50 protein-coding genes (1 of these 50 only partly in view) are annotated in these 57,671 nt (G+C 60.1%); 20 read left to right on the forward strand and 30 right to left on the reverse strand.

Translation table 11 applies throughout. The features are described 5' to 3' along the window. Positions 1-222 precede the first annotated feature (222 nt). Entirely contained in the window at positions 223-801 is a 579-nt protein-coding gene (locus MUY37_RS12230) for an RNA polymerase sigma factor (protein WP_499195618.1), read from the forward strand. A 298-nt stretch (positions 802-1,099) separates the two neighbouring features. After that, complete coding sequence (gene cls, locus MUY37_RS12235) at positions 1,100-2,518, forward strand: cardiolipin synthase (RefSeq protein ID WP_499195619.1); 1,419 nt, start codon at positions 1,100-1,102, stop codon at positions 2,516-2,518. Between the two features lie 367 nt (positions 2,519-2,885). Here cls and MUY37_RS12240 read toward each other — a convergent pair whose 3' ends face one another. The 5 genes from MUY37_RS12240 to MUY37_RS12260 all read right to left on the reverse strand — a co-directional run bounded on the left by MUY37_RS12240 (position 2,886) and on the right by MUY37_RS12260 (position 5,128). Continuing rightward, positions 2,886-3,092, reverse strand: a complete 207-nt coding sequence (locus MUY37_RS12240) for a YHS domain-containing protein (protein WP_499195620.1) — start codon at positions 3,090-3,092, stop codon at positions 2,886-2,888. Continuing rightward, positions 3,061-3,717, reverse strand: a complete 657-nt coding sequence (locus tag MUY37_RS12245; protein WP_499195621.1) for a hypothetical protein — start codon at positions 3,715-3,717, stop codon at positions 3,061-3,063. Before MUY37_RS12245 ends, MUY37_RS12240 begins: the two co-directional genes overlap by 32 nt. Positions 3,718-3,893: 176 nt before the next feature. Beyond that, positions 3,894-4,196, reverse strand: a complete 303-nt coding sequence (locus MUY37_RS12250; protein WP_499195622.1) for an FAD-dependent monooxygenase — start codon at positions 4,194-4,196, stop codon at positions 3,894-3,896. Between the two features lie 37 nt (positions 4,197-4,233). Beyond that, positions 4,234-4,965 carry a methyltransferase family protein gene (locus MUY37_RS12255; protein ID WP_499195623.1) on the reverse strand — a complete coding sequence of 244 codons (732 nt, stop codon included), beginning with the start codon at positions 4,963-4,965 and terminating at the stop codon, positions 4,234-4,236. Next, positions 4,889-5,128, reverse strand: a complete 240-nt coding sequence (locus MUY37_RS12260) for a DUF2933 domain-containing protein (protein ID WP_499195728.1) — start codon at positions 5,126-5,128, stop codon at positions 4,889-4,891. The genes MUY37_RS12255 and MUY37_RS12260 overlap by 77 nt, the downstream gene beginning before the upstream one ends. 267 nt (positions 5,129-5,395) lie before the next feature. Here MUY37_RS12260 and MUY37_RS12265 point away from each other — a divergent pair, with 267 nt between their 5' ends. Both MUY37_RS12265 and MUY37_RS12270 read left to right on the forward strand, forming a co-directional pair. Beyond that, positions 5,396-6,715 (forward strand): class I SAM-dependent methyltransferase, encoded by a 1,320-nt coding sequence (locus MUY37_RS12265; RefSeq protein ID WP_499195624.1) that lies wholly within the window; start codon positions 5,396-5,398, stop codon positions 6,713-6,715. 217 nt (positions 6,716-6,932) lie between these two features. After that, positions 6,933-7,856 carry a DMT family transporter gene (locus MUY37_RS12270; protein WP_499195729.1) on the forward strand — a complete coding sequence of 308 codons (924 nt, stop codon included), beginning with the start codon at positions 6,933-6,935 and terminating at the stop codon, positions 7,854-7,856. A gap of 35 nt (positions 7,857-7,891) precedes the next feature. On the opposite strand, the gene arcC is transcribed toward MUY37_RS12270, so the two are convergent. The 8 genes from arcC to MUY37_RS12310 all read right to left on the reverse strand — a co-directional run bounded on the left by arcC (position 7,892) and on the right by MUY37_RS12310 (position 18,107). After that, positions 7,892-8,836 (reverse strand): carbamate kinase, encoded by a 945-nt coding sequence (gene arcC / locus MUY37_RS12275; protein WP_499195625.1) that lies wholly within the window; start codon positions 8,834-8,836, stop codon positions 7,892-7,894. Continuing rightward, positions 8,814-9,815 (reverse strand): ornithine carbamoyltransferase, encoded by a 1,002-nt coding sequence (argF, locus tag MUY37_RS12280; protein ID WP_499195626.1) that lies wholly within the window; start codon positions 9,813-9,815, stop codon positions 8,814-8,816. Before argF ends, arcC begins: the two co-directional genes overlap by 23 nt. A 52-nt stretch (positions 9,816-9,867) precedes the next feature. Further along, on the reverse strand, positions 9,868-11,097 hold the full coding sequence (locus MUY37_RS12285; RefSeq protein WP_499195627.1) for an arginine deiminase: 1,230 nt from the start codon (positions 11,095-11,097) through the stop codon (positions 9,868-9,870). A 36-nt stretch (positions 11,098-11,133) separates the two neighbouring features. Next, on the reverse strand, positions 11,134-12,579 hold the full coding sequence (locus MUY37_RS12290) for a YfcC family protein (RefSeq protein ID WP_499195628.1): 1,446 nt from the start codon (positions 12,577-12,579) through the stop codon (positions 11,134-11,136). Between the two features lie 13 nt (positions 12,580-12,592). Further along, positions 12,593-13,873: an alginate export family protein gene (locus MUY37_RS12295; RefSeq protein ID WP_499195629.1), complete on the reverse strand. Its 1,281-nt coding sequence runs from the start codon at positions 13,871-13,873 to the stop codon at positions 12,593-12,595. A gap of 269 nt (positions 13,874-14,142) precedes the next feature. Continuing rightward, positions 14,143-15,312, reverse strand: coding sequence for a 5-demethoxyubiquinol-8 5-hydroxylase UbiM (gene ubiM, locus MUY37_RS12300; protein WP_499195630.1), 1,170 nt, complete (start codon positions 15,310-15,312; stop codon positions 14,143-14,145). Between the two features lie 28 nt (positions 15,313-15,340). Continuing rightward, the gene (locus MUY37_RS12305; protein ID WP_499195631.1) at positions 15,341-16,078 is read right to left on the reverse strand and encodes an anaerobic ribonucleoside-triphosphate reductase activating protein; all 738 of its coding nucleotides are present in this window, start codon (positions 16,076-16,078) and stop codon (positions 15,341-15,343) included. 7 nt (positions 16,079-16,085) lie between these two features. Then, positions 16,086-18,107, reverse strand: coding sequence for a ribonucleoside triphosphate reductase (locus MUY37_RS12310; RefSeq protein WP_499195632.1), 2,022 nt, complete (start codon positions 18,105-18,107; stop codon positions 16,086-16,088). 246 nt (positions 18,108-18,353) lie between these two features. Between MUY37_RS12310 and ipdC the strand changes: the two genes are divergently transcribed. Further along, on the forward strand, positions 18,354-20,012 hold the full coding sequence (gene ipdC / locus MUY37_RS12315) for an indolepyruvate/phenylpyruvate decarboxylase (protein WP_499195633.1): 1,659 nt from the start codon (positions 18,354-18,356) through the stop codon (positions 20,010-20,012). 59 nt (positions 20,013-20,071) lie between these two features. Here the strand turns inward: ipdC and pdxH are convergent, their stop codons facing one another. Genes pdxH through MUY37_RS12330 form a run of 3 tightly spaced genes read right to left on the reverse strand, consistent with a single transcriptional unit; the run spans position 20,072 to position 22,520 of the window. Next, a complete protein-coding gene (gene pdxH / locus MUY37_RS12320) occupies positions 20,072-20,665 on the reverse strand; it encodes a pyridoxamine 5'-phosphate oxidase (protein WP_499195634.1) in 594 nt (197 codons plus the stop codon). 20 nt (positions 20,666-20,685) lie between these two features. After that, complete coding sequence (locus MUY37_RS12325; protein ID WP_499195635.1) at positions 20,686-21,900, reverse strand: NnrS family protein; 1,215 nt, start codon at positions 21,898-21,900, stop codon at positions 20,686-20,688. Further along, positions 21,897-22,520, reverse strand: a complete 624-nt coding sequence (locus MUY37_RS12330) for a carbonic anhydrase (RefSeq protein WP_499195636.1) — start codon at positions 22,518-22,520, stop codon at positions 21,897-21,899. The genes MUY37_RS12325 and MUY37_RS12330 overlap by 4 nt, the downstream gene beginning before the upstream one ends. Positions 22,521-22,602: 82 nt before the next feature. Here MUY37_RS12330 and MUY37_RS12335 point away from each other — a divergent pair, with 82 nt between their 5' ends. Then, positions 22,603-23,814: a hypothetical protein gene (locus MUY37_RS12335; RefSeq protein WP_499195637.1), complete on the forward strand. Its 1,212-nt coding sequence runs from the start codon at positions 22,603-22,605 to the stop codon at positions 23,812-23,814. A gap of 23 nt (positions 23,815-23,837) precedes the next feature. Here MUY37_RS12335 and MUY37_RS12340 read toward each other — a convergent pair whose 3' ends face one another. Then, positions 23,838-24,710, reverse strand: coding sequence for a helix-turn-helix domain-containing protein (locus tag MUY37_RS12340; RefSeq protein ID WP_499195638.1), 873 nt, complete (start codon positions 24,708-24,710; stop codon positions 23,838-23,840). 20 nt (positions 24,711-24,730) lie between these two features. Here MUY37_RS12340 and MUY37_RS12345 point away from each other — a divergent pair, with 20 nt between their 5' ends. From MUY37_RS12345 to MUY37_RS12400, 12 genes are read left to right on the forward strand one after another with little or no spacing between them, the layout of a single operon-like run. Then, complete coding sequence (locus tag MUY37_RS12345; RefSeq protein ID WP_499195639.1) at positions 24,731-27,481, forward strand: nitrate/nitrite transporter; 2,751 nt, start codon at positions 24,731-24,733, stop codon at positions 27,479-27,481. A 1-nt stretch (position 27,482) separates the two neighbouring features. Beyond that, on the forward strand, positions 27,483-31,220 hold the full coding sequence (locus tag MUY37_RS12350) for a nitrate reductase subunit alpha (RefSeq protein ID WP_499195640.1): 3,738 nt from the start codon (positions 27,483-27,485) through the stop codon (positions 31,218-31,220). Further along, on the forward strand, positions 31,217-32,743 hold the full coding sequence (gene narH / locus MUY37_RS12355; RefSeq protein ID WP_499195641.1) for a nitrate reductase subunit beta: 1,527 nt from the start codon (positions 31,217-31,219) through the stop codon (positions 32,741-32,743). The genes MUY37_RS12350 and narH overlap by 4 nt, the downstream gene beginning before the upstream one ends. Further along, entirely contained in the window at positions 32,743-33,450 is a 708-nt protein-coding gene (gene narJ, locus MUY37_RS12360; protein ID WP_499195642.1) for a nitrate reductase molybdenum cofactor assembly chaperone, read from the forward strand. The genes narH and narJ overlap by 1 nt, the downstream gene beginning before the upstream one ends. Beyond that, entirely contained in the window at positions 33,447-34,148 is a 702-nt protein-coding gene (gene narI, locus MUY37_RS12365; protein WP_499195643.1) for a respiratory nitrate reductase subunit gamma, read from the forward strand. The genes narJ and narI overlap by 4 nt, the downstream gene beginning before the upstream one ends. Beyond that, positions 34,141-34,953 carry a peptidylprolyl isomerase gene (locus MUY37_RS12370; protein WP_499195644.1) on the forward strand — a complete coding sequence of 271 codons (813 nt, stop codon included), beginning with the start codon at positions 34,141-34,143 and terminating at the stop codon, positions 34,951-34,953. Before narI ends, MUY37_RS12370 begins: the two co-directional genes overlap by 8 nt. Continuing rightward, positions 34,950-35,981 carry a GTP 3',8-cyclase MoaA gene (moaA, locus tag MUY37_RS12375; protein WP_499195645.1) on the forward strand — a complete coding sequence of 344 codons (1,032 nt, stop codon included), beginning with the start codon at positions 34,950-34,952 and terminating at the stop codon, positions 35,979-35,981. Before MUY37_RS12370 ends, moaA begins: the two co-directional genes overlap by 4 nt. 1 nt (position 35,982) lies before the next feature. After that, on the forward strand, positions 35,983-36,258 hold the full coding sequence (locus MUY37_RS12380) for a MoaD/ThiS family protein (RefSeq protein ID WP_499195646.1): 276 nt from the start codon (positions 35,983-35,985) through the stop codon (positions 36,256-36,258). Continuing rightward, positions 36,255-36,716, forward strand: coding sequence for a molybdenum cofactor biosynthesis protein MoaE (locus tag MUY37_RS12385; protein WP_499195647.1), 462 nt, complete (start codon positions 36,255-36,257; stop codon positions 36,714-36,716). Before MUY37_RS12380 ends, MUY37_RS12385 begins: the two co-directional genes overlap by 4 nt. A gap of 12 nt (positions 36,717-36,728) precedes the next feature. After that, positions 36,729-37,265, forward strand: a complete 537-nt coding sequence (gene moaB, locus MUY37_RS12390; RefSeq protein WP_499195648.1) for a molybdenum cofactor biosynthesis protein B — start codon at positions 36,729-36,731, stop codon at positions 37,263-37,265. Then, positions 37,262-37,738, forward strand: a complete 477-nt coding sequence (gene moaC / locus MUY37_RS12395; protein ID WP_499195649.1) for a cyclic pyranopterin monophosphate synthase MoaC — start codon at positions 37,262-37,264, stop codon at positions 37,736-37,738. The genes moaB and moaC overlap by 4 nt, the downstream gene beginning before the upstream one ends. After that, positions 37,735-38,913, forward strand: a complete 1,179-nt coding sequence (locus MUY37_RS12400) for a molybdopterin molybdotransferase MoeA (protein WP_499195650.1) — start codon at positions 37,735-37,737, stop codon at positions 38,911-38,913. The genes moaC and MUY37_RS12400 overlap by 4 nt, the downstream gene beginning before the upstream one ends. Here MUY37_RS12400 and mobA read toward each other — a convergent pair. Beyond that, the gene (gene mobA / locus MUY37_RS12405) at positions 38,894-39,487 is read right to left on the reverse strand and encodes a molybdenum cofactor guanylyltransferase (protein WP_499195651.1); all 594 of its coding nucleotides are present in this window, start codon (positions 39,485-39,487) and stop codon (positions 38,894-38,896) included. The two genes, MUY37_RS12400 and mobA, sit on opposite strands and share 20 nt — an antisense overlap. A 381-nt stretch (positions 39,488-39,868) precedes the next feature. Here mobA and MUY37_RS12410 point away from each other — a divergent pair, with 381 nt between their 5' ends. Next, a complete protein-coding gene (locus tag MUY37_RS12410) occupies positions 39,869-41,866 on the forward strand; it encodes a putative bifunctional diguanylate cyclase/phosphodiesterase (protein ID WP_499195652.1) in 1,998 nt (665 codons plus the stop codon). 38 nt (positions 41,867-41,904) lie between these two features. On the opposite strand, the gene MUY37_RS12415 is transcribed toward MUY37_RS12410, so the two are convergent. Next, entirely contained in the window at positions 41,905-42,693 is a 789-nt protein-coding gene (locus tag MUY37_RS12415) for an N-acetylmuramidase domain-containing protein (protein WP_499195653.1), read from the reverse strand. Between the two features lie 291 nt (positions 42,694-42,984). Beyond that, positions 42,985-44,490 carry an acetyl-CoA acetyltransferase gene (locus MUY37_RS12420; RefSeq protein ID WP_499195654.1) on the reverse strand — a complete coding sequence of 502 codons (1,506 nt, stop codon included), beginning with the start codon at positions 44,488-44,490 and terminating at the stop codon, positions 42,985-42,987. 156 nt (positions 44,491-44,646) lie between these two features. On the opposite strand from MUY37_RS12420, the gene MUY37_RS12425 reads away from it, so the two are divergent. Continuing rightward, positions 44,647-45,534 (forward strand): IS1595 family transposase, encoded by an 888-nt coding sequence (locus MUY37_RS12425; protein WP_499195655.1) that lies wholly within the window; start codon positions 44,647-44,649, stop codon positions 45,532-45,534. Between the two features lie 77 nt (positions 45,535-45,611). Here the strand turns inward: MUY37_RS12425 and MUY37_RS12430 are convergent, their stop codons facing one another. The 10 genes from MUY37_RS12430 to MUY37_RS12475 form a co-directional block, all read right to left on the reverse strand. Then, the gene (locus tag MUY37_RS12430; protein ID WP_499195656.1) at positions 45,612-45,947 is read right to left on the reverse strand and encodes a DUF7947 five-stranded beta-barrel domain-containing protein; all 336 of its coding nucleotides are present in this window, start codon (positions 45,945-45,947) and stop codon (positions 45,612-45,614) included. Positions 45,948-46,224: 277 nt separating this feature from the next. Continuing rightward, positions 46,225-46,524, reverse strand: a complete 300-nt coding sequence (locus MUY37_RS12435; RefSeq protein WP_499195657.1) for a DUF7946 domain-containing protein — start codon at positions 46,522-46,524, stop codon at positions 46,225-46,227. 446 nt (positions 46,525-46,970) lie between these two features. Beyond that, positions 46,971-48,539 (reverse strand): sodium:solute symporter family transporter, encoded by a 1,569-nt coding sequence (locus tag MUY37_RS12440; protein WP_499195658.1) that lies wholly within the window; start codon positions 48,537-48,539, stop codon positions 46,971-46,973. 99 nt (positions 48,540-48,638) lie between these two features. Continuing rightward, on the reverse strand, positions 48,639-51,368 hold the full coding sequence (locus MUY37_RS12445) for a TonB-dependent receptor plug domain-containing protein (RefSeq protein ID WP_499195659.1): 2,730 nt from the start codon (positions 51,366-51,368) through the stop codon (positions 48,639-48,641). 94 nt (positions 51,369-51,462) lie between these two features. Next, on the reverse strand, positions 51,463-52,551 hold the full coding sequence (locus MUY37_RS12450; protein WP_499195660.1) for a hypothetical protein: 1,089 nt from the start codon (positions 52,549-52,551) through the stop codon (positions 51,463-51,465). Next, positions 52,548-53,690: an N-acetylglucosamine-6-phosphate deacetylase gene (gene nagA, locus MUY37_RS12455; protein WP_499195661.1), complete on the reverse strand. Its 1,143-nt coding sequence runs from the start codon at positions 53,688-53,690 to the stop codon at positions 52,548-52,550. Before nagA ends, MUY37_RS12450 begins: the two co-directional genes overlap by 4 nt. Continuing rightward, complete coding sequence (locus tag MUY37_RS12460) at positions 53,687-54,724, reverse strand: SIS domain-containing protein (RefSeq protein WP_499195662.1); 1,038 nt, start codon at positions 54,722-54,724, stop codon at positions 53,687-53,689. The genes nagA and MUY37_RS12460 overlap by 4 nt, the downstream gene beginning before the upstream one ends. Continuing rightward, entirely contained in the window at positions 54,721-55,623 is a 903-nt protein-coding gene (locus tag MUY37_RS12465; protein WP_499195663.1) for a glucosamine kinase nucleotide-binding domain-containing protein, read from the reverse strand. The genes MUY37_RS12460 and MUY37_RS12465 overlap by 4 nt, the downstream gene beginning before the upstream one ends. A 44-nt stretch (positions 55,624-55,667) precedes the next feature. Beyond that, complete coding sequence (locus MUY37_RS12470; protein ID WP_499195664.1) at positions 55,668-56,867, reverse strand: anhydro-N-acetylmuramic acid kinase; 1,200 nt, start codon at positions 56,865-56,867, stop codon at positions 55,668-55,670. Beyond that, positions 56,860-57,671: the 3' portion of an FAD-binding oxidoreductase gene (locus MUY37_RS12475; RefSeq protein ID WP_499195665.1), read on the reverse strand. Its footprint extends 571 nt past the window's final position; only the last 812 of its 1,383 coding nucleotides appear in the window; its start codon lies off the right edge, out of view — the gene reads right to left on this strand; it ends in the stop codon at positions 56,860-56,862. Before MUY37_RS12475 ends, MUY37_RS12470 begins: the two co-directional genes overlap by 8 nt.

The raw sequence follows: 57,671 nt of genomic DNA on the forward strand, positions 1-57,671 counted from the left end.
TACGACGATCGCCAATATTGATGCCTTTGCTCGTGGGTATGGAAAGAGTTTAATGATCTAAGTGTCGTGAACTTAAACCAAAATTCGGAATTACTGGTGAGAGGATTCCCTTGATCATCAATCAGTACGAATTCTTGGTTGGTCACTCGGCTGAATTTCTTGAGGGCTGGAGCTCGCCTCTGCGTATCTGAAACCGATACACCAATTCGTCGGGGGAGGGTCATGCTTGAGTGCAATAGCTGTACACAACGACACGGCAGCGGGAAAAAGAGAACGGAACCGGCAGCAGGAGCGCGGGCTGTCGTTGAAAGAATCTTGTTGGTCGATTACCCCATGTATCGCCGACTGGCGCTCAAACGAATAGGCGATCTGTCGCAAGCAGATGATGTTCTTCACGGCTTCTGCCTGAAAGCGCTCGAACGCGCACCGCAGCTGCGCGATACCCGGGCCGTACACGGTTGGCTGCGGCGGCTGTTCGAAACGGCACTTCTCGACCATTATCGACAGGCAAGCCGCTTGCGGGCGCGGACGGTCTCTTTGGACGAAGGGGTGGGTAGCCTGGCCGACCAGCCGGGAGAGACGCTTTGGCTGGATGAGGAATTTGTCCTCAAGGATACGCTTTCGCGCATGAGGCCGGGCTACGCGGCGCTCATTCGGCAGGTTGATTTAAGTGCACACGAACCTGCTGCGGTTGCCGAAGAGCTTTCAATCTCTCCCAACAATCTGGCGGTACGGCTGCATCGCGCGCGCGCTGCGTTTCGAAACGCTTTGGCCGATAGTCCGGTAGCGTTGCATGTGTGATGAAGACCGGAACGCCGCCAACCAATGCATGGCGAGAGGAGTGTAATGGCGACGGTGCCGGTACGCCTTATGTGCGCAAACGATTCCTCTGGATCAAACCATCACATGAATCGACCGGAGAGCATCGGCCCTGTCGAGCTCCTTTTTCCAGCACGGCAATCCAAGCTTGCGCAGCGTCCGTGAGGTGCGCAGCATCCCGCTCGGTGTGCTGCCTCTTCCTCCCAGTGCATGTAGCGACTTATGAAATATTCGATTCGTCGCTTAACGGGGCTTTCGCGCATGGCCACAGGCAATCCCCATGTCGACGATAGCGTTCTATCTCGTAATCGACTGGATCACACGCATCGCGATCCTGCTTGCCACTGTCCTGCGCGCACCCGCTGCGGTGACCCGCGCATGGCTGCCGCTGACGCTCGTTTTCCCGATCCCCGCTCTACTCCTCTCGCTGTGCTTCGTCCGCCCCGTCGCCTTGTCACGCCGCCGCAAGCGCTTGGCATATGCGCGGCAGTTACTGAAGTCAGCGCGTCAAGGTGTTTCGATGTCCAGACATTGTTCCTCGCCCGCGCTCGCCAAAGACTTCGCTCCAACGGCGCACCTGATCGAGCAGGCCAGAACATTCCCGGTTGTTGGCGGCAACTCCATTGACGTTGTCCCGGATTATGACGCGCTAGTGGATAGCCTTGTGTGGGATATCGAGGCGGCGACTGACCACGTCCATCTCACGACTTACATTTTTGCCGACGATGCGGTTGGGCGACGGATTATCACGGCACTTCGATCTGCGGCCCAGCGCGGGGTTCAATGTCGTATCTTGATTGACGCCCTCGGGTCCTTCTGGTGGGCGCGCCGTGTTGTCCGCAAGCTCAAGGCTTGTGGCATCGATGTCAGGCGCGCGCTTCCAATTTCCTTTTGGGGAGAGCAGTCCGTGCGCCCGGACCTTCGGAATCATCGCAAGATCGGCATAGTCGACGGTCGTGTCGGATATATCGGTTCGCAAAATATTATCAGAGCCGAGCAATCGGACGGTTCCCGCAACAAGGAATTTGTCGTCCGCGTCACAGGACCGATTGTGATACAGCTTCAGACACTTTTTGCCACGGATTGGTTTCTGGAGACCGGAGAAGCGCTCACACAAAACTCACTTTTTCGACATGACCATGCGCCGGGAGCGGCCCATGCGCAACTTGTGGCGGGTGGGCCGGAATATGATGGCTACGTGTTCCGCCTTCTTCTCGACGCCTTCATTCACGCTGCGCAGGAACGGATCGTTATTACAACTCCGTACTTCGTTCCCGACGAAGCCCTCGTTCTGGCTCTGGAAGCGGCCGTGCTGCGAGGTGTCGACGTGTCGCTTGTTCTGCCGGCGAGAGGTGATCATCGCTTAGTCGAGCTCGCCCAAAACTCGTTTTTCGATCACCTGCTTCATGCCGGCGCCAAGATATATCTTTACAGGGATGGGTTGCTGCATGCCAAGCATGTCCATGTCGATGGACAACTATGTCTGGTCGGTTCCATGAACGTCGACCTGCGATCGCTCGAACTCAATGCCGAAGCCGGCATTATTGTCTATGACAGGGCCTTCGCTCAGCGTGTTCAGGCCGAGAACGAGGTCAACATGGCCAGAAGTGAATTGCTTACCCGTGCGGAATGGGAAGGGCGACCTGCCCATATGCGCTTTGCAGAAAATCTGGCGCGGTTGTTCAGCCCGTTATTGTAGCGATACCTTGTCGCACGCGGCCACTCTCCGCAACGTCGCCATGAAGGTGAGACTGACGCTATCGCTGCGGAGCAGGTCCATGTCCTCGATCCGGGCCGAAGGAGCGGTCGATATGACGCGAAGACGTGCGCCACGCCGATCACTCTGCAGGTTCGATCACAGACGTTTGATGTTCGACGAACTGCGGCGTCGGACTCCGGTTGGTGTTGCTTCCTTGCTCGCGAAAGCCATTCCCATGCCGCCTCCAGACGAGATGGTGTCCGATCTGACTTGTGAGCTATGTTTGCCCAGGAAGGTGCTGACGAGGGATTTTGGAGCAAGCCCTGTAAGAGCGCCGCCGCCGTGGATAAGGCATTCTCTTGGCCCTTCACCCGCCCGGTCTACGGATCGAGGGCGGAGCTCCACTCCGCTCCTCGACAAACTGGTCCGGCTCGCGCTGGAAGCAATTCAGGCATGTCTTCGAGCAGAAGAAATACGACCATCCCTTGAACTCCATATGAGCCTCGACTGTTTCCAGCACGATCGTCTTTCCGCATACGGGATCAGTTATTTTCATGATTGTCGTCCAGACCATGTTCGCACCAGACGCAGGAGCAGTCTCGATGATTGCAGCTCGGATCTCGCAGGCTCGCCCGAAAGCGGTGACGGGCGATCGGATAGAGAGTGTGATGCAGCAGTGATGGCGAATAGAGGGTGTGAAGGAGCCGTTCCGTATCACCGCCAAGAAGTTTCCGTGTGACGAAACTTCGGCCCCTGCGGCCAACGGTATTGAAGAGAAATCGATTGACGACCGAAGCCTTCATTCTGTGCAGAAGATCGCGTCGCCAAAGCTCCTGATAGTCTCTGCCTTCCAAGAGGCTGCGTGCGGCGAGAACGCCGGAAAAAACCGAGTAACGCAGGCCAAACCCAGCCAAAGCATCCTGAAAGCCGGCATGTTCGCCTATGACAGGGTGCCCCCCTTGCAGCCCCGTCTGCGGAAATCGTAGATTACCGAAACCGCCAAACGCCTGCGGGTTCGTCATCTTCAGACCCGCTGCGCTTGCGAAGAACGCACATGTGCGTTCCACATAAAGCTTCTGTTGCTTGAAATTGGTGAACAGGCAGCTTGCAACGGTCCCGCGCCCACGGTGGATCAGTAGATAAGCGTACCCAGACGGGGCAAGGTTCTCGTCAAATGCGATAAAGGCGCCGTCGGCCATATCTGTGTCGAATACAAATCCAGATGCAATGACGTCGGCCCGGCGCGGTCCTGCAGCGAGGATTGCCGGTCCAGTAGCAGTCTCGACACGGCTCCCGAAACATATCTCGACGCCGAGCGACTGTGCTTGTTTCAGGAGGCTCTGCTCCAGGCTTTCAGGACCCCCTCCGCGTTCGACTAGATAAAAAAAGGGCGATCGGAAGAGAGTTCGTGTCGCGTGCCTTCGGCATCAAAGCCGTACCCCTTTCGGACAGGGTGAGCGAGAAACTCCGGCTCGATCCCGGCCCTTTGAAAATCGAGCAGGACGTCCGTTGCCGTGCTCCAATTTTCCAGTCCCTGATAATCAGCATGAAAGCGCGAACCGACCTGGGAATGCCATTCATGCACGATCACCTCGCGGCCTCCTCGTGCGAGCACAATAGCGGCGGAAAGCCCGGCGGGGCCGGCACCAACCACTGTTACGGGTGAAGTGTCAGTCATCGGTCTTGTCTGAGTATCAGGTGTGCACACGCGGCACTCATGAACCCTGCCCGGACGGCATGATGGTGTTCCATTTCGGAATGAACCGTGGAACCTTGTTCCTGTATTGGCGGTATTCTTCGCCGAATTCGGCCTCCCCTTCGCGTTCTTCGCGTAGCGCCAACCGCCAATACATGACGACCAGGATTGGGAACATCGCGACCGTCAAGAGCGTCGGCCACTGCACGAGAAATCCAAGCATGATGAGCACGAAGCCGACATATTGCGGATGCCGAATTCGGGCGTAGGGGCCGGTCGATGCGAGCGTGTTGGTTCGTTGGGCCTGATAAAGCGTGCGCCATGCGGCCGAGAGGAGAATGAACCCTCCGCCTATCAGGGCGAAACTCAGTAGATGGAAAGGTCCGAAATGTGGGTTGCCGCGCCATCCGAACAGCATCTCCAAGAGGTGTCCTGAATCGTGGGTAAGCCAGTCGACCGACGGGTAATTGCTCTGCAACCAGCCTGAGAGAAAATAGATTGTGAGCGGAAAGCCATACATTTCCGTGAAAAGCGCGATGACGAAGGCGCTGAAAGCTCCGAAAGAGCGCCAGTCTCGCCCGGTTTGTGGCTTGAAGAAGCTGAATGCGAACAGGATGAAGATCACCGAATTGAATATGACCAAAATCCACAGGCCGTAAGACGAGCCTTCCATGTCAACGCGCCTCCCCGTTGTTGCCGACAGGGCCTGTTTTCGTACTGTGTGGAACGTGATTTTCGGCAGAACCGTCACTGGACTCGTGCCCTCTCCCGTGCGGATCACCAGATGTATGGCCACCATGACCGCCGTGCATGAACAGGTGGATAATCATGCAGCCAGCGAGAAGCAGACCAAGAAAAAGATAATTGCCTGGAATGTGCGCGCGGTGTTCGAAAAGGAGCAAGAAACCGATCACTGCAAGAAACACGATCAACGAGAAGCCTGCTCTCGTTTTCATGAACGGCTTTTGCCCTTCGGGCGTTTCGTGCGCCATAATCTAGATCTTCCAATGTCTACCTTGCCCAGCATTAGGGGCTTGGCATGATAGACGGTCGATCACCGACTTTCTTACAGCAGCATTGCCTCCTCGCCCCGATCGCAATGTGCGCGGCTTGTACTGTAAGCCACGCACCATGCTGGCGTCCTTGCACTGGCCACTGCCAATATGAATTTGAGGACACGTATGGAACGGGGACGGACAGCCAGTAACACGACGAACTTCAGCTTTCTCGGGCTGATCATACCTACGCTCAAGGCCCTGGTGCGGCGCGGACGTGTGATCATCATCGACGCTCAGGGAAGGAAGCGAATCGTCGATTCCGGTACGTCCGGTCCATCGGTGACGATCAGACTCCATAGTGCGACCCTGCCACTCAAATTGATGATTCGCCCTTCGCTCGCCTTGGGGGAAGCCTACATGGATGGGACGCTCATCATCGAAGAAGGCGACGTTCGGAACCTGTTGGCAATCATCACTTCCGGTCTCGACGCACTCGATCGCATTCCCTTCGAGCGGCTTCGCGCTTCGTTTTCGAAGCTGACGACTGCCTTGACCGGGATCCGTCGGGCGCGCGCCGCAAAGAACGTTGCGCACCGTTATGATGTCTCCAACGAGTTCTACGAGCTCTTTCTCGATGCGGACTGGCAGTATTCCTGCGCCTATTTTTGCGATAGGAGCCATTCCCTTGAGCAGGCGCAAACCGCCAAGCGCGATCATATCGCGCGCAAGCTGATGCTGGAGCCGGGCTCGCGCGTGCTCGACATCGGGTGCGGGTGGGGCGGTCTGGCCCTTGATCTTGCCTCAGACTTCGATGCGCATGTCACCGGTATCAGCCTGTCCGAAGAACAACTCGCTCGCGCTCGAACACGAGCAGCCGAAACCGGGATGGACGAAAAGGTGAAGTTCGAGTTTTGCGATTACCGTGATGTCGATGGTGAGTTCGACAGGATTGTCTCTGTTGGCATGTTCGAACATGTCGGCCCGCCGAGTTACGCGCCGTTCTTTCGATCTATCAGCCAGCATCTAGCACCTGATGGGATCGCGGTCGTCCATTCGATCGGCCGTCGGACGCCACCCGGAGGAAGAGATCCGTGGATTAACAAATACATCTTCCCTGGAGGATATATCCCTTCTCTTTCGGAAACCCTTGCGGCGGTCGAAGGTACAGGGCTGTGGGTTGCCGATATCGAAATACTCCGCCTTCATTATGCTGAAACACTGCGGCACTGGTACGAGCGCTTTCAACGGCGGCGCGGGACTGTAGTAGAAATGTTCGATGAGCGCTTTTGCCGTATGTGGGAGTATTATTTGGCAGCCTGCGAGATGATGTTCAGAAACGGCGATCTCATGGTGTTCCAAATGCAGCTCAGCCGACAGCGCGATGCCGTGCCATTGACACGCGATTATCTGTATAATCGCAACGGCGATGCACTGTCGGACCCAGCGAGTGAACCGGCGTTACAACTCGGGAACCGGCGCTGCGCCAACGCTGGTGTGAGCTAGATAGCGGTGAAGGGCGATTCAAAAATCATCCACTGCGTAGCAATGCCCTGGGCGGCGGTTTGGGGCAGGCCAATTCTCGGTTATGCCGAGCCATCAAGCTTCCATATCGCCGTATCCTCGAACAGCTTGTACCCGGCGGCGCTGCGGTGCACACCGTTTCCCTTTGCGAAATATAACGACGACATTCGTGCCCCCTAGGTTCTCCGCTGCTCTGGTGATGGTGTTGTGGGCATCGTGCTATCCTTTGATAACGATTGGGCTCGAAAGCGCACCTCATCTTACCTTCGCCGTGCTGCGCGCAGTGATTGCGGGGTTGACGCTTGTTGGATGTGCCGCACTGCTACGCCAACCTTTGCCGCGTGACGGTGCGACGTGGGGATGGATTTCGCTCGCGGGCTTCGGAATGACCGGGCTTGGATATTACGGTATGTTCCACGCTGCCGAGTTCGTCGCTCCGGGTCTGGCGACGGTGATCGCCAACAGCCAGCCGCTCATCGCTGCGGTTCTGGCGTTTCTCTTTCTGAAGGAGCGCTTGTCCGCAAGTGGCTGGATCGGCCTCGGCATCGGTTTCCTGGGCATCGCGGTCATTGCGGCACCGCAGATTATGGACGGGGACCAATCGTCCTCGTTCGGGGGGCTGGCTTATGTCCTGCTGGCTGCATCGGGTGTTGCCGTGGGCAATATCGCTATCAAGAAACTCTCGAAAAAAACCGATGCGGCTGTAGCCATGGGTCTACAACTCTTGATCGGGGCTGTTCCGCTCGCGCTTATCGCCAGCTTGACCGAAAGCGCCGCAACCATTGATTGGTCACCTCTGTTCATCGCGAGTCTTATAGGTCTGAGCATTCCCGGAACCGCCGTCGCTTTTTGGCTGTGGCAATACACGCTCGGAAAGATCGAGCTCACAAACGCCAACGTCTTTAGCTTTCTTGTTCCCGTGTTTGGACTGACGATTGGCGTCGCGTTCTTCAGCGAGCGTGTCACTCTGTTGATGGTGCTGGGGACCGCCATCGCGACCGCAGGTGTGATGTTGACGACCGCTCGCCCGCCAAAACCTCCCCCGAGTTCGGGAAACGCTGGTGAGGGGGCGTTTCATCGGCCAAGCACAGTTAGCGGCGAACGAGATCAGGGAGGCCAATGATGGCGAGATTGCCGGCCGGTTGTGTATCCGCGATACTAAGAGGGTTCATCTGGTGTGATCGCTGTGCCAGCTTGTCCGGCGATTACGGCCCCTAGCTCTGCCAGCGCTCCAATTGCAGCATTTTTTTCGGTCCGAGTGACAAAATCCAACGCAGCTTGGACCTTGGGACCCATTGAGCCTGCCGGAAATTCACCCACATCGATTGTTCCTGGCATTGCGGACTGAATGCGTCGCTGTGTGGCTTGGCCCCAGTCGCGATAGACCGCGTCAACATCGGTTGCCATCACGAGCAAATCGGCATCGAGATTGCGCGCCAGCAACGCGCTCGCCGCGTCCTTGTCGATCACCGCTTCTACCCCGACAAGAAGACCATCCGGGCTCCGGGTCACCGGAATGCCGCCGCCTCCGGCGCATATGACAATCGCCGATTTTTCTAGAAGCCAGCGGATGGGAGCTATTTCCGCAATGCGCCTGGGTGCGGGGGAGGGGACCACCCGGCGAAAGTTCTCGCCATCGCGTTTCATCACCCAGCCTTTCTCGCGGGCCAAATATTCGGCCTCCATAACGGTGTAAACCGGACCGACGAACTTGGTCGGGTTGTCGGAGGCGGGATCGTCCGGTTCGACCTCCACCATGGTCAATATCGTCGCGACCGGTTTTTCCGGCGATAGCCGATTTCTTAGCTCCTGCTCGATCATATAACCGATCATCCCTTCGGTCTGCGCGCCGAGGACATCCAGCGGAAAGGCTTCTTCGGGTTTGTAGGCTGCTCCTTGAAGCGCCAGCAAACCTACCTGCGGCCCGTTGCCATGAGAAATGATCAGTTCGTGCTCGTCCGCGAGCGGCGCCAGGGCGGCGGCCGCCATACGGATATTTTCGCGCTGGTTGGCTGCCGTTAGGGCTTCTCCGCGCTGCAGCAGTGCATTGCCGCCAAGTGCTACGACAATTCGCATGGGTTCAGTCCCCGATTGTTGCGACAAGAACTGCTTTTATAGTATGAAGCCGGTTCTCTGCCTGTTCAAACTGAATTCCTGCAGGGGATTCGAAAACGTCTTCGGTTACCTCCATTTCTGTAATTCCAAATTTTTCGAATATGTCTTTACCGATCGTTGTATCTGTATTGTGAAAGGCTGGTAGGCAGTGCATGAACTTAGTAGATGCTTTACCAGTCGTTTTCATAAGATCAGCGTTGACTTGGTAAGGAGATAACAATTTAATCCGTTCTTTCCAGATCTCGTCCCGCTCGCCCATCGACACCCAGACATCGGTATTCACGAAATCGCATCCAGCGACAGCCTCTGCTGGATCCTCGGTCAGTGTCAGACGCGCTCCATACCTCTCCGCCAAAGCCTCAGCGGGGTCGAGATACTCGCGGGATGGCCAGAGCACTTTGGGCGCCGCGAGGCGAACATCCATACCCATGAGGCATCCAGCAATCATAAGGGAATGGCCCATATTGCTACGTGCATCGCCAATAAACGCGTAGGAGATATCGGATAGCGGCTTATCGGCGTGCTCGCGCATGGTCATGAGGTCAGCGAGCATTTGTGTCGGGTGGAATTCGTCGGTCAGTCCGTTGAACACCGGCACTCCCGCGAAGGCCGCTAGCTCTTCGACCTTCTCTTGTCCGAATCCGCGATATTCTATCGCATCATACATGCGGCCCAGTACGCGCGCCGTATCCTTCATCGTTTCCTTATGCCCGATCTGGGACCCGGTGGGGCCGAGATACGTGACACCTGCTCCCTGATCCATTGCGGCCACTTCGAAGGCACACATGGTACGGGTCGAAGACTTCTCAAAAACCAGACAAATGTTCTTGCGCTTCAGATGTTGCTGTTCGGTGCCGGAATATTTTGCCCGCTTAAGGTCGCGCGCCAGGTCAAGCAGATGACGCACGGAGCGCTGATCAAAATCGAGCAACTTCAGAAAGCTGCGGCCTTTGAGGTTGTAAGCCATAATTTCTCTTGTTCGAGAGGAGGGGGGCGTGGTGCGGGATCGAGAAATTCGGTCAGAAATCGACCGGATCGCGCCAGATAGGGCAAGTCATGCAATGGCCGCCGCCACGACCGCGACCGAGCTCGGAGCCCCTGATGGTGATGACCTCGATTCCCGCTTTGCGCAGAAGGGTATTCGTCGAGGTGTTTCGGTCGTAGGCGACCACCACGCCGGGCTCGATGGCCACGACATTGTTTCCGTCATCCCATTGCTCGCGCTCTTGTGAGTAAGCATCGCCTCCGGTCTGGACGATGTGGAGCTTTTTCAGTCCGATTGCCTCGGCAGCAAGGGTGAAAAGATGCTTCTCTTCTTTGCGAAAATCAATCTCCTGGCCGTTTCCGCCCGGTCGCAGGCTGTAACACTGGATCTGATCGCACACCTCGACATAGGCCGTTGCGACGTCGCGGTCGCAATGGGAGAAAACTGTGTCCAGATGCATGGAACTACGCGCTCTGGGCAGCTGGCAGGCGATCACGTGCGATGCGGCTTCGTTGCGAAACAGGGCTCTGGCGACCTGTCCGACAGCCTGCGGGGAAGTGCGCTCGCCCATGCCGATGAGGACCGTACCATTTCCCCAAGGCATTACATCCCCGCCTTCCAGCGTTGCGGGTCCGTGGTCTACATCTGGATCGCCCCACCAGACGCCGTAGTCGCCTCCGGCGAAAGCAGGATGGAATTTGTAGACAGCGCTCACGAGCAGTGTTTCCGGGCGTCGCGCGGGCCAGTACATCGGGTTCAACGTAAGGCCCTGGCCGATCCAGCAACTGTTGTCGCGAGGGAACTGTGTATTCGGCAGAGGCGGAATGACGAAGCCGTCAGGGCCGAGATAGCTCCCGAACATGTCGTGTGTTTCGAAGGGCAGCTCATGGACTGCGATGCCACCGATGAGAAACACCGCCAGTTGCGCAGCGGGGAGCTCGTCGAGCCATGCCCGCAATTCCCCGAGCATGCCGAGGCCGACCTCATTTTCGGAGATGCGTCGATCAAGTATCCAGGCCCGTCCATCGGGTAGCTCCACAACCTCTTTCAGTAGATCGTGAAATTCGTATACTTCGACACCACGGTTGCTCATCTTCATACGGAAGTCGGCATGATCTGTGCGCGCCTCCTGGACCCAGAGAACATCGTCGTAGAGCAGCGCCTCGGCATTGGCCGGCGTCAGGCGGGAGTGGGCTAGTCCGGGTTCGCAGGTAATGACCTTGCGTAGTTTGCCGATTTCGGAATGAACGCCAAAGCCTGTCATAGATGCGGTCCTTTCTTGGAACGGGGTGATGGTCTGTCAGCCGATCAGCACGGCGAAGCTGAGTGCGCCCATGATCAGCGCCGCGAGGACGAGAAGCAGGGGCCACATGAACTTGAGCCAGCGCTGGTAAGGGACACCGCCGATCGCGAGTGCGCCCATCACCACGGCGAATGAAGGGTTGATCAGGTTCACGAGCCCGTTTGCAGACTGGTATGCCGTAACGACCAACGAGCGGTCCACGCCGGAGAAATCGGCAAGCGGCGCCAGCACTGGCATGCTGAGTACGGCCAAACCGGAAGACGATGGAACGAGAAAGGAGAGGCCCAGCTCGATCCCGAACATGGTATTGATAAAGCCCACCGCACCGAGCCCGCTCAGTGCTTGCTCACCAGCATGAAGAATGGTGTCGGTCATTTTCCCGGCATCCATGACGACCACTATTCCGCGGGCAATGCCGATGATTAGCGCGACGCCCAAAAGGTCCTTCGCGCCTTCCATGAATGCCTCCACAAACCCCTTTTCGCCCATCCATGTCACCATCCCGACTAGGATGGCGGCGGCGATGAACAGAGCGGACATCTTGTCCATCCACCAACCCTGTGACGAGACGCCCCAGATCATTACACCAAAGGTCGCTGCGAAGATGATGAGAGTGAGAGTCTGGGGCCAGGTCAAAGGCGCTGTCGGATCGTGGTCTTCGCTCTTGAAGCGCGCCGCGATCGCATCGCTTTCGTCGGCAACGATAGATCTCGAAGGATCGCGTCGTACCTTCAGCGCGTAGCGTACAACATAGGTGGAACACACAGCCCATCCCGCGACGAGGATGAAAAGGCGTAGGCCTAAACCCGAGGTAAAGGGCACGCCTGCCGCGTTGGAAGCGATGACGGTGGCGAAGGGATTGATGGTTGAACCCAATACGCCCACGCCTGCACCGAGCAAGATCACCGAGACTGCGACCACGGAGTCAAACCGGGCAGCCAGCATGACCGGGATGAGAAGGCCGTAAAAAGCGAGCGACTCCTCCGCCATGCCATATGTTGTTCCCCCTGCAGCGAAGAATGCCATCAGAATGGGGATCATCCAGACCTCGCGTCCCCTGAGTGCGGTCATAGCTCGCTCGATCGCGCGATCGATTGCTCCAGTTCTCGTTACAACACCGAGGAATCCGCCGAGGATGATAACGAACAGAGCGACATCGATGGCCTGGGCTTCATAGCTCTCGGGATTGTAGAAGCCGGCGATTGGCGCGATGAAGACGTCGACAATGCCTTGCGGGTTTGGGGCAACGGGTTCGTATGTTCCAGGAACTGGAACACTGCGGCCAAGTTCCGCATTATCGGCCCTCTCGTATTCGCCCGCAGGCAAGATCCAACTGCCCGCCGCGACCAGGGCGATGAGTACAAACAATATCGTGTATGCGGTGGGAAAGGCAAACCGCCAGGCTTTGCGGGTCTCGGGAGTGCGTGCGCCATTTTCTCTCATGCTTGGGGTCCCTTCAGAACGATACCGAAGCATAGAGCATCACGTGCGACCAAGTGCTGCTACCGCCCGTGAACTGCTTCGCGCCATCGCTCGGAACCATGATCGCGCCGACGATCGAGAAGAACAATTTTTCGGTCGCCTGAAAATCTATGAAAAGATTGAATTCATTGCCGAGATCTTCGTCAGACACACCAAGCTGACCAGGCTCGTCGAGCGTGAAATTTATCCAGGATCCGCTAAGCGAAAGCCGTTCGCTTAGCGAAGCGGAGGCTTTGACCATGTGCGTTTTCTGGTTCGAATTCGCGAAGATCCAGTTGCCCGTAATCTCGCCTTGATACCATTGTCCGTAATCGGTGAAGCCGTAGGCGAGAGGGATAAATTCCTCGTTCTGCACCGTTCGCGGATCATCCCCTGACACAACCGCGTAGCGATAGGTGAGCGTGGGATCGAGAGGTACTTTGTCAAAGATATAGTCACCTTGAATGTACCAACCCACGCCATCATAAATATCAGCCCCGCTCTGACGGGCATATTCACCGGACAGTGTCAGCCCTTTGGCGAGGCCGACAGAGGCCCGGACGTCATAGGTCTTGAGTCTTTCCACGGTATTTGCCGCGATGGCATCATCGAAATGCCCGACCTGGATGTAGGTCAGCCCAATGGATGTTCGATCGGAGAGCGAATATTCCGCATTGGCGCCGCCGACATGTGCGCGCACGCCGCTACGGCCGGGATTGTTACCCAGCCAGAATACCTCGAAAGTAAAGTTACCATTTGAGATCTGGGCAAGCACGCTGCCGCGCGACGCAGTGCGAGCACCGAGATAGAAAGCTCCGCGGTCGCCACCATCGCGTCCGCCATCCTTGATCAAGAACCCGGTTCCGATCTGATAATCGAAATCGCCTGCTTTAAGATCAAGCACGGTTCCTTGACCAAGATCGCCACGCCAACCCAGATAGAGCTTTTCAATGGTCGCCGCCGAAGGATTGTCGAGGCCGACACCGAGGCCTTCGGCGCTTTCGCCAATGGTCTTGGTGCCTACAAGTGAGACGCCGGCAGTTAGTTCTCCGCCGAGAACTTGCGGGACGGTGAGATAGAGCTGCGGTTCGATTGCGAATTCGGTCCATCCATCGGTATCGACGCCGATATTGGCCTCCGCCTCGCCGAACCATGGGTTGTCCTGTATGAAAACCACGGCTGCCGCATCGAAGCCGACATCAATTGAGAACTCCTCTGTCTCATAAACGGTGGTTTGCGCCGCGACCTGACTAGGGGCCAGCGACATGGCGACCAATGCGACGGCCCCAAATCCCACACATCGCAAGCGGCGATAGGTGCAAATGGCCACACTTTGGTGTGGAGCAGGTGAGACTTGAGGCGGATGGTGATTTCGGAGGTTCTGCAACTAGTCTTTTCCCTGGAAGAAGCCGACCGAATGGCCACTCTGCACAGGCAATGACGTTGAGACGTTCGAGACATTACGCTTTTACATTATCAGGATTTTGAAAATGCATGCCCGACTGCGTATTCACGAAAAACGCAATCGGCGAACAGGCGCTATTGTCACGCCCCCTGCATGAGCATCCGCGAGACTGCCTTGCGCGCCGGGGCGAAGCGGGCGGCCTGGAAGCTTAGTCGGCGAGCGAGCCGCCCCGGAGGACGATCATCGGTATAGAGGCCGACGATCGCGTTGGTTGCTGCATAAAGCGGCCAGGTCACAGTGCGGTGCTCTCGTTGGTAGCGTCGCAGGAGATCGGAGTTTCCCGGGTCCACCCCACGCCGCAGTGCGGACGCGACAAGGCGCGACAGGCGTTCCGTCCCTGCCAGGCCGAGATTGAAGCCATGCGCGGTCACCGGGTGCATGCCCACGGCCGCATCCCCTGCCAGCGCCGCTCTCGGTGCGACGAAGCGCCGGGCATAGGCTGTGGTCAGCGGATAGAGATGCAGCGGAGTCAGCATTCGCATCTCCCCGAACCGCCTTGCGAAACGCCGGGTCAATTCGGCGCTCAAAGCGTCGCAGTTGAGCGCTGCGAGACGTTGCGTCGCGCCGTCGGGAAGCGTCACGACAGCCGATGCCTGACGCTCGCCCAGCGGCAACAGGGCCAGCGTCTGCCCGTTATCGAACCATTCGGTGGCGAAATGGCGGTGATCGCGCTCGATCGCGACGCGTCCGACAAGCATCGATTTGCCGAGCCGGTTCATCCGGGCCGGAATGCCGAGCTGTCCCCGAATGGCCGAGAAGCGCGAATCCGCGGCAATCAGAAGCGTTGCGGCGTGATCGGTCCCATTTTCGAGCCACACCCGGGCTTCGTGTTCGTTTGTGGAAACGCGTTTTACACCTTGTCCCGTGAGCAGTTCGATCGTGGGGAATTCCCTCGCGGCCTCGTACAGTGCGCGCCGAATATCGCAGTTGGAAACCAGCGATCCCAGACGGCCCGCGCCCGTATGTCCCGGATCGAAGGAGAGCGCGAGCGGGGACGTGCCATTGAATACGCGCGCTTCGGCCAGGGAGTGAATGGCATCAGGGGCGATCCGCTCCCATGCGTCAAGGCGTTTCAAGGCTGCAATGGATGCGTGTGTGAGGGCGATTTCGCGGCCGTCGAAAGCAGGATCGGCAATCTGCTCTTCTTCCTGCCGCTCGATCAGGGTCACCGCGAGTCCAGCCTTGGCGAATCCGATGGCGAGAGCGAGTCCGGCGGGGCCGGCACCGACGATTAAGGCAGTGTGGGGCATTGGAGCATGTCCTTGTGTTGAAGCAGGTCTACCGAATGGTGAGGTCCAGCGGGCTGAGCCGGACGAGCCGCGCGACATCGATGGCGCGCATATCGGCAGGCAGATCTCCCAGCGTCGGCCGGTCCGGCCCTGCGATTGCCCGCTGCACGGCATAAGTTCCGCGATAACCGCGGCGTGCGAGATCGTGGGCCATATCGAGGATGTCGTTCTCGTCGAGCAGGGAGGAGTGGATGGTGCTGCGCACCTCGAACGGGACGGTGTCCTGCTTGCACAGAATATCCAGCGATCGCTCGAAGCGTGCGTAGGCCTTGGTCCCGGTAACGGCGTGGAAGCGCGAGGCGGGGGCTTTGTAATCGAGTGCCACCCGATCCAGCAGTCCTTCCGCGAGAAGGCTGGCGAGAACGTCGGGTCTGAGACCGTTGGTATCGAGCTTGATCGCGAATCCGAAGGCCCTAACCTGTCGCATGAAGGGGGCGAGCCGGGGCCAGGCAGTCGCTTCTCCACCCGAAAAGACCACCGCTTCGAGCAGGCCCCTGCGTGCGCCGAGAAAGGCAAGCGCTTCCTGCTCGCCGATCGCGCCCTTGCCGGTGACAATTTGCGGATTATGACAATAGAGGCAGCGCATATTGCAGCCGGCCACCCACATTATGCAGGCGATACGGTCGGGATAGTCGAGCATGGTGAAGGGCGTGATCGCATGGAAAGGCGCACCGCGATGCCCGTTGCCGTGCCCTTTATCGTCATGCGAGTAGGCGTGATGCGCCATCGCCGGTTCAGTCCACCCCGGCGAGAAGGTTGCCGGTCATGGCTGCGTCCTCGGTGAAGTGGCGCCTTGCGCGATGTTCGCCCTGTTTGCCCTTGTTGAAGCTGTCGACCGGGCGGAAGTACCCCATTACGCGTGTCCAGACCTTGGTTCGTGCGCCGCATTGCGGACATTCGGGCTGCTCGCCATCGAGATATCCATGCGCGTCGCACACCGAGAACACGGGCGTCAGCGTGACATAGGGCAAGCGGTAATTGGTCAGCACCTTTCTGAGGAAGGTGCGCGCGGCATCGCTACCCGAGAGCTTCTCGCTCATATAGAGATGCAGCACCGTACCGCCGGTATATTTGCATTGCAGTTCGTTCTGCAGTTCCAGCGCCTCGAATGGATCGTCGGTCAGGTCGACCGGGATCTGCGAGGAATTGGTATAGTAGATGTTTTCCCCATTGCCCGCCTGAATGATGCCGGGAAAACGCTTGAGATCCTCCTTGGCGAAGCGATAGGTCGTGCCTTCCGCAGGCGTTGCCTCGAGATTGTAGAGATTGCCCGTGCGTTCCTGGTAGCCGAGCAGGCGTTCGCGCATGTGTTCTAGAATATCGAGCGCCATGGCGATACCGCGTTCATCGGCGAGGTCGGCCGAGTCGCCGGTGAAGTTGCGGACCATCTCGTTCATGCCGTTCACCCCGATGGTCGAGAAATGGTTGCGCAGGAACGGCAGGTAGCGGGCCGTATAGGTATAGAGCCCACGATCGTACATTTGCTGCACGAAGGCGCGTTTCTTCTCCAGTGTCGAACTGGCGAGGTCCATCAGGCGATCCAGTTCGTCCATCAGGCCGGGCAGATCACCTTGGTAGCGGTAGCCCAGCGCCGCCATGTTGATCGTCACCACGCCGAGCGACCCGGTCATTTCGGCCGATCCGAACAGACCGTTGCCACGCTTGAGCAATTCGCGCAGGTCAAGTTGCAGGCGACAGCACATGGAACGGACCGCGCCGGGGGAGTAGGCTTCCGGATTGCGCTTCCTTTCGCCGGTCTCCGGATCGACGATGAACTGGCTGCCGATGAAATTCTGGAAGTAGGACGAACCGACTTTGGCCGCATTGTCGAAAATGGCGGTGGCGACCTTGCTGTCCCAGTCGAAATCCTCGGTGATATTGACCGTCGGAATGGGGAAAGTGAAGGGCTGCCCGGTGGCATCGCCTTCGGTCATCACCTCATAATAGGCGATATTGATCATCTCCATTTCGGGTTCGAAATGGGAGAAGCGCAGATCGTCGAGCGCGCGGATGCCCAGGTCGCGCGTCTGCGCCCGGGCCAGCAGCGCATCGTCCTCGGCACCGTCGAACAGATGCCGGTCGTGATAGGTCGGATAAAGGTCGCGCAGGTCCTCCGGCACTACGATGTCAAGTGTGATATTGGTGAAGGGCGACTGCCCCCAGCGCGCGGGCACGTTGAGGTTGTAGACGAATTGGCGGATCGCTTTCTTGACCTCGGCGAAGCTGAGCTGGTCGTAAAAGACATAGGGGGCGAGATACGTGTCGAAGCTGGAAAAGGCCTGTGCCCCGGCCCATTCCGACTGGAGGATGCCGAGGAAGTTGCTCATCTGGCCCAGCGCCTCACGGAAATGGCGTGGCGGGCGCGAAGATACTCGTCCGGGCACTCCGTTGAAGCCATCGTTCAGTAGCGCGCGCAGGGACCAGCCCGCACAATAGCCGGTCAGGCAATCGAGGTCGTGGATGTGGATGTCGGCTTGCCGATGTGCGTTGCCTTCCGCCGGCGAATAGATTTCGTCGAGCCAGAAATTGGCTATGACCTTGCCCGCGACATTGCTCACCAGTCCGGCGTGGGAATAGCCGACATTGGCATTGGCCTTGATCCGCCAGTCGGCGCCCGTGATGTATTCGCCAACCGTTTCGGAGCAATCGATCGAACGCCCCACCCACATATCGTCGCCCGACGGGCTGGCCCCGGTGGCCGCGCGCAATCGGGAAAGGGGATCGCCTGCCGAAGCCTGTTTGACCGTCACACTCATCGCGCACTCCTGTAATCATCGGCAACCCCAGCCTGAGGGGTCCATATGTTGTGTATCGCGATGACGAAATACACCTTATGTAGTTATTGAGATTTGACAAATATCAAGGACCGAAAATCTTTTTTCTCTATGGCCCTCCATGGACGGGTCGCTGCCCACCAGCATTTTCCGGGCCTGAGAAGGTTTCGAAGCAGCGGCCACGATAGAAACCATGGAGACAGAGCATTGAGCGAGAGCGTGCCGGTCATGACGACTGATCGAGGAAAAGCGAGCACGAGGACGCTGGCGACCGCGCTGCTCGATGCGCTGAAGGATCGCGGCGCTCGGCAGGCATTCGGTCTACCCGGGGATTTTGTCCTGCCGTTCTTCCGCGCAGTCCAGGAAAGCGATATCCTGCCGCTTTATACGCTAAGCCACGAACCTTCGGTGGGTTACGCCGCCGATGCCGCAGGGCGGCTGGGAAGCACATTGGGCGTGGCGATCGTGACCTACGGAGCCGGGGCTCTCAACATGGTCAATGCGGTGGCGCAGGCCTATGCTGAAAAATCGCCGATGGTCGTTATTTCGGGCGGCCCGGGTGCGGAAGAGGCGCGAATGGGCCTGGGGCTGCACCACCAGGTCAAGTCGTTGAACTCTCAGTTCGAGATCTTTCGCGAGGTGACCTGTGCTCAGGCTATCCTGAACGATCTCGATACGGCGCCTGCCGAGATCGCCAGAGTACTCGACACGGCGCTCAGCCTGTCGCGCCCGGTCTATCTCGAAGTGCCCCGCGATCTGGTCGACAGGCCGTGCAAACGCGTGCCGCAGCTATCGCAGCCGCCGGTCGACGCAAAGGCAGCTCATGCCTGTGCCGCCGAGATCCTGAGCCGGTTGCAATCGGCAGCGCGTCCGGCAATCCTGATCGGTGTCGAAGCACGCCGTTACGGTCTCGAGGGCAAGCTTGCCTCGCTATGCAGAACGCTCGGAATTCCGGTCGCGACGACGTTCATGGGCCGTGGCCTGTTCGCCGGCGAAGTGTTGCCGCTCCTCGGGACCTATCTGGGCTCCGCCGGTAAGGCGAGCATAGCCGAGACGATCGAGAGTGCCGATTGCCTGTTGATGCTGGGCGTGATCCTGAGCGACACCAATTTCGGCGTTTCGCATCGCAATGTCGATGTGCGTGCATCGATCCGGGCCTTCGACAGCGCGGTGGCGTTTTCGCACCACAATTATCCCGATATCACTTTGGAAGCTCTGGTCGATGCCCTGGCTGAGATCGCGGGTCCGATCGGAGAGGCTTCGGCGGCGGCGGCCCCTTGCTATGCGACAGGATTGCCGTGTGACGACACCGCTCTTGAACCCTCCGACGTGGCGGTGGCGCTGAACGATTTGTTCGCAGCATCGGGAACCATGCCGATGGCTGCGGATGTCGGCGACAGCCTTTTCGTAGGCCTGGAGGTGCGCGATACCGATCTCGTCGCACCGGGCTATTATGCATCGATGGGCATGGGCGTGCCCGCCGCCCTGGCGATTTGCGCTTCGACCGGGCGGCGGCCGGTTGCTCTGGTGGGTGATGGAGCTTTCCAGATGACCGGCTGGGAATTGGGAAATTGCCGCCGCAATGGCTGGGCGCCGATCGTTATCGTGCTCAACAACCGGAGCTGGGAAATGCTGCGCTGTTTCCAGCCGGGCCAGCCCTATCACGATCTCGACGATTGGCATTTCGCGGATGCGGCCGCGCCATTGGGCGGGAAGGGCGTACGGGTAACGACTCGCTCGCAATTGAAGGCGGCACTCGAGGATGCGCGGGCGGATTCCGGGAGCTTCCAACTGATCGAAGTCATGCTTCCACGCGGAAAGACCTCGAACTCGCTGGAGAGATACTCCTCCGCCTTGCGCCAGATATCGGTGCTCAAGGACGAATGACGCGGACCGGGTGTGCGTTCCGGGATGATTCCGGTTGCAGTTTCTCGGGGGCGCCAGGCTCAGGGATAGATCAGGAAGCGTCGCCAGCGATCCGCGGCGATCCTTTCGAACCCAACGCGATCATGGAGGCGCCCCGATCTGTTGGTCCAGAATTCCATCCGGTCGGGCGTCAGCCTGAAACCCGACCAGAAGGGCGGTCGGCTGACCGTTCGACCGGCGAACCGCGCGGCAGTCTTTGCTATCCTCCCCGCAAGGATCTTGCGGCTCTCGAGTTCTTCGGACTGGCGCGAGGCCCAGGCCCCAATCCTGCTTTCGATCGGGCGCGTGGCAAAATAGGCGTCGGCTTCGTCACCGCTCACCTGTATCACTCGTCCCTCGATCCGGATCTGGCGCCCAAGCGGAGCCCAGTAGAAGCAGAGAGCGGCGTTAGGGTTGGCCTTCAATTCGCCCGCCTTGCGGCTGGAAAGATTGGTGTAGAATACGAAACCATCGCTGCTGCAATCCTTGATCAGGACCATGCGGCTGGAAGGCGCACCACTGCTCGAAACGGTGGCCAAGTTGACCGCCGACGCATCAGGAATGGCCGGGTGGCACTGCGCATCGCGATACCACGAAGCGAAGGTTTCGAACGGATCGGTGGAAGTTTTTATCATTCCGGTTGCCTCATTGGCCCCTATTCGCCCGTTCGGGGGCGTAGCATCAGCGGCGCGTAGGCCAGCACGAAAAGCCCGAAGGCAACGATCCACAGCCCTCCGGCGAGATGTAGCAGGAATTCGTAATATGCCGGGAAGAGCGAGGCGGCGACGCGGGTCAGGATGGCCAGGTGCAGGGCGAGATAGCTTGCCCGCGTAGCCGGGCCGGCATGAAGCGCACGGCCCGTGTGACCCAGAGTGGCGCGGGTCATCACGGCCAGAATCATACCTGCCAGCGCCCCCACGGTCAGCGCGTGCACGCCGGCGCTGGCCGGAACCGGGGCGCCAAGGCCGGTCGCGCCGAGCAGCAACAGGCCAAGAGGCACCCAGACATAGCCGAGGTGGAGCACCAAAACGATCGGCGAAGCGAGCGTTCGCCATCCGCGCCAGCGTGCGAGGCGCGCCGTCTGGAAGGCACCCGCGACTACCAGAGCAGCTCCAACCGGAGCGATTGGTCCGACAAGCATCCACGCCGCCATAGCGACCGCCGTCATCAAGACCACCGCGATGTCGAAACGAGTCGGTTGCGAGGGGAGATGGCCCGAAAGGCCTTCGCGCTGCATCCAGTTGCGGGTGAACGAAGGTATGATCCGCCCGCCGATCAGAGATACCAACGTGACCGCCAGAGCGATCCCCGCGCGATAGCCGATATCGTATCCGATCAGGCCGGTCGATCCGGCATAATCCATCAAGTCGGCAATGCCGAACAGCCCGATCGCGAAGGCCACGGGCAGGTTGCGGTTCTTGGATTGGAGTATCTCGCGCAGAATCACGCCCGCCAGGAAGAGGTAGAACCCGCCATCGATCGCCGCCATGAACGGCATCGAGAGGTCCGGGGCCGCGAATGGCAGCAGACGGGCGACCAGCCACCACGATGCCAGCGCGGCCAGCGGAACACCGGCAATCGGTAGGCGCCCGGTCCAGTTGGGAACCGCGGTCAGCGCGAAACCGGCAATGGCTGCCCCGATGAAACCGAACAGCATTTCGTGCCGGTGCCAAGCCAGCGGATCGAACACGCCGAGCCGGGGCATGCCGACTGCGAAGGCCCAGAGCCAAATGGCGATCGCAACTGCGCCCCACGCGCCCGCAGCCAGGAAGAAAGGCCGGAATCCGCCCTGCAGGATCGGCGGCGATTCCGCAATGCGTCGGCGCCGCAATTCCAGGCGCTGGCGATTGTCCATTGGTCCGTCCATCATGCTTGCTCATCCAGAAAATCGACCCGCCCGGTGTCGAGATGGTAATAGGCCCCGATCACGCGCAATTCGCCGCGGCGTTGCGGTTCGAGCAGGGCCGGGGAAGCCTCCTGCTGCAACTCGCGCACGACCTTGCGTACATTGCACAGTGCCGCCTCGTTGACGAGGTTCTCTGCCCAGGGATCTGCTTCGAGCACGGCGGGCAGCAGCGATTGCAGCACCTTGCTGACATTGCCTGAAAACTGGCGCTGTTCCCGCGCGACGGCGACCGCCGCACCGAGCGCGCCGCAGGCCTCGTGGCCCATGACCACGATCAGCGGCACCTGAAGGTGGGTGACGGCGAATTCCAGACTGCCGAGCGCGCTCGCACACAGCGTATTGCCTGCGTTGCGCACGATGAACAGCTCGCCCAGGCCCCGTTCGAACAGCAGTTCGGGCGGAACGCGCGAATCCGAACAGGACAGATAGGCCGCGAAGGGACGCTGGGCTGCGGCGAGATGCAATCGTCGCATCCGATCCATGGGCGGCTGGTAGGTCGCATCGTCGAGGAAGCGACGGTTGCCGTCTTTAAGCAGGGCGAGGGCTTCTTCAGGCGAGAGCTGGGAGGGATCTGTATCGGGCATGGCGGTGGGGATGCTCTTAAACTAGCATACTATCTTTGACAAAAATCAATTACAATCCGGTAGAACGATCTATTTGGGTGGCATGAGTCAAGTAAAGCTCCTCGCCGCTCCGCTTCTCGGAATGCTGCTGTCGCCCACGGTCCTGCATGCGCAATCGGCCGATGAACCCGCAATCACGCCCTATGCGGATATCCGTTACAGACTCGAGGTCGTCGATCAGGATGGCCTGCCCGAAGATGCAACCGCATCGACGTTGCGGGTCAAGGTCGGCGCCAGGACTGGATCGTGGCATGGTCTGAGCGCGCTGGTGGAAGGCGAAGCGATCATGCGCGTCGGCCCCAAGCATTACAACGACACGGTCAATGGGCTGACACGGTACCCGGTCGTGGCCGATCCGGCCGATGTCTTGCTCAACCAGGCCTTCATACGGTTTCAGCCGAGCGAGATGGTGGATGCGGTCGCCGGGCGGCAGGTCATCAATCTGGACAACCAGCGCTGGATCGGTTCGGTTGGCTGGCGCCAGAACGATCAGACCTTCGACGCCGCCAAGATCGCGGTCACGCCGGTCGCCGGAGTGACGGCACAGTATTTCCACGGTTGGCGGGTCAACCGGATCTTCGGGCCGGATTCGCCGCAGGGCATCTGGCACGATGCCTCGGTCGACGCGGCCAATGTCGGTGTGAAGCTCGGCAAGGCCGGCACCTTGACGGGCTATGGCTATTGGCTCGACATTCCCGAGGCGCCCGCCGCAAGCTCGCGGACACTCGGTGCGCGCATGGCCGGGCGGCCGGTCGTCGCCCCCAACGTCACGCTGCTCTATTCTGCGGAATTTGCGCGGCAGACCGACATTTCGCCGAACCCGGCGAATTTCGGCTTGGATTACGTAGCGATCGAGGCGGGTATCGCGGCCAAGGGCTTCACTGTGAAAGGGGGTTACGAGCGCCTCGAGGGCAATGGTGCGGTCGCGCTACAAACCCCGCTCGCGACGCTCCATGCCTTCAATGGCTGGGCAGACGTCTTCCTGAACACGCCCGCCAATGGCCTGCGCGATCTCTATGCCGACGCATCGTACAAAGTCGCCGTCGGCCCGCTAAAGGGGCTGCTGCTGCGGGGTACCTATCACGATTTCCGCTCGACTGTTGGCGATATGGGCTACGGGCAGGAATTCGATGCACTCATCGCCTACCCCGTGACCAGACAGATCGGTGTGTCGGCAAAATTCGCCCATTACAATTCGGACGGCTTTGCGACCGATCGAACCAAAGCGTGGTTCACGATCGAAGCGAAATTCTGAACCCTGCGGCCACTCTCTCCCGGCTAGCGGGGAACCTTGTCAGGCCGCGCGAACGCTTCCAGCTTCGCGCGGTCTGACATCCTTACCATCCTTCCCTTGAGGCTCACCCCCTGCTTGCCGAGCAGGCCGAAAGCGCGTGAGAGATTTTCCGGCGTCATACCCAGCAGGGATGCCAGAACACGCTTTTCGGCAGGGAGAACAGTCGTTTCGGGCAGCCCTTGAACATCGTGTTGCTGGAGGATGAAATGCGCCAGCCGTTCGGCGGACTGGCGCAATTTCATATCCGCAAGCGCCAGGACCAGATCGCGATAGCCGAAGGCCAACTCGCGCATGGTCGCTTCCATCAGGGCGGTGTCTTTGCGCACCACCTCGCGCATCAAGGCGGCGGGGACGAGCAGGACGCGTGACGATTCCAGTGTACGCGCGGACATCAGATAAGGCAGGTCGGTAACCACCGCCGCCAGGATGAAACTGCGAACCGGCTGGACGATCCGCATGGTCGTGTCGCGATCGCCGACGGAGGTATAGAGTTCGGCGAGACCATCCACCAGCACGTGAAGGAAATCGGCGCGCTGCCCCACTTCGAAGAGCACGAGCTGCGGTGGGAATACCTGCAGGAAGGATCCTGAAAAGATGCGGTCACGCTCCTCCTCGTTCATTGCGCGAAAGAGCGGAAGGTTGGCGACTTCGGGTTTTTCGGCGGGGCGCAGCGTCGGACTCCTGGTTTGTCGAATAACGGACCTGAAATTGATAATTATCAGGCCTGTACTTGATGTGGCGCCTTCACCTACCTCATATGGATCAGTGCAGCCACCCTTTTCCTCGGGCGATCCCGCTTTCTTGATTTCGATCAAGGGAAGGGCGGGCTGGCTCCTTTCTGGAAGATGCACGATCACTCATCCAAGGGAGGCCAGCGATGCAGCTTGGCTCAGCCGCTAGCAAGACCGACCAGAATAGAGCCTTGGGGCTCAGTACGGTTGCATTCACCATCTGTTTCGCAGTCTGGACGATCTTTGCGATCATCGGGATCGAGATCAAGGGCGAACTCGGTCTCAGCGATACGCAGTTCGGCCTGCTCGTCGGTACTCCGATCCTGACCGGATCGCTCACGCGTCTATTCCTCGGTGTGTGGACGGATCAGTATGGGGGACGGATCGTTTTCCCGCTGACGATGATCGCTTCGGCGATCGCGACATATCTGCTTTCTTTCGCCGACAGCTATTTCCTTACCCTGCTGGCGGCGCTCGGCCTCGGGGTCGCGGGCGGTACCTTCGCCGTGGGTGTGGCTTATGTGTCGAAGTGGTATCCTCCGGAAAAGCAGGGCTCCGCGCTCGGCTTCTTCGGCATGGGCAATGTCGGCGCCGCAGTAACCAAATTTACCGCGCCGTGGGTGATGGTGGCATTCGGCTGGCAGGCCGTCGCGCAAATCTGGGCAACGGTCGCCGCGCTGATGGCGGTGGTTTTCTTCCTGTTCTCTAAGGACGACCCGGAGCTTGCCGTGCGCAAGCTGAGCGGCGCGAAGCCCAAAACCCTGCGCGAGCAGCTCGAGCCGCTCAAGAAGGAACAGGTGTGGCGGTTCTCGCTATACTACTTCTTCGTATTCGGCGCCTTCGTCGCACTGGCCCTCTGGCTGCCGAAATATCTGATCGGCGTCTATGGCGTAGATGTGAAACTGGCGGGCACATTGGCCGCCGTCTTCTCGCTTTCGGCCAGTGTCTTCCGCGCTTACGGCGGCATCCTGTCGGATCGCTACGGCGCCCGCAAGGTAATGTACGCCACTTTCGGCGTATCGCTGGTCTGCCTGTTCATGCTGTCCTATCCCTCGACCGACTATATCATTCACGGTTCGCGGGGCGACATCGCCTTTTCCACCGAGATGGGGCTGGTGCCTTTCGTGGTGACGATCTTCGTGCTCGGCTTCTTCATGTCGCTGGGCAAGGCTGCGGTCTACAAGCACATTCCCGTCTACTATCCCGATCATGTTGGCTCGGTCGGCGGCATGGTGGGCCTGGTCGGCGGTCTGGGAGGCTTCATTCTGCCGATCATCTTCGGTGCGGTAAGCGATCTTACCGGCATCTGGACGAGCTGTTTCATGGTGCTCTTCGCACTGGTCGCCGTGGCGCTGGTGTGGATGCACATCGCGGTGCGCCAGATGGAGCAGAAAGCCGCCCGCGTGGAAGGGCGCACACTCCCCGAATTCCCCGAAATGGCGGAGCTGCATGAGGATGCCAGGCACGAGCCCCACGCGTACGAGCCGGATGGCAAGGTGCTGAAGGAATGGCGCCCGGAGGATGCCGAGTTCTGGGAGAAGACCGGCGAGAAGATCGCGCGGCGCAACCTCTATATCTCGATACCCGCCTTGCTGCTCGCCTTCTGCGTGTGGATGGTGTGGTCGATGGTCGTGGCGAACCTGCCTTCGATCGGCTTCGATTACACGACCAACCAGCTATTCTGGCTGGCGGCCTTGCCGGGCCTCTCCGGTGCCACGCTGCGGATTTTCTACAGCTTCATGGTACCCATCTTCGGGGGACGCCTGTGGACCACGCTGTCGACAGCATCGCTGCTGATCCCGGCCTTCGGTATCGGTTATGCCGTCCAGAATCCCGAAACGCCCTACCTGATCTTTCTGGTGCTGGCGCTGCTATGTGGGTTCGGAGGGGGCAATTTCGCGTCCTCGATGGCGAATATCAGCTTCTTCTTCCCCAAAGCGCAGAAGGGCAATGCGCTCGCACTCAATGCGGGCCTGGGCAATCTCGGCGTCTCGGTGATGCAGTTTCTGGTGCCGATCGTCATCGCCGTAAGCGTGTTCGGTGCGCTGGGCGGAACGCCGCAGCAGACTGCGGATGGCGGCCAATTGTGGCTGCAGAACGCAGGCTTCGTCTGGGTGCCCTTCATCATCGCCTCCACGGTTCTTGCCTGGTTCGGTATGAACGACATCGCCGATGCCAAGGCCAGCTTCGCCGAGCAGGCGGTGATCTTTCAGCGCAAGCATAACTGGCTGATGAGCTGGCTCTATACCGGGACTTTCGGCAGCTTCATCGGCTTCTCGGCCGGCCTGCCGCTGCTCGCGAAATACCAGTTCCCGGATGTCGACGTTTTGAAATACGTCTTCCTCGGCCCCTTGGTCGGCGCCTTGAGCCGTGCGGCGACGGGTTGGATCTCCGATCGCTGGGGCGGCGGCCGGGTCACCTTCTGGGTGTTCGTGGGCATGATGCTGGCCGTGGTCGGGATCGTGTATTTCCTCGAAGCGGGAAGCTGGTGGGGCTTCCTCGGCATGTTCATCGCCATGTTCTTCCTGACGGGCGTGGGCAATGCCTCGACCTTCCAGATGATCCCCATCATCATGCGCCAGGAAGTTCCGCGCCTGATGCCCGAGCTGAAGGGTGCCGAACTGACCCGCCAGGCAGAGAAGGAATCGGCGGCCATCGTCGGCTTCACCTCGGCAGTCGCGGCCTATGGCGCCTTCTTCATCCCGAAGAGCTTCGGCACCTCGATCGAGGCCACCGGATCGCCGCTGATGGCGCTGTGGGGCTTCTTCGCCTTCTACGCCAGCTGCGCGGCGCTGACATGGTGGGCCTACACCCGCCGCAGCGGCCTGCTCCACGATATCGAGCGTGGAATCGCCCCCGCACCAGCCGCCACCCCTTACGTTCTCAAGGAAGCCTGAGATGAGCTATATTCTCGATCGCCTGACGTTTTTCCGCCACGCGAAGCAAGATTTCGCCGATGGGCACGGTGTGACCACCAATCAGTCGCGCGCCTGGGAAGACGGCTATCGCAAGCGCTGGCAGCACGACAAGGTCGTCCGCTCAACCCACGGGGTAAACTGCACCGGCTCGTGTTCCTGGAAGATTTACGTCAAGAACGGGATCATCACCTGGGAAACCCAGCAGACCGATTACCCGCGCACCCGCCCGGGCCTGCCCAATCACGAACCGCGCGGCTGCCCGCGCGGTGCCAGCTACAGTTGGTATCTCTATTCGGCCCAGCGGTTGAAATATCCCATGGTCCGCTCGCGCCTGCTGAAGCTGTGGCGAGAGGCGAGGGCGGTGCGCACGCCGGTCGGTGCCTGGGCCTCGATTGTGGAGGATCCGGCCAAGCGCAAAAGCTATACCGCTATCCGCGGTCATGGCGGCTTCGTTCGTTCGACCTGGGACGAGGTGAACGAAATCATCGCTTCGGCCAATGCCTATACCGCCAAGACCTATGGGCCTGACCGGGTGATCGGCTTCAGCCCGATCCCGGCTATGTCCATGGTCAGCTACGCAGCGGGTTCGCGTTACCTCTCGCTGCTCGGCGGCACCTGCATGTCGTTCTACGACTGGTATTGCGACTTGCCGCCATCCAGCCCGCAGACCTGGGGCGAGCAGACCGACGTTCCCGAAAGCGCCGACTGGTACAATTCGGGCTTCCTGATGATGTGGGGCTCCAACGTCCCGCAGACGCGCACGCCCGATGCCCATTTCATGACCGAGGCGCGTTATCGCGGGACCAAGGTCGCAGTGGTCAGCCCCGATTATGCCGAGGCGACCAAGTTCGGCGACATCTGGCTCAACCCCAAACAGGGCACCGACGCGGCGCTGGCGCTGGCGATGGGCCACGTGATCCTGCGTGAGTTCCACCTCGATCGCCAGGCCACCTATTTCGAAGATTACTGCCGCAAATATTCGGACATGCCGATGCTGGTCCGCCTTGTGCCGCAGGGCGATGGCTATGTGCCGGAGCGCCTGCTGCGCGCCAGCGACTTCGACAACTCGCTGGGCGAAGAAAACAATCCCGAATGGAAGACCGTCGCGATCGACGATGCGACGGGCAAGCCGGTGGTGCCGCTAGGTTCGGCCGGCTTCCGCTGGGGCGAAAAGGGCAAGTGGAATCTCGAGGAAAAAACCGGCGATGGCGCCGATGTCCAATTGCGTCTGTCGGCCATCATGGACGATCAGCACGACCTGGTCGTCCCGGTGGACTTTCCCTATTTCGGAAATCGCGAGCACGACCATTTCGAAGGCACCGATCATGCCAGCGTCCTGCCCCGCAATGTCCCCGTTCGCGAGATCGAGCTCGCCGACGGTAAGACGCTGGTGGCAAGCGTCTTCGACCTGTTCTGCGCCAATTACGGTCTCGATCGCGGCCTCGGCGGGGAACACGTAGCCAGCGATTATTCCGCAAACCAGCCATACACGCCCGCCTGGGCCGAGAAGATTACCGGTGTTCCGGCAGAGCAAATCGTCACCGTTGCGCGTGAATTCGCGTCCAATGCCGAAAAGACCAACGGCAAATCGATGGTCATCCTGGGGGCCGGTCTCAACCACTGGTACCACATGGACATGAATTATCGCGGCATCATCAATCTGTTGGTGATGTGTGGATGCGTCGGCCAGTCGGGTGGCGGCTGGTCGCACTATGTCGGGCAGGAGAAGTTGCGCCCGCAGACCGGCTGGCTGCCGCTCGCTTTCGGTCTCGACTGGGGCCGGCCGCCACGCCAGATGAACTCGACCAGCTTTTTCTACGCGCATACCGATCAGTGGCGTTACGAGACGCTGGATGTCGAAGACATTCTCTCGCCCACTGCGCCTGAGGGCGAATGGGATGCGAGCCTGATCGATTACAACGCGCGCGCCGAACGCATGGGCTGGTTGCCCAGTGCGCCGCAACTCAAAACCAATCCGCTGGAGGTGGCCAAGGCCGCCCGCGCGGCGGGGATGGAGCCGAAGGACTATGTCGCCAGCAAGCTGAAATCGGGCGATCTGGAGATGTCCTGTTTCGACCCCGACGATCCGGCCAACTGGCCGCGCAATATGTTTGTCTGGCGTTCCAACCTGCTCGGCTCCTCGGGCAAGGGCCACGAATATTTCCTCAAGCACCTGCTCGGCACGGCGCATGGCGTGCAGGGCAAGGATCTGGGCGAAACCGGTCGCAGCAAGCCGAAGGAAGTGCGCTGGCACGACGAGGCGCCGCAGGGCAAGCTGGACCTGCTGGTCACGCTCGATTTCCGCATGTCGACCACCTGCGTCTATTCGGACATCGTCCTGCCGACTGCTAGCTGGTACGAAAAGGACGACCTCAACACGTCCGATATGCACCCATTCATTCACCCGCTGACCGCGGCGGTGGACCCGGTGTGGGAATCGCGCAGCGACTGGGACATCTACCGCGGCATCGCAAAGAAATTCTCGGAGGTCGCTCCGGAAGTGCTGGGTGTGGAAGAGGATGTGGTCCTCGTGCCGATCCAGCATGACAGCCCGAACGAGATCGCCCAGCCCTTCGGAGTTGCGGACTGGGGCCAGGGACAGGTCGAGCCTGTCCCTGGCACAACCATGGCCAATATCGCGGTGGTGGAACGGGATTATCCCAATCTATACAAACGCTTCACTTCGCTCGGCCCGCTGATGGAAAAGCTCGGGAATGGCGGCAAGGGGATCGGCTGGAACACCGATCACGAGGTCGAGCTGCTGCGCAAGCTCAACGGCACGGTTACTGAAGACGGGCCGACGAAGGGCCTCGCCCGGATCGATAGTGCGATCGATGCCTGCGAGGTGATCCTGAGCTTGGCACCAGAAACCAATGGTGAAGTGGCGGTCAAGGCCTGGGAGGCTCTGTCGAGCAATACCGGCCGCGATCACCGGCATCTTGCCCTGCCCAAGGAAGAGGAGAAGATCCGTTTTCGCGACGTGGTCGCCCAGCCGCGAAAGATCATCTCCTCACCCACATGGTCGGGGCTGGAGAGCGAGCATGTCTGCTACAATGCCGGCTATACCAACGTCCACGAACTGATCCCGTGGCGCACGCTGACCGGGCGCCAGCAGCTCTATCAGGACCATTTGTGGATGCGCGCCTTTGGCGAAGGGTTCTGCGTCTATCGCCCGCCTATCGATACCCGGGCGATCAATCCCGTGATCCATGAGGCGAAGGATGAAAAGCACGTCGTCCTGAACTTCATCACGCCGCACCAGAAATGGGGCATTCACTCGACCTATACCGACAACCTCTTGATGCTGACGCTGTCGCGCGGCGGGCCGATCGTGTGGCTTTCCGAAGTGGACGCCGCCAAGGCGGGCCTCGTCGATAATGACTGGGTGGAAGTCTTCAATTCCAACGGCGCACTGGTCGCGCGCACGGTCGTCTCGCAGCGCATGAAGGAAGGCACGCTTTTCATGTATCACGCGCAGGAAAAAATCGTGAACGTGCCGGGCTCGCCGCTGACCGGACAGCGCGGGGGCATCCATAACAGCGTCACCCGTGCGATCCTCAAACCCACCCATATGATCGGCGGCTACGTCCAGCTCGCCTATGGCTTCAACTATTACGGTACGGTCGGATCGAACCGCGACGAATATGTCGTGGTGCGCAAGCTGTCGAAGGTCGACTGGCTCGAAGAAGCCCTTCCCGAAGGGGAGAATGCAGCATGAAAATCCGCGCACAGATCGGCAAGGTTCTGAACCTCGACAAATGCATCGGCTGCCACACTTGCTCGGTGACGTGCAAGAACGTGTGGACCAGCCGCGAGGGGATGGAATACGCTTGGTTCAACAATGTCGAAACCAAGCCGGGCATCGGTTATCCCAAGGATTGGGAAAACCAGGACCGCTGGAACGGCGGCTGGGTCCGTACTCCCTCCGGCTCGATCCGGCCCAAAATGGGCGGCAAGTGGCGGGTTCTGGCGAATATCTTCGCCAATCCCGACCTGCCCGAGATCGACGATTATTACGAACCCTTCACCTATGATTACGCGCACCTCCAGCAGTCGGGCGAAAGCAAGGCCTTTCCTACTGCGCGCCCGCGTTCGCTGGTTTCCGGCCAACGGATGGAAAAGATCGAATGGGGGCCGAACTGGGAGGAGATACTGGGTGGCGAGTTCGCCAAGCGGTCGAAGGATTACAACTTCGAAGGCGTTCAGAAGGAGATTTACGGCCAGTTCGAAAACACCTTCATGATGTATCTGCCGCGGCTGTGCGAGCACTGCCTCAACCCGACCTGCGTCGCGGCGTGCCCTTCGGGTGCGATCTACAAGCGGGAAGAAGACGGCATCGTCCTGATCGATCAGGAATCCTGCCGTGGCTGGCGCATGTGCGTGTCGGGCTGTCCGTATAAGAAGATCTACTACAACTGGAAAACCGGGAAGAGCGAGAAGTGCATCTTCTGCTATCCTCGGATCGAGGCGGGCCAGCCGACCGTATGTTCGGAAACCTGCGTCGGCCGTATCCGCTATCTCGGCGTGATGCTCTATGATGCCGACCGGATCGAAGAAGCGGCGAGTGCGGAGAATGTGGAGGACCTCTATCAGGCCCAGCTCGACATCTTCCTCGACCCCAACGATCCTGCGGTGATCGAACAGGCCCGGCGTGATGGCGTACCCGAAAACTGGCTGGAGGCCGCGCGCAAGTCGCCGATCTGGAAGATGGCGATGGAATGGAAGGTCGCCTTCCCGCTCCACCCCGAATACCGCACCCTGCCGATGGTCTGGTACGTCCCGCCGCTCTCGCCGATCAGCGCAGCGGCGGAGGCGGGAAACATCGCCACCAACAATGGCATGCCCGACATCCGCAGCTTGCGCATTCCGCTCAAATATCTCGCCAACCTGCTGACCGCTGGAGACGAAGAACCGATCGCCGACTGCCTCGAGCGCATGATCGCCATGCGCAGCTACATGCGCGCCAAAACGGTCGAGGGGGTGACCGACGAAAGTCTCGCCGAAACCGTTGGCCTGACCGGTGTGCAGATCGAGGAGATGTACAAGGTCATGGCGCTCGCCGATTACGAGGATCGTTTCGTGATCCCTTCCGGCCATCGGGAGGATTCCGAGGACATGTATGACGAGCGCGGCGCTTGCGGCTTCAGCTTCGGCAATGGCTGTTCCGGCGGGAGCACGCAGGCCAATCTGTTCGGCACTAACCCGCGCAAGAAACTGCAGACCCCGACGGAGGTGTTCTGATGAAGGCCCTGCATTTGTTTTCGCTGCTGCTGCAATATCCGACGCTGGAAATGGTGTCGGCTCTGGACGAGCTGGAGTCCCGGCTCGCGGCCGATCCGGCCTTGCCGCCCGACACGCGGAAACGGCTCGCCCCCCTAATTGCCCGGCTGTCCGATCAGGACATCTATGCGGCGCAGGAAAACTATGTCGAACTGTTCGACCGGGGCCGGGCGCTGAGTCTGCACCTGTTCGAGCACGTCCATGGCGAAAGCCGAGACCGGGGCCAGGCCATGGTCGATCTGCGCGAACGCTATGTCGCAGCCGGGCTCGACCCGGTGGCAAACGAACTACCGGACTACCTCCCGCTGTTCCTCGACTATTGTTCGACCCTGGCCGAGGATTCCGCGCGCGAGGCACTTTCCGAACCGGGCATCGTCCTGGTGGCGCTGGCCGCGCGACTGGCCGATCGCGAATCCGACTATGCGCCGGTCTTCGCGCTGCTGTGCGACATTGCCGGTGTCGAGATGGATGAGGAAGCAGCCAATTCACTGCCGCCACCCGAGGACCCCGAGACCCTGCCCGAGCTGGATGCGCAGTGGGAAGAGGAGGAAGTCCGCTTCACCAACGAACTGCCCGATCCCAATGCTGCCTGCCCGCAGGCGAGCGCGATGATACGCCGCATTCTTGAGCCCGAAGGCGGTGCGCCGAGAGGAGGAACCGAGTCATGAATACCTATCTCAACCACCTGCTGTTCGGCATTTATCCCTATATCGCCCTTGCCACCATGGTGGTGGGCACGATCATCCGCTTCGAACGCGAACCCTATTCCTGGCGAGCCAGTTCGAGCCAATTGCTCAGGCGCAAGCAGCTCGTTCTGGGATCGATCCTGTTCCATACGGGCGTGCTGTTCGTGCTGTTCGGCCACATCGTCGGCCTGCTGGTGCCGATATGGGTCTTCGATTCGCTGGCAGTAAAGCATGAATGGAAGCAGGCTCTGGCGGTCTATGGTGGCGGGACTGCGGGTCTGGTTTCCTTCATCGGCGCCTCGATGCTGCTTCACCGCCGCCTGTTCGATTCCCGAATCCGCGTGAATTCCGCCTTTGCCGACACTGCCATTCTGGTGTTGCTCTGGGTTCAGCTTGCTCTCGGCCTGGCCACCGTGCCGATTTCGCTTGGCCATATGGATGGCGAACAGATGGTCAAGTTCATGGCCTGGGCGAACGGCATCTTCACCTTCAATCCCACGGCCTCGTTGTGGATCGATGGAGCACACTGGATCTTCCGCACCCACATCTTCCTTGGCCTGACGATTTTCCTGGTTTTCCCGTTCACGCGCTTGCCCCACATGCTCTCGGTGCCGGTGCGCTATATCTGGCGAGGCGGTTATCAGATCGTGCGCAGCCGTCGGAGCCTGATCAATGGTTGACCAGATTGAAAAGGACGCAGTCTGTGTCGGAGGGGAGGTTATCTCTGCCGATCGGATTGCCGCAGAAATGCAGAACCACCCTGCCGACGATGCGGAGGCTGCCTGGAAAGCGGCGGCGAGGGCACTTGTAGTGCGCGAACTGCTGCTCGGCGAAGCGCGGCGCTTGGGTATCGAGCCGGAAGAGACGAGCGACCACCGTGGTCGTAAGATGACCGAGGAAGATGCCCTGGTCGAGACGCTGATCGAACGTGAAGTCAGCGTCCCGGTAGCGACCGAGGCCGAGGCGCGCCGGTTCTACGAAACGCATCCGGACCGCTTCACCAGCGAACCGTTGGTGGAGGCGGAGCATATCCTCTTCTCAGCCTCGCCCGACGATGCGATCGCCTGGAACATAGCGCTGAGCGATGCACGCGGACTGATACGGCAGCTCAGGGACGATCCGGACCGTTTTGTCGAACTTGCCCGGACGCATTCGGCTTGTCCCTCGCGCGAACAAGGGGGCAATCTCGGCCAGATCGGCCCGGGTCAGACCGTGCCGGAGTTCGAAGAGGCGCTTTTAGCTCTCGGCGAGGGCGAATTTTGCGCCGAGCCGGTATGCACACCCTATGGCGTGCACATCGTGCGGACAGGGCGCAAGGTGGAAGCCCGGCAGCTTCCTTTCGAGGCGGTCGATGCCTCGATCCGCGCCTATTTGGAGGAATCCTCGCTGAGGCGCGCCATGGCACAATACCTTGCGATCCTTGCATCGCAGGCCGATATTCGGGGCGTTGCACTTCCGGCCAGCGAGGGACCGCTTGTCCAATGACTATCGATCGCCCACGCGATTACCTCCCGCTCGCCGAAGCGCGCGGCCCGCGCTTGCGCGACGGTTTGGGGCGCCGGTTCGAATATCTGAGGTTGTCGCTCACCGACGTATGCAACTTCCGCTGCAGCTATTGTCTGCCTGATGGATATCGTCGGCCGTGCGGCAGGCCGGCCGAACTTACAGTCGACGAAATCGAGCGCGCCGTGCGGGCCTTTGCCGAACTGGGGCTGTGGAAGGTGCGGCTGACCGGTGGCGAGCCGACCATCCGGCGCGATTTCGAGGATGTAGCGCGTGCTGTCTCCGCTGTATCGGGTATCCGCCGTGTGGCCATGACCACCAATGGCTATCGCCTCGCCGAAAGGGCGCAGCGCTGGCGTGAGGCGGGGGTCGATGCGCTCAATATCAGCGTCGATACTCTCGATCCGGAACGGTTCCTGGCCATCACCGGTCATGATCGATTGGGTGAAGTGCTCGCCGGTATCGACGCGGCTCGCGATGCTGGCTTTTCCAGTATCAAGCTCAATGCCGTGCTGATGCGGGGGGTCAACGACGATGAGCTCGAGGCGATGATCCGCTTCGTCACCGCTCGCGATCTCTCGCTACGCTTCATCGAAGTCATGCGGACCAATGACAATGCGGAGTTCTTCGCTGAGCGGCACGTGCCGGGTGAAAGCGTCGTCGAACAATTGCAAGCGGCAGGCTGGCAACGCCTTCCGCGTGAAGACGGCGCCGGGCCAGCGGTCGAGTTCGGCCACCCCGAAGCGCGTGGACGGATCGGCATCATCGCACCCTATGCCAAGGATTTCTGCGCCGACTGCAACCGACTTCGCCTAGGTTCCGATGGCAGGTTCCACCTGTGTCTGTTCGGCGATGGCGGGTTCGATCTGCGCGACCTTCTGCAGTCGGACAGCCAGCAGGACGAACTCGTTGCGCGCATTGTCGCCCTGACGAAAGGCAAGGCCCCGGGGCACCGCCTGCACCAGGGAAATAGCGGCGCGACACCCCATCTCGCATCCATCGGAGGTTAGCGTGACGACTGCGGATGAGGCAAAAACCGTGCTGGAACTGGAACTGTGCGGGAAGCTCGCCGATGTCGGCGGAGCATTTGTGAAGACCGTCATTCCCGCAGAGGGATGCAGCGTCGCCGAACTGTTCGTTATGGTGGCGCGGCAACACCCGGCGCTAGCGCCATCGCTTGGCGGAGGCCGGATCAGGGCCTGTGTCAACGAGGCAGTCGTCGCACCCAATGCGCGCGTTATGCCGGGGGACGAGGTGGCCCTGTTTCCCCCGGTTTCGGGCGGATGAGCGCACGGGTTACCCTTGCCACGGAAGCCTTCGACCCTGCGGAGCTGCTTGGCACGTTCTCGCGCGAGCTTGCGGGGGAAGGGGCAGTCGTCAGCTTCACCGGCCATGCGCGAGACAGGGCTAAGGATGGCGCATTGGTCGATGCGCTGGTTCTGGAGAGCTACCGTGGCGTTACACTCGCCTCGATGGAAGACATCGCCGCCGATGCGATGGCGCGCTTCGATGTCACGCGTTGCCGGGTGGTTCACCGGGCGGGCCGTATCTTGCCCGGCGAAGCCATCGTTTTCGTCGCCACCGCTTCGGCCCATCGCCGCTCCGCGTTCGAAGCTGCGGACTATCTCATGGACCGGCTCAAGACCGAAGCGGTGTTCTGGAAACGCGAGGAAGCCCCGCTGGGACGCCGATGGATCGAGCCGCGCGAAAGCGATCATGAAGATGCCCGCCGCTGGCATCCGTGAACAGGAATGACAATGCCAGGAATAGATGAGAGCCTGCCCTTCCATCCGCTGAAGATCGCAGTGCTGACGGTGTCGGATACCCGCACCGCTGAAACTGACACATCGGGAGGATTGCTCGCCTCTCGTTTGGTAGAGGCGGGGCACGAACTGGTAGCGCGGGCGATCGTGAAGGACGATGTCGAAGCGATCCGAGCGCGGGTACGGGCCTGGATCGATGATCCCGATGTGGAAATCGTGCTGAGCACGGGAGGTACCGGCTTCACACCGCGCGATGTAACGCCGGAGGCGGTCATGCCTTTGCTGCGCCGGGTGATGGACGGGTTCAGTGTAGTCTTCCATCAGGTCAGCATGGGCACGATCGGGGTTTCAACTCTGCAATCACGCGCCTTTGCGGGGCAGGCGGGTGACAGCTTCGTTTTCTGCGTGCCCGGTTCTACCGGCGCCTGTCGCGACGCCTGGGACCTGGTGCTACGCTATGAGCTCGATAGCCGCTACCGTCCCTGTTCAATAGCAGGGCAATTGCCGCGGTTGAGGGAGGTATGCGCATGAATGGTCTGTCTCATTTGGACGATCAGGGCCGGGCGCGCATGGTCGATGTCGGCGATAAGGCCGTCACGGCCCGCCGGGCGCGGGCTCGGGGCGAGCTACGATGTGCCGCCGCGACGCTCGAGCTGGTCAGGGCGGGAAGGACGCCCAAGGGCAGCGTGATTTCAACTGCCGAACTTGCCGGTGTGATGGCGGCCAAGCGTACGGCGGATTTGATTCCCCTGTGCCACCCGTTGGCTCTGTCGCAGGTCGATGTCGCGATCGCAGTGGAAGATGCGCTACCGGGCTTTTCTGTCGTCGCGACTGTGAGGACCGAGGGGCGCACCGGGGTCGAAATGGAAGCGCTGACCGCAGTCTCGGTCGCCTGCCTCACCCTGTTCGACATGCTCAAGGCAGTCGACCGGACAATGACGATCGGTGCGATCCGTGTGACAGCCAAGGAAGGGGGCAAGTCGGGCGCATGGGAGCCGAAATGATCCCCTTCGCAGAAGCACTGGCGCGGATAGCAGACCATGTCGTGCCGCTGGGGACGGAAACAGTCCCGCTGGCCGAGGCAAGCGGGCGCAGGCTCGCGTGCGATCTGACGGCCCGCTGCGCCGCGCCGCGCGCTCCGGTATCGGCGATGGACGGATATGCCGTGATCGAGGCAGCGACGCAGCCGGGTTGCGCTATCGCTGTTATTGGGGAAGCGATCGCCGGGCGGCGCTATGAGGGGCGCGTGGGCGAGGGCGAGGCGGTGCGCATCTTTACCGGCGCCCCGATGCCCGAGGGCAGCGACTATGTGATTATGCAGGAGTATGCGACCCGCACCGGCGATAGCGTGACTTTCGCCGAAGGGTACGGTCCGGCAGGGCATGTCCGCGCCATGGGTAGCGATTTCGCTGCGGGCGATATGCTCGTTCCTGCCGGCACCTTGCTGAATGCGCGGGCCATGATCGGTGCCGCGGCGTCCGATGTCGCTGAAGTTGAGGTGGCGCTGCGTCCGCGCGTGGCAATCATCGGCACGGGCGACGAGCTTGCAGTGCCCGGCTCGGCTCATGCGGTGCGCGATGCGATCCCCGAAAGCGTGAGCTATGGCGTTGCCGCATTGGTCGAGGAAGCAGGCGGTTGCGTAGTGCACCGGGCGAGGTGCCCGGACGATCTCGATGCGCTCACTCGTGCGGCGGGCGAGGCGCTGGAGTGCGCTGATCTTGTCATCGTCACGGGGGGCGCATCGGTCGGAGACCGCGATTTCGCTAAGCCCATGTTCGAGCCGCACGGTCTTTCGGTGATTGTCCCCAAGGTGGCGATGAAACCGGGCAAACCGGTCTGGCTGGGAAAGGCGCGGGAGAAAATCGTGCTTGGCCTGCCGGGGAATCCGACCTCGGCCATGGTTACAGGGGCGCTGTTTTTGCGCCCGATCTTCCAGGCGCTGGGCGGGGCGACTGTGTCCCATCGTTGGCACAGCCTGCCTCTTGCCGCACCGCTGAAGGCAACTGGCGGGCGAGAGACGTTTATCCGCGCGCGTTTCAATGAAGGCGGACTGGTTCCCATCGGCAACCAGGACAGTGGTGCACAAGCAGCTTTGCTGAAAGCCGACTGGCTGATCCGGTGCCCGCCGGAACAAGCGGCTCTTGCGCCGGGATCGACCGTTACCGCCGTGTCCTTCTGAACCGCCGCTCTGCTTCTTCCAAGGCCACCGGGTCGTTGACGTTGAAAAAGGGATCGCAAGCGGGTTCGGTCTCCCATTCGACGCTCACTGCATTCACGCGATGCGCAAACCCCCTCAGCGATTGCCCGCCTTTTGCCAGATACTCCGCCAGCGCGCCGCGATCCGCGCGCCAGAGCGTGGCCAGCGGCTGATCGCGCCCGAGGCTTGTCGGCATCGCAGCACCGCCATCGCCGATGGCGGCTGACAGGCGCGCAACGAGGTTGTTGGGAAGGAAAGGCTGGTCGCAGCCTATCACCAGAACATGCTCGCGTTTTGTTGCCAGGGCAAAATCGAAGGCGCTCGCCAAAGCGCTGATGGGGCCAATTCCGGTATGGCGGTCGATCAGCAGGGGCAGGCTTTCATCGAACAACTGACCGGCCTCGCGAACAGCGAGTGCGACGTGATCTGACCGGGCCGTGGCCCAGTCACACGCATGTCTGAGGAGTGTTGCCCCACCCAGCATGCGCAGCGGTTTGGAACCGCCCATGCGCTTTCCCAGCCCGCCGCAAGCGATGACGATACCCGGTTTTACCATCTGATATCAGAGATCCGCTTCATGCCATGCAGACTTTCCCGTGTGACAGGCGATTGGTGTGGTTAATCGTTCCGCACCCGGTTTCGGGATTGAAAGGCGAAGGAATATGACTTCCCTATCGAGGCCGTCTTCCTGATTGTCCTCGCCATATAGACGCATATCTAAGGACCAGAAACACTCTAGCGCGGCAGATCGAGACCATTCCTTACGGTCGGCTAGTAGTTTCCCTAGAGGTTGCTTTACCACGAGTTTCTGAGGTGCTGACATATGCAGACCGGATAGGAGAACCGGGTGACGGCTTTGCAGTGCATCGACAGACTAATCGGCTTCGAATCCGATAATGCGATTGCTGTGGAATTCGGTCGCGAGCGCATTAGGTCGGTGCGCAAGATCATACATCTTTACTATCTTGCGATCCTTGCTCCTTTCGCAGTGGTTGCCTGGATCAAATGGGACCATTTGGCCACCAAGCTGGTCGGCGCGATTCTTCTACTAGCGGTACTCCTGCGCTTTCGTCACTGGATGTATGCGCTGCCTCCGGGAAAATCAGAGGACGTAAATCCCATAACCGCGCGGGTGACAGGCGGAATGGTGGTTCTCCTGTCCTGCGCGCAGAGTTATTTCTATTTGTCGATCGCATTCGCCAGCGCTGCTGCATCGCCGCAGGGTATAGAATGGTTGCAGATTCTGGGCCTTGGGCTCCTCACCGCCCTGGTTCAAGGTGCTGCCCTCACCGGGATAATTTTCGCATCGAGAGTGATTTTCTTCTGTTTCGTGTTGCCGCTGGTGTTGGCTGTCCTCTACCTTTTTGCGGCTGAAAACCTGGCGGCTTCCTCGGCGGTGGTCGTGCTCACTGCGCTCAGTTTCTACCTCGCGGAGTCCAGCCACAAGGTGCAGCTGCGGCTGTTCAAGGCGCAGTACGATGCGGATCATGCGCTTTTGCGGATGGAAAAGATCAACCTCGAACTGACGGATGCGCGCAGGAATGTTCAGCACCGGGCAGAGTATGACGATCTTACTGGGGTGAGAAACCGGTTCGCCTTCATCCGCGATGTGGAAGAGATACTGGCTGACGGACACTGCGGGCTACTGGCTCTGGTCGATCTCGACCGGTTCAAGCCGATCAACGATCTCTACGGCCATCACGCCGGTGATCAAGTGCTGCGCTATGTTGCCCGGCGATTGCAGCGTGTCGTGCCGCCCCACGCTATCGTGGGGCGCTTGGGTGGAGACGAATTCGGATTGTTCGTCAGCGGTCCCGATTGCGTGAAAGAAATGTTGAGCCTGGTAGCGATGTGCGACCGGGCGCTCGATCATTTGCGCAGGCCCATCCGGCTGTCGAACACTGTGGTCAGGGTGGGAGCAAGTGCGGGCGCTCGCCTTGTCGCATCGGGCACGACCGATGTCGGTCAGGCGCTGCGCGAGGCTGACGTGGCCCTGTATGTTGCCAAACGCGAAGGTGACGAGACAACCACGCTTTTCGATCAGAAAATCAGCGACGAAACCTTGCGTACCCACGCTATCGAGGCTGAGCTGATAAAGCTGGACTCGGACGAGTGCCTGTCGCTCGCTTACCAGCCGATCGTCAATCTCCGGACGGGCGAGCTGGCGTCGTTCGAAGCGCTTGCCAGATGGTACCACCCCACGCTGGGTGAAGTTTCGCCGGTACAGTTCATTCCGATAGCCGAGAGGCTTGGCCAGATACGGGAAATAACGCTCACTTTGCTGGAAAAAGCGTTGGAATTCGCCGCAGATTGGCAACCACCATGCCGGTTATCCTTCAACCTGAGTGCCGCGCATATTTGCAGCGAGGGCGCGGCCGACGAAATCGTGGCGCTCATCTCCCGCAAGCAATTTCCGTCCAGCCGCTTGCAGTTCGAGATTACCGAAACGGCCATGTTGGTGAATTTCGAGGTTGCTCGAAAAAACGTTGAAATCCTGCGCCGCGCCGGATGCAGGATTGCGCTCGATGATTTCGGTGCCGGTTTCGCCTCGCTGGTCTATCTGCGCGAAATCAAGTTCGACAAAGTAAAGATAGATGGTTCGCTGATCCGGGAAGCGCGGCATCCCAAGGGGCGCGACATGCTTCGCGGCGTGATCAAGATGATCGAGGCGATGAAGCTGGAAAGCGTTGCCGAATACATCGCTACGGCGGAAGACCATGAGACGGCGCTGAATTTGGGCGCGGGATTTGGCCAGGGTTTCTACCTCGGTCGCCCTCTATCCCGGGGCGGAGTGCTCGATTTGCTGCGGCAGCACCGATCGCGCTCATCGGGCAATATGGACAGTCTCCTAGGCCACCATGCAAGCGGGCGGGGTACGCTCAAAACCGACGGCATGGGCAGCATGCGATCGCTTCCTGTCCCGGCAAACAGCTAGCAAGTCCACAGCCCACGCCAAGCATTGGCGTTCGGGTTTCAGTTTGCAGCCAGTGCCGCCCAGGTCTTTTCGCCGACCAGGCCATCGGCGGAAAGGTCTTTCGATTTCTGAAAAGCGATCACCGCCCGTCTGGTAATCGGACCGAAATAGCCGTCGGCGAGAATATGCAGGAGGTTCTGCACCGCGCGGACCGGGTCTCCCCGATCTCCTTGACGCAGCAACGGGCGTGCGGAGGGCGCATGTGGGTCGCTCGCGGCATGGAAGCGATAGGAAGCTTCGAGCTTCTCGTCATATCTGTTGGCGCGATATGCCGGGCCGTTGTAGCCGCGTGCGAATTGCGCCCAGTCACGGCGAATGAGCGCGGCGTCCAGCTTGCTCGACTTCACCAAAGCGACGAATGCGCGGAGCTGAGCAGGCTCGCCCGAGACCATGGCGGAAACGAAATCTTCGACATCGTCGAAGCCGCATATGCGATAATTATCGCCCATGATCTGGAAGGCCCCCCAACTTGCCGATCGCAACGCCGCGTCGCGATCGAGGTCGATTGCCTGGGCAAGTCGGTCGTATTCCTTCCTCCCTCCCTTATATCCGCCCGGGCCTGGCTGCGAAATGGCCGGATGCGAACGGTCGTACCGGCGTTTCGTCAGGCGCGAGAAATAATGTCTCTCGAAAAGGATCTTCGGGCGCTTGTCGGCAAGGAAACCGCCGCGGCTTTCGACATCGATCACCGCGCGTACGGCCGCGACCCGGCAGCCGATGTCGCGAGCGGCCTTCTCTATGGCTTCGTCATCGAGTGGCGATGCCGGGCCGACAAATTGCAAGGACATGGCTTTTCTCCATCCAGCATGTGTCCGAGACGACCGGCCGTGAGGCAAATGCCCATCCGGTTCATCTCAGTGCGACTCGTGATGACGCCCCTTCGGCGTGTAGGAAAGCGGCCCGATCGCCTGGCATGGTTTCCGAGGGCGCGGCTGGATCATCTTGCAAGAACCGGTCGCATTTCCTCCAGGCGATTGCGCGATGATGGGTGAGCTTTCCCGGCTCGAAGTTTCGCCAGGAACCGACGACGCACTGCCAGGTTCATCGTCGGGGGCGCGATGTGAACAGCCCGGATCACATCAAGCGACGTTCCAGATAGCGATATCGTCACCGTTCCGGTGGATCGTTCCACTCGTTCCGACAGGCTCCGCCTTTCCATCGGTGAAGAAGGCGATCGTCTCCACATCGTCGGCGGAAATGCGGGCAAGGGTTCGAGCCCCTTCGGGTGTCCGTGCGATGACGACGCCCGATCGCGGCGCTCCACTGCGATCGTAATGCACCGTATAGGTTTCGACGGTGGCGGGGCCGCTATAGTGCTCATCGAGAGACGGTATCTCTCTGCGCCTTCGGTCCGCCTCTGCTTGGTAATCGAAATCCTGCGGGAATTGCGCGTCGGTGGGACACCCGGACAGCAGGATCGTATGGTTGTGCGTGGCATAGCCGCCATTGGCGAATAACAGGCCCTTATCCGTCGTTCCGCGAAGGGCCTCGACCATCGCGGCGACGGCGTGGCTCATATAATTGCCGATCGGCCCGCCACCGAAAGTGAGCCCGCCGAAGACTGTGGCCGACTTGTCGACCGGCCATCCGAGGACGCGGCGCGCCATCTTCGGCACGCAGGGAAAACAGCTATAGAGTTCGACATGCGCGAGATCGCCGACCGTGACAGCGTTCAGTTCCATCGTTTTCTCCAGCGAGACCACCAGGCTGGGCGATGCATCGTAGCGATCACGTTCGAGAAAATTGCCGCTTTCGTGCGCGGCTGCGCCGTAACCGACATGGACAAGACGATCGCTCGCGATTCCCCGGCGTTTGGCTTCCGCAAGCGAGGTCATGATGAAGCCGGCGCCTTGGTTGACCGAGGCATTGGCGACCTGCAGCTTGGTGTAGGGGAAGGCGATCGGTCGGTTGCTCTCAGTCGGCGTGACGATGTCTTCGGCCGTGACGGGGGTCCTGATCCATGCCCCTTGGTTCTCGGCCGCGACCTCACTCATTCGCGCCCATATCTGGCCGCTCTCGGCCTGCCCTTCGGCGAGGGACTGGCCATATGCGGCGCGGCCTGCATTCTCGTATAACGGATAAACATCGGTCGGAACGATCAGGCCATAGCTTTGTGCATAGCCCTTGCGCACGCGGTGCGTCGCATCGCGCAGGGCATTGGGTTTTTCGCCAGTCGCGTCCTTTTTCATGGCGGCAAGCCCGGCGGCGGTCCGGAGCGCTTCTCCGCCGGTAACGGCGCAGATTTTCGCATCCCCTCGACCGATCCGGTTGGCCGCCTCGTTCAACAGCAGGATCGGGCTGTCGCCATTGGGCATGGCGGTCTGCATGCGGTGGGACGGATCGATCCCGAGCCTGTCTGCCAGCTTTTCGTCGACGGGGTTGAGTTGCGGCCAGCCCAGCTGTGCGACCACGGCCAGCGAATCGCAATCGGCAAGCAGGCCGTGCCCGGCATCCGCATCGGCACGGCGCAGCGCTTCGGCCATCAGGCCCACAGGATCGAGGCCGTCGCCGGGCTGTTCGGGCCGGTCGTTGATCTGCCCCACGCCGACGATGACGGGAATTCTATCGGGGTCCTGATCTGGCACGTATGCTCTCCTCTCGCTGCCATGCGTAGCAAGCGAGTTTCAAGCTGCAACCGAAAGTTCAAAGAGAGCTGGCTGGGGTGGCAGGGACCTCAGCCAAGAAAATTATGGGGGTCTATCCCCTTGCCATACGTAACGGATTAAGCTATATAATGGGCTATGACGAAGCCCATCACCACCGCCCAATTCTTTCGCCTCTATCCTGACGACGAAACCTGCCTCCAGCACCTGTTCAATGTTCGCTTTGGACAGGGTTACGAATGTCCGAAATGTGAGCGTGAAAGTAAGTGGTTCCGTATCAAGGCGGAGCGCGCTTATTCCTGTCAGTGGTGTGGCCACCACCTGCACCCGACAGTCGGCACCCCGTTCGAAAAGACGCGGACCCCGCTGCAATTGTGGTTCTATGCCATCCATCTGTTCACCACCACGCGGCACGGCGTGTCGGCCAAGGAATTGGAGCGACAGCTAGGCATGACCTACAAGACCGCTTGGCGCATGGCGAAGCTGATCCGCGAACACATGACGGACGTAGATGGTGACGCGCCCGTTGGCGGCCCATTCAAGAAGGTCCAGATCGATGAGACGTTCGTTGGCGGTTATCGCCGGAACGGCATGGGCGGCAAAGGCAAGGCAGTCGTTTTCGGGATGCTCGAAAAGGGCGGCGATGTAGTCACCGAGGTTGTGGTTGATCGCAAGAGCGGCACGCTACTCCCGCATGTCGTCAAGCACGTCCTTCCCTACAGCGAGGTACATACCGATACGCTGCGCTCTTACGGCGGACTGGGCACCATCAAGGGCTACTGGCACAAACAAGTCGATCACTCGAAAGAACAATACGTTTGCCACGAAAGCGGTGCGACCGTGAATGCAATCGAAAGCTTCTGGAGCCACTTGAAGCGTTCAATCGGCGGAACGCACACCAGCGTCAGCCCGAAATACCTTGGCCTCTATACCAAGGAATTCGAGTATCGCTTCAATCGTCGCAATCGTCCGGAGACGATGCTTCCGGAACTTCTTTCGACTTTCCGGCCATTGAGCGCAGAGTAGCTTCAAAGGCATCGCGGTCGCCAATCTCGCCCTCGTGTTCGGCGATGAACTGGTCGAGTTTGCCTTGCTCTATGGCTTTACGCAGCGCCGTCATCAATTCGCCTCCGGAATTCGACAATCTGAATCCGCTTCAATTCCCCGTTCTTATAGCCCTTGCGAGCAAGAACCTCAATTTGCGCCCGGTTTTGGGCCGCTAGGGTGTAAGGGTTGCCGTCCTCTTTGAAAGTGGGATCGTCCACGTCGGCCATGAGAAACCCATCTTCTTTATCGGGATTCTCAACACTCAGGCCATTCGAGTGAAACTTGAAACCATCCGTCCGCAGCGTAATCGGCTCCAAGCCCTCCCAATCCAATTTTTGAGAGTCCCGGATAGCATCGGCGCCCGTCTTATCAACTTCAACAGCGGGGGGCATTACCAGCTAGAAACGAAGCCTCGCTTACAGAGCGACCGACCGGAGCAACGTAATTCTGCGCAGCCGCGCCACTACCGTCAATTGCACGGCGAAGCATGTCTCGCATACCCTCGCGCTCGACGTGTTGGCGCTCATCCTTACGATCCAACGCGCTTAGCGAGTCCCTGTGCATCTGCGTCATGCCCTCTATCGTGTCATGATGCATCTCAGCCATTTTCGTGATCGCTAACTCCACCGCGGAATCCTTTCCTCGGAACCGATCAAGGACCGCCCCGACCTAGTAAGCAACGACCTCCGGTCCAATTGCCTGGAGCACCGGAACACCGACCGCCAGCGCGTCCGAAAGCTCCTGAAAGAAAGCTGGGTTTGTATAGGAACCCGCTTCCGGTTCTTTGACTTTGAGTACCAAGCCGGCTCGATCACCACGCTTGGGAAGACGCTCTTCGGTAATGATGATGAGAATGTCTGAAACCATGCGGTCCAGTCCTTGCAAGGACTGGCCGTAGAGCTTTGCGTCGATTGCGTTTCTAGATGCGTCGCCACCATCGTAACTTATCAAAATGTCTGGATTAGACATACCCGATCCCCCTGATAGGCAGGTCGGCATGCGATAGGGCGTGCTACATTTGAGTCAAGCGTTACCTATGCGGAGGGGATACACCCCCGCAAAAACGATGACTGTCCAACGACGATCCGCCTTACGCACAATACTGAGCGCGCTCGAAGCCTGTTCTAACGCATCGGCAACAGCTCGGCGCGCTGTACCAAATCTTCGCTGCAGCCTTCGCCTCGCTCCTGACGATAGGCGAGTGGCAAAATCGAAAGCGCGCAGGGCGGCGCCCTCAGCCGCGCAATCGTGCAGCTCCGCGTGAAGGGCTTCAACGATCCACCACGCTGCGGTCCTACCTTCAAGATCGAAGCCAGACAGGTCCGTGGCACCGTCCAGAACCCAGGCAACACCTTCCGCATATCCGAACCTGTCCTCATTTCCGCGCGGGGAGGCTGCTTCGGTGATCGCCTGTATCATGCCGCAGCTGGCTGCTCGCGCCGTTCTGTCGAGTGGTCAGTTTTCTGTTTGTTGCCCATGATTGCCACAAGGAATGCCAGTGCAGAGCCGATCACCAGTTTCCAGGTAAACGCAAGCGATGTTACACTTTCAGGCACCCCGACCATACCACCGATTGCCGCTTCGCCTGCCACCATGGCGACAAAGCCGATCACCAACGCCCAGACAATCGACGCCTCGCTACCGCGGCTGGTGAAGACGGCTGCGGCAAACACGCCAAGCAAGCCTGCATAGGCGAACACCATCACCTGCAACGCGAATTCAAGCAGAGGAAGATCGGCGGAACGCTGCCAGAAGAAACACACCACTGCCATCAGACCGAGGATAATCGCGATCGCCATCATCGCGACGCGACCTGCAGTGACGGTCTGTTCGTCGGAAAGCTGGCCAGCCCAGGGTTTGTAGAAATCGGCGACCACGACCGAGCTCATCGAGCTCAGACCGGATGTTAGCGTGGATACAGCCGCGGCAACGACCGCCGCTCCGCACAGACCGCGCACTCCGTCGGGCAACTCGGTCAGGATATAGCGCATGAATACTGTCACGCTGTTGAGGTCCGCGTCCGCTCCAGCCAATCCAGTCAGATCGCCGCGATCGTAGAAGATATGCAGCAATTGCCCGATGCTCAGAAACACGAAGATGATGGGCAGCGCGCCGATCGATGACCAGAACAGCGCCCAGCCAGCGTGCCGCGAGCTCTTGGCGGCCAAAAGACGCTGCGTAGTGTCCTGATCGAGCCCGAAATTGCCGATGTTGAGCAGCATCAGTCCAGTAAAGGCGGCCGGAATCGTAAAAGGATCGTTGAGCGCCAGTGAAAAATCGAAAATTGTCAGCTTGCTCGGGCCAGACGGCGGCGCATCGAGCGCCGAGAGGACTTCGGCGAAACCGAGGTCGAGCCGGATGTAGAGCGCGATAAGCACTACAAATGCAGCCCCTGCATAGACGACAAGCTGTACAGCGTCGCTGGCGATGACCGAACGAAGGCCGCCCATGAGGCAAAGCGCGAGGCTAAGGATGACGATGATAACGGTCGCGAATGCAATGGCCGAAAAATCGGTCCGCATGAAGAGTATCATCGCGACAGCGAGAGCCGCCATGAATAGACGGGCGCCATTGGCGAAGATCCTCCCGACAAGATACATCGCCGAGGTGCTGCGCAAAGCAAGCTTGCCGTAGCGCTGATCGAGAAGTTCGTAGACCGTCGTGACATTGAGCGCATAGAAGCGCGGAAGCAGGACGGTTGCCACAACCAGGCTCGCAAGCACGGCGCCAAGCGATCCGGCGAGATAGGTATAGTCGGCGCGATATCCGAAATCCGGGCCGCCGAGGAAAGTTGCTGCGGATTGGGTGGTCGCAAGCACCGAAAACGCGATCAGCCAGCCGGGCATCTGACCGTCGGCAAGAAAGTATTCGCGGGCGGATCGTGCTCCCCTTCTTGAAAGGTACCAACCCAGCGCCGCGTTGCCGAGCAGGTATATCGCGACCACTATCCAGTCGATCGTTCCGAAACCCGATGACATTGGCATGGGAGAGCCCCTCCTCAGGAAGTCCGGATACGTCACCTCCCAAAAGCGGGAGCTCGGATCGGGCGGACTAGAGCCCGCCGGATCGTGAAGTCAACGCAATCAGAATGTGATGCTGGCCGAGGCGCCAAAGGTGCGACCGATGATATCGTACGTTCCCAGCAGCGCATTGAAGGAAGTGGTGGAGGCTGGTTGCGGCAGTTCTCTATCGAACAGGTTCCGGATCCCAAGATTGATCACGAGACCGTTGAAGTCTGTATCGACTTGCAGGTTCAAGTCGAAGTAGTCGACAGCCCCGATTTTTTCGCTCGGATCAAGCGCGTTCTCGACTTCGCCGATCCGACGCCAGACGAGCTGCAGCATCCCCATGTCGCCAGCGAAGGTCGCTGCTGCGCGATGACGATAGGCTGGTTGCACCAGGCTGACGGCGTCCGACGAGCAGGCGAAACCGAAGGTCCCTTTACAGTCGACCGGATCGAGCACCGGATTGCGCTGGATCGAGTAGTCAGTAACGATCGTCCCTTGATACCCGAGTCTGAGACCAGTAGCCAAGCCACTGGAGGACAGATCGATCTGATAGTTGACGTCGATGTCGAAGCCGGACTGTTCGATAACCCCAAGGTTGCGGTCGTTTACGAACGCATCGTCAATGACGCCTGTCACCGGGTCGCGAGAGATCGCCTGGCAGATCGGATTATCCGCGACCGGATTATCGATGTAGCAGCTCTGCAATGCATCGACCGGCTGGATCTGACCGACGGCGTCTGTGATGCGGATGTCGTAGTAGTCGAGGATAATCTCCAGTCCCGACGCGAATTGCGGCGTGATAACTGCGCCGATGGTGTAGGTCCGCCCGTTTTCCGGCCCGATATCGGGGTTGCCGCCGAAGAAGTATTGTCCGGTGAGATTGGCCGGATCCAGACTATCATACGAACCCTGCGGCGGAGCGCCGAAACGATCGCATTGGGCCTGGTCGCCGGTACCCAACACACAGGGGTCGCCAAGGTAGCGCGGCTGGAGCCTCGGCACTGTCCGCAGGAGCGAGAAGGGGATCGAGAAAACCGGAGCGGCGAATTCGCCGATATTCGGTGATCGAACCACCGTCTGGCGGGTTCCGCGGAAACGGATGTTGTCATCGACCTGCCAGGAAATTCCGAGCTTGTCAGTGTTGCCGACATCGGCATTGGAGAAATCGGAGAAGCGGATTGCTCCCTCAATGGTGAGATCCTCGAAGAAGGGCTTGTCGGCAAGGATCGGAATGAGCACTTCGGCATAGACCTCGCTGGCGTCGAAGCCGCCGATGATAACGCCGCCCGTGCTGCCACGGTAGGTCAGACCGTTGACCAGCGCCGCCTCGTCACCCGTCTCGAGGGATTCATCGCGATACTCGTAACCCACGGCGAAGCGGACAGGGCCCGCCAGCAGCTCAAACAGTGCCGAGGAATCGCCCGACAGGCTGAAGGCTGCAACCGTCTGTTTGCGGTCGCGGATTTCCTGGACGAAATTCGCCCCAAAACCGGAAAGGTCGGCACCCGGACCGAAGATGTCCACACTGTTTGCGATCGCGGCAAAGCGGCTGCCGCCGGTGCTGTTGACCCGCAAGGCATCGCCAGTCGTGGTCGTGTCTTCTTCGACCCGGCCGTGCTGGATATAGGCATCGTAGCGCAGCCAGTCTGCCAACGGACCGCGCAGCCCGACCTGGTACTGGGTCGTGGTGCGCTCGGTCGCGGCAGTAAGGATGCCAAGCTCTCCCAAGGTGCGCTCGACGCCCACTTCTGCCTGTCCGTTGACGAAGGTCAGGCGTGAACGGATGTCGGCAGTCAGGAACGGATTGGTTTCGCTGATGAAGACCCGATCGTTCACCGTGACAGGATTGTTGCCTGCGCGGCCCGCGCCCACGGTATCGACTCGCGTGTACATCGCGCGCCCATAAATCTCGGCGAATGGCGCGATTTTATAGTCGAAGAAAGTCGCGACATTGATGCGCTCGAGCGGCTGGATCGCCGGGTAGAGATCCGAGAAATCCGACGTTTGACGCGTTGTTTGCAACACTCCGCTCTCGTCGAAGGCAAAGAAGTTGCCGCTCGCAATATCGGTGAAATTGCCGCCGGCGCCTGCGAGCGTCGAAGTGGTGTTGTCGGCGAGGTAATCGCGGTCTCCAACCAGCAGATCGCCGCGATTGGTGTAATCGGCATAAAACACGATTCCGCCCCGATCACCGAGATTGGCGCCCAGCGAAATATTCGTGTTGTAGGTCTGAAAGTCCTCGGCTCCCTCCCAGCTGCCGCCGAGGCGCAGGCCCTCAAAGTCAGTGTCGACAATGAAATTGACGACGCCCGCAACAGCGTCAGCGCCATAAACCGCCGCTGCGCCTCCAGTTAGCACATCGACCTGCTTGAGCAGCGGTGCGGGAATGCTGTTGACGTCGACCGCATTCCGAAAGCTGAACGGAACCATTCTAGTACCATTCAGCAGGGCCAGCGTGCGATTCTGGCCGAGGTTGCGCAGATCGAGTGTCTGCGCTCCCCGTCCGTCACTTCCCGTTTGGGTAGAGTTGACGCCTCCGGCGAACTGCGGAATGCGGACACTGATGTCCTCGATCGTAACCGCGCGGTCGAGCTCGATCTGTTCCTGGTCGAAAGAGGTGACCGGGCTCGTAGCTGTCAGTTCTGTACGCTGAATGCGGGATCCAGTGACTACGATAGTCTCGCCTTCTTCGGAGTTCTGAGCCTCAGAGGTGCTGGCGGAATCCTGCGCAAAGGCGGTGCCCGGCAGGGTCGCCACGGTGCTGGCAAGAATCGTTCCGGCGAATAATTTGGCAGTTGATCTCATGGGCACTCCCCTCAGTGAACCTATATATTACCACTTTGTAACCTCTTGGCAACCCACATGCAAGAAACGTGGATTGTGAAGAGGTGAAGGATTTTCACACACGCAGAAGCCAACCTCGGGCGAAGAGCGCGCGATAGAGGAGCCACTGGATTGCTATGAGTGCGCACAGTCCGGCGATTTCTACCGTGAAGGGAAATTGCGCGAGCGGCGCATAGAGCGGATATACAAGGAAGCGGGCGACCATATAGGCGAGGATCGCGTTCGCTCCGATCGGCGCGAGCGCTTCGCGCGCCTTACCCAGCACGGATGGTGAGGTTTCCTGGTCGAATGCCAGGCGAGCGATGGCAAGCATCAGCAGGCACGAGCCGATCGCAACAAGATTGAAGCTTATGGTCCACAGCGACTTGATCAGCGGATAGGCGGCCCCGAGCATGCCTCCCGCTAGTCCGATCGCTACGCCGGAAAGCCCAAGCGATAATGGCTTTCCGGCACAGTTGTTCGATACGATGGCAGCCCCGGCACCCGCTCCGGCAAGGGTAATAAGAGAGGCTGAGAACATGCCGAGCAGACCTTCGGGATCGTATGATCCACCGTGAAGCCGGCCGGGCAGAACGAGCCTGTCGATGTAGCCATTGACGCTTGTCTCGGGCGTAAGGGCACCCGATCCGATACCGGGGATCGGATAAAGCAGCTGAAGCCCTGCAACGATTGCCGCGATGGCGATCGCAGTTGCTATCCGCCCGCTGCGGTCACGCACCAGAATAAACGTCGCCGCCGCAATGAAATAGCTGACCCCGATCAGACCGAGAACGCTCGGGATCCGCAGACGCTCCCACGACCAGTCCCATCCGAAATTGTAGATGATGCCAAGGAGTAAGAGAATCGACGCGCGGCGCGCCGCTGACGCAAGCCGCCGACTGCGCGAGAGTGCCTGAGAAGATGGTCGGGCATCGACGATCGCAAGCGAAACGCCGGAAAGAAAAATGAAAAGCGGGAAGACCAGATCATAAAGATGGATGCCGCTCCACTCGGCATGATAGAACTGCTCGGAAAACCAGGCCATGGGTTCTATCGGCCATGCCCGTGCGGACGCGTGGATCAGGGCATCGAGACCGATGATCACCAGCATGTCGAGACCGCGCAAGGCATCGACGGACAAGAGACGAGGCGACCGGTCGTTCAATGGCGAAGAGCCAGCATTTCGCCATCGATCCAGCTTCGGGTGATGCGCAGTTTGTCATCGAGATGAAGCAGATTGGCGCGTGCTCCAACAAACAGTCCGCCCAGGTCGCGCTCCAACCCCATGAAACGCGCCGGCTCGGCGCTCGCAAGTCGTGTCGCCCCGGCAAGGTCCAGATCCAGCCAGTCGATTGCGTTCTTCACGGCATCAATCATGGTCAAGGCCGATCCAGCCAGGGTGCCGTCCTCGGCCAGGCAAACTCCATCCCTGATCGCAATGTGACGACCTGCGAGCTGAAAGTGGTCGAGATCGGTTCCCACCCCCGGCATTGCATCGGTGACGAGACAGAAGCGCCTGTCTCGCTTCGCGCGGATCGCAAGGCGCAGCACTGCCGGGTCGACATGATGTCCGTCGACGATAAGTCCGCACCATGCAGGACCCTCGAGGGCAGCCACCACTGCACCGGGCTTGCGTGACTCGACACCGGTCATGGCATTGAAAAGGTGCGTGTAGCCCGTCAGGCCATCGGTCTCGGCCTGTCGGGCTTCGGTATACCCGGCCAGCGAATGCCCCAGCGCGACGCGCACACCGCGGCTGGTGAGTTCGCGGATGTGACTGCGCTCGACCTCCTCGGGGGCAAGCGTGACGAGAATGGCGCCATTCGGCAGAGAAGCGAACAAGTCGATCGTCTCGGCATCGAAAGAGCGGAAATGCCGGGCATCGTGAATGCCACGCTTGGCCGGGTTGAGCATCGGCCCTTCGAGATGAATGCCGACAATGCCCGGCACTCCTTCGGTGATTGCCTGCTCGACCGCAGCGATCGCAGTCCGAACCTTGTCGATGTCATCCGAAATCAAAGTTGGAAGCATGGCGCAGGTACCGAATGGTCGATGCGCTTTGGCCATCTTGCGCAAGGTCGCAACCGAAGGCGCGTCGTTGAACAAGACACCGCCACCTCCATTGGCCTGGATGTCGAAAAAGCCCGGGATCAGATAGCCGCCGTCAAGCTTGAGGTCTGCAAGCCCCGGCGCCGTTCCACTTCCCGGCGCGATTGCGGAAATCCGGCCATCTGCGATGTCAACCACGCCCTCATGCCACTTTCCGTCGGACAGAAGTGTGCTCGCGCCGGTGAGTCTCGTCATAATGTCTTCGTCACTTTGCTGAGCGATGGCGGATTGTCAGGGTCCAGGCTGCGGCGCCGCGATAATTCTTCGGCAAACTGATAGAAGGCGGCGGCCTGGGCGACTGGCTGCGTCAGGGGATGCCCGGTGCGAACAGTCGGCAATGCCATTACGCCTTCGACATTCACGAGGCTGCCGAAGACTGCGGGACCAAACGCGCTCAGTGAACGGGCTGCCTCATCCAGGCTGCTACGCGCTGCGTCTTCAGATCCGAGCACGATGACCGGCGAATCTGCGCCGACAGCAGCTTTTGGACCGTGATGCACCTCGGCTGCGCTGAAGGCTTCTGCGTGAAGGCCTGCCACTTCTTTTAGTTTGAGCGCCGCTTCGGCTGCAATGCCCAACCCTGTACCGCGGCCGATGACGAAAGCGCGCTGCGCATCGCAAAACTGTGAGACGATCCGATTTCCCCATCGCTCGCCGGACCCGAACCTGAGCTGCTCTGGCAAGCGGTCGAGGGCACCTGCAATCCCAGACGAAGAGGTGATGGCAGCGATCAACCGGACAAAGGTCGTCAACGTGCACAGAAAGGACTTCGTCGCCGCCACAGCGTGCTCTGGGCCAGCATGCATGTCGAGCACGATGTCCGCTGCTGCGGCAAGCGGAGATAGCGGATCATTGACGATGCCTACCACCAGCGCGCCGCCCGCCTTTGCCGCTTGCGCGGATCGCAAAAGGTCCGGACTTTGCCCGGATTGCGACACGGTGATGAAGAGCATGTCATCAAAATGCAGCTGCGTTTCGTACACCGAAGCCTGCGATGGCCCAAGCGAAGCGACGGGCCGACCGGTCGCCTGTTCCAGCGCATACTTACCGAAAAGCGCAGCGTGATCGGAGCTGCCCCGCGCGCAGGTAATGATCGCGCTCGGTGGCGACGCCAGCCACCACCTCGCGAGCTCTTGCAGCGGTGCGGCCAATGCCTCGGCTTGCAGCGCGATCCGATCGGGAGCCTCGGCAGCCTCGCTTGCCATCCGCGTCTGGGCCTGCGCGATCATCTCCTACCCTCCGGCACGGGCGCGCCCGGACGAGCGACAACGCTTGGAGCACCTGAAAGCATCAGGGCACCGCTCAACGCGTCGCCTTGCGGTTCGACCAGCATCTCGCTTGTCCGGGCGCGCAGCCATGGCCGCAAATGCGCCGACAATCCGCCCATGAGTGAGCATCTCGGCGCGCCCTTTTCGAAGATTGTCTCGATGAAACGCTCGATGTGCCGAACCGCCTCGATCACGATCGAGCGGGCGATGTCGTCACCGCGCTCGGCATAGGAAATGACTATTGGCGCAAAGGCGGCAAAGTCGCCCGGCGTCGCTGTCTCCATCCATTCGATGACCGCGACGGTGCTGTCGCCGAACTGACCGGTTACCGCATCGCTCAAGGGTGTCGACCGGGTGCGCCCATCGAGCGCCCGCAAGGCATGGCGGACTGCGCTCAGTCCAAGGGCAGCGCCGCTCGCCTCGTCAGAGATCGGGAAGCCATAGCCGCCCATGGTATCGATTTTGCCACCGACCCGCAGGTAGGCGATGGATCCGGTCCCGACGATCAATATTGCTCCGTCCTCGCCAGCATGGGCGCCTAGGTGCGCGATTTCGGCGTCGGACGCGATCGAGACCTGTGCAAAAGGCCATCGGTTGCCGACGAGCTGGCGCGACTGGCTGGCGCGCGAGAGGCCTGCGAGACCAAGACCGAGGCTCACCGCACCAATCGCATCCCCTGACAGTCCGGCTTCTTCGATGGCTCGCTGAGCAATGTCGAGCGTCAACTCTTCGACCGCCTCCACACCGATGCGAAGATTCCCCGGACCCGCCAAAACCCGGCTTAGTTCGCGGCCCTTGACATCGACCAGACTGGCAAGACTCTTAGTTCCTCCAGCATCAATGCCGAGCCAATACCGCACGTCTTGTCCTGCGCACTCGATTGGACGATTGTTTGCCATCTCGTTCATCCTGGTAAACTGATCTTCCCCATCGATATCGACGGCATGCCTGCAATCCGGCCGTCGGCGATCCCGCGCCCGGCGATGGTCTCGTTGGCAAGCACTGCAAACAGAACAGCTTCCTTGGCATCAGGATCGATGCCAAGCTCATCGGTGGTGAACACCTGGTGGCGGTGGGCAAGTTCGCGACGGATATTCGCCATGAGTGTGGGATTGCGGGCGCCACCGCCGCTGACATAGATAGCCGCGTCCTCGGCTGCACCGAGCGCATCGATTGATGAAGCGATCGAGCGCGCCGAGCACAAGCTCAGCGTGGCAAGCAGGTCTACAGTTTGTGCCGCGCTATGGCCAGACCGGCTCGCCGCTGCATCGAGCCACGCCAGGTTGAAAGTCTCCGGACCGGTTGTCTTGGGCGCGGGTCGCGCGAAAAAGGGATCAGCCAGAAGGTGCTTGAGCAACTCTGGTAACACCGTGCCGCGCGCCGCCAGCGCCCCGTCAGCATCGAAACGCATTGCCGGAAAATGACGCTGCACGAGCTGGTCCATAACGGTATTTCCCGGCCCGATATCGGTGCAGGAGGACCAGCGCCCTTTTGCCTTGCCCGGCACGAAAGTCAGATTGGCAATTCCGCCGATATTGAGCAGGATATGGTCCTTGCTGTCCTCGCCAAACAGCAGGTAATCGCCATAGGCTGCAAGCGGCGCACCTTCGCCGCCCGCTGCAATCTGCTTCTGCCGGAAATCATGCACAGTAATGATCCCGGTGCGATGGGCGATGTGGTCACCATCACCCAGCTGCAGCGTGGCATTGACCCCAGGCATCTCATCACCAGCAGAGCCTGGCGCGTGATACACTGTCTGGCCGTGGCTCGCGATCAGATCGATACTGCTCGCCGGACGCTGCCATTCCTCAAGCGCCGACAGGATCATGTCAGCATGCACCTGCGCGACGAAAGGGTTGAGCAGACAAAGCCGTTCGAGATCGATCGACCGCTTGGCAAAAACCTCACCCACGCGGCCGCGGAAATCGTCGCTGTAAGGAATGGTTGTGAAGGCATCGAGCGTTAGACACGTCGCTTCGCCCGCCCCTTCGACGCGGCACAACGCAATATCCAGACCGTCGAGCGAGGTCCCGCTCATCAGGCCAACGATATGGCGTTCAGGCTTGGCAGCAATCCGCGCGAGCTTGGCGATATCGTCAAACATCGAAAACGAGGCCGCGATTGAGGATATTGGCGGGGTCGAGCATACGCTTCAGCCTGCGCATCAATTCGATCTCGCCTTCGCTTCGCGAGACATGCAGCCAGCCCTTTTTCTCTCTGCCGATCCCATGTTCGGCCGATACAGCGCCGTCGTAGCGCGAGAGGTTCAGATAGACGGCCTCATCTGCTGCCTGGCGAACATCATCGGGGTTTGAAGTTTGAGCTTTGGGCGTAAGGAAAAGATGGAGATTGCCGTCACAAAGGTGTCCGAAGACATGCATCTCGCCCTCGGGAAAACGCTCTGCGAAAGAGTGCATGAGATCGCGGATGTAATGGTTCACGGACCGCAGCGGCAGGCTGATGTCGTAGAGAAAGACAGGCGATGCTTCGAGAATGCGCTCAAAATCGTCCCTGACCTTCCAGAATTCGAGCCTTTCGCGTTCGGAGGTGGCGACAGCGCCATCGGCAAGCGTGCCGGCCTCAAGACTACGCTCTAGGAGCGAGACCAGGCCGTTCCCACCACCGGATTCATCCGCGACCGCTTCGATCAGGGCGTAGTAAGGCGCACCGGGGGCGATCGGAGCCCGATGTCCTCCGTCACCGGTTACAGCATCGTAGTAACTGCCCCACATGACTTCAAAAGCAAGCAAGGTGCTGGTGAGGTGTCTCCTGGCATGTGCCTGAAGCGTTAGCACCGCATCGAAACTGTCCAACGCCACGAGCGCAACTTCTCGACCAGAAAAGCTGGGTTCTAGCCGAAGGACGACCTTGGTTACGACACCGAGAGTGCCTTCGCTGCCGATGAAGA

The sequence above is a fragment of the Qipengyuania sp. ABI-127-1 genome (assembly GCA_022953095.1).
GTDB lineage: Bacteria > Pseudomonadota > Alphaproteobacteria > Sphingomonadales > Sphingomonadaceae > Qipengyuania.

Excerpts from the sequence above, each read along its gene's own strand:
- MUY37_RS12230 (WP_499195618.1), top strand. The coding sequence starts at position 223 with ATGCTTGAGTGCAATAGCTGTACACAACGACACGGCAGCGGGAAAAAG.
- cls (WP_499195619.1), top strand. The coding sequence starts at position 1,100 with ATGTCGACGATAGCGTTCTATCTCGTAATCGACTGGATCACACGCATC.
- MUY37_RS12240 (WP_499195620.1), bottom strand. The coding sequence starts at position 3,092 with ATGGTCTGGACGACAATCATGAAAATAACTGATCCCGTATGCGGAAAG.
- MUY37_RS12245 (WP_499195621.1), bottom strand. The coding sequence starts at position 3,717 with ATGGCCGACGGCGCCTTTATCGCATTTGACGAGAACCTTGCCCCGTCT.
- MUY37_RS12250 (WP_499195622.1), bottom strand. The coding sequence starts at position 4,196 with ATGACTGACACTTCACCCGTAACAGTGGTTGGTGCCGGCCCCGCCGGG.
- MUY37_RS12265 (WP_499195624.1), top strand. The coding sequence starts at position 5,396 with ATGGAACGGGGACGGACAGCCAGTAACACGACGAACTTCAGCTTTCTC.
- MUY37_RS12270 (WP_499195729.1), top strand. The coding sequence starts at position 6,933 with ATGGTGTTGTGGGCATCGTGCTATCCTTTGATAACGATTGGGCTCGAA.
- argF (WP_499195626.1), bottom strand. The coding sequence starts at position 9,815 with ATGGCTTACAACCTCAAAGGCCGCAGCTTTCTGAAGTTGCTCGATTTT.
- MUY37_RS12285 (WP_499195627.1), bottom strand. The coding sequence starts at position 11,097 with ATGACAGGCTTTGGCGTTCATTCCGAAATCGGCAAACTACGCAAGGTC.
- MUY37_RS12290 (WP_499195628.1), bottom strand. The coding sequence starts at position 12,579 with ATGAGAGAAAATGGCGCACGCACTCCCGAGACCCGCAAAGCCTGGCGG.
- ubiM (WP_499195630.1), bottom strand. The coding sequence starts at position 15,312 with ATGCCCCACACTGCCTTAATCGTCGGTGCCGGCCCCGCCGGACTCGCT.
- MUY37_RS12305 (WP_499195631.1), bottom strand. The coding sequence starts at position 16,078 with ATGGCGCATCACGCCTACTCGCATGACGATAAAGGGCACGGCAACGGG.
- MUY37_RS12310 (WP_499195632.1), bottom strand. The coding sequence starts at position 18,107 with ATGAGTGTGACGGTCAAACAGGCTTCGGCAGGCGATCCCCTTTCCCGA.
- ipdC (WP_499195633.1), top strand. The coding sequence starts at position 18,354 with ATGACGACTGATCGAGGAAAAGCGAGCACGAGGACGCTGGCGACCGCG.
- pdxH (WP_499195634.1), bottom strand. The coding sequence starts at position 20,665 with ATGATAAAAACTTCCACCGATCCGTTCGAAACCTTCGCTTCGTGGTAT.
- MUY37_RS12325 (WP_499195635.1), bottom strand. The coding sequence starts at position 21,900 with ATGATGGACGGACCAATGGACAATCGCCAGCGCCTGGAATTGCGGCGC.
- MUY37_RS12330 (WP_499195636.1), bottom strand. The coding sequence starts at position 22,520 with ATGCCCGATACAGATCCCTCCCAGCTCTCGCCTGAAGAAGCCCTCGCC.
- MUY37_RS12335 (WP_499195637.1), top strand. The coding sequence starts at position 22,603 with ATGAGTCAAGTAAAGCTCCTCGCCGCTCCGCTTCTCGGAATGCTGCTG.
- MUY37_RS12345 (WP_499195639.1), top strand. The coding sequence starts at position 24,731 with ATGCAGCTTGGCTCAGCCGCTAGCAAGACCGACCAGAATAGAGCCTTG.
- MUY37_RS12350 (WP_499195640.1), top strand. The coding sequence starts at position 27,483 with ATGAGCTATATTCTCGATCGCCTGACGTTTTTCCGCCACGCGAAGCAA.
- narH (WP_499195641.1), top strand. The coding sequence starts at position 31,217 with ATGAAAATCCGCGCACAGATCGGCAAGGTTCTGAACCTCGACAAATGC.
- narJ (WP_499195642.1), top strand. The coding sequence starts at position 32,743 with ATGAAGGCCCTGCATTTGTTTTCGCTGCTGCTGCAATATCCGACGCTG.
- narI (WP_499195643.1), top strand. The coding sequence starts at position 33,447 with ATGAATACCTATCTCAACCACCTGCTGTTCGGCATTTATCCCTATATC.
- MUY37_RS12370 (WP_499195644.1), top strand. The coding sequence starts at position 34,141 with ATGGTTGACCAGATTGAAAAGGACGCAGTCTGTGTCGGAGGGGAGGTT.
- moaA (WP_499195645.1), top strand. The coding sequence starts at position 34,950 with ATGACTATCGATCGCCCACGCGATTACCTCCCGCTCGCCGAAGCGCGC.
- MUY37_RS12385 (WP_499195647.1), top strand. The coding sequence starts at position 36,255 with ATGAGCGCACGGGTTACCCTTGCCACGGAAGCCTTCGACCCTGCGGAG.
- moaB (WP_499195648.1), top strand. The coding sequence starts at position 36,729 with ATGCCAGGAATAGATGAGAGCCTGCCCTTCCATCCGCTGAAGATCGCA.
- moaC (WP_499195649.1), top strand. The coding sequence starts at position 37,262 with ATGAATGGTCTGTCTCATTTGGACGATCAGGGCCGGGCGCGCATGGTC.
- MUY37_RS12400 (WP_499195650.1), top strand. The coding sequence starts at position 37,735 with ATGATCCCCTTCGCAGAAGCACTGGCGCGGATAGCAGACCATGTCGTG.
- mobA (WP_499195651.1), bottom strand. The coding sequence starts at position 39,487 with ATGGTAAAACCGGGTATCGTCATCGCTTGCGGCGGGCTGGGAAAGCGC.
- MUY37_RS12415 (WP_499195653.1), bottom strand. The coding sequence starts at position 42,693 with ATGTCCTTGCAATTTGTCGGCCCGGCATCGCCACTCGATGACGAAGCC.
- MUY37_RS12425 (WP_499195655.1), top strand. The coding sequence starts at position 44,647 with ATGACGAAGCCCATCACCACCGCCCAATTCTTTCGCCTCTATCCTGAC.
- MUY37_RS12430 (WP_499195656.1), bottom strand. The coding sequence starts at position 45,947 with ATGCCCCCCGCTGTTGAAGTTGATAAGACGGGCGCCGATGCTATCCGG.
- MUY37_RS12435 (WP_499195657.1), bottom strand. The coding sequence starts at position 46,524 with ATGTCTAATCCAGACATTTTGATAAGTTACGATGGTGGCGACGCATCT.
- MUY37_RS12440 (WP_499195658.1), bottom strand. The coding sequence starts at position 48,539 with ATGCCAATGTCATCGGGTTTCGGAACGATCGACTGGATAGTGGTCGCG.
- MUY37_RS12445 (WP_499195659.1), bottom strand. The coding sequence starts at position 51,368 with ATGAGATCAACTGCCAAATTATTCGCCGGAACGATTCTTGCCAGCACC.
- nagA (WP_499195661.1), bottom strand. The coding sequence starts at position 53,690 with ATGACGAGACTCACCGGCGCGAGCACACTTCTGTCCGACGGAAAGTGG.
- MUY37_RS12460 (WP_499195662.1), bottom strand. The coding sequence starts at position 54,724 with ATGATCGCGCAGGCCCAGACGCGGATGGCAAGCGAGGCTGCCGAGGCT.
- MUY37_RS12470 (WP_499195664.1), bottom strand. The coding sequence starts at position 56,867 with ATGTTTGACGATATCGCCAAGCTCGCGCGGATTGCTGCCAAGCCTGAA.